The 55,711-nt window shown below is 67.7% G+C and carries 56 protein-coding genes and 1 pseudogene; 29 read left to right on the forward strand and 28 right to left on the reverse strand.

The annotated features are described in order from the left end of the window. The 7 genes from NGR01S_RS06880 to kstR form a co-directional block, all read right to left on the reverse strand. Window positions 1-497: enoyl-CoA hydratase/isomerase family protein (locus tag NGR01S_RS06880; protein ID WP_169811877.1), on the reverse strand; the 497-nt coding region annotated here is incomplete at its 3' end. A gap of 727 nt (window positions 498-1,224) precedes the next feature. After that, window positions 1,225-2,394 (reverse strand): acyl-CoA dehydrogenase family protein, encoded by a 1,170-nt coding sequence (locus tag NGR01S_RS06885; protein ID WP_063035355.1) that lies wholly within the window; start codon window positions 2,392-2,394, stop codon window positions 1,225-1,227. An 81-nt stretch (window positions 2,395-2,475) separates the two neighbouring features. Further along, on the reverse strand, window positions 2,476-3,342 hold the full coding sequence (locus NGR01S_RS06890; RefSeq protein ID WP_063035356.1) for a metal ABC transporter permease: 867 nt from the start codon (window positions 3,340-3,342) through the stop codon (window positions 2,476-2,478). Beyond that, window positions 3,343-4,317: a metal ABC transporter ATP-binding protein gene (locus NGR01S_RS06895; RefSeq protein WP_084480448.1), complete on the reverse strand. Its 975-nt coding sequence runs from the start codon at window positions 4,315-4,317 to the stop codon at window positions 3,343-3,345. Window positions 4,318-4,344: 27 nt separating this feature from the next. Beyond that, window positions 4,345-5,235: a metal ABC transporter solute-binding protein, Zn/Mn family gene (locus NGR01S_RS06900; RefSeq protein ID WP_063035357.1), complete on the reverse strand. Its 891-nt coding sequence runs from the start codon at window positions 5,233-5,235 to the stop codon at window positions 4,345-4,347. A 201-nt stretch (window positions 5,236-5,436) separates the two neighbouring features. Continuing rightward, window positions 5,437-7,989 carry a trehalose-phosphatase gene (gene otsB, locus NGR01S_RS06905; RefSeq protein WP_063035358.1) on the reverse strand — a complete coding sequence of 851 codons (2,553 nt, stop codon included), beginning with the start codon at window positions 7,987-7,989 and terminating at the stop codon, window positions 5,437-5,439. 299 nt (window positions 7,990-8,288) lie between these two features. After that, window positions 8,289-8,933, reverse strand: coding sequence for a cholesterol catabolism transcriptional regulator KstR (gene kstR / locus NGR01S_RS06915; RefSeq protein WP_063035360.1), 645 nt, complete (start codon window positions 8,931-8,933; stop codon window positions 8,289-8,291). Between the two features lie 141 nt (window positions 8,934-9,074). On the opposite strand from kstR, the gene NGR01S_RS06920 reads away from it, so the two are divergent. From NGR01S_RS06920 to NGR01S_RS07005, 17 genes and pseudogenes are all read left to right on the forward strand, one after another. Further along, window positions 9,075-11,255, forward strand: a complete 2,181-nt coding sequence (locus NGR01S_RS06920; protein WP_063035361.1) for an acyl-CoA dehydrogenase family protein — start codon at window positions 9,075-9,077, stop codon at window positions 11,253-11,255. A 27-nt stretch (window positions 11,256-11,282) separates the two neighbouring features. Continuing rightward, complete coding sequence (locus NGR01S_RS06925) at window positions 11,283-12,341, forward strand: acyl-CoA dehydrogenase family protein (RefSeq protein WP_063035362.1); 1,059 nt, start codon at window positions 11,283-11,285, stop codon at window positions 12,339-12,341. Next, window positions 12,332-13,501 carry an acyl-CoA dehydrogenase family protein gene (locus NGR01S_RS06930; RefSeq protein WP_063035363.1) on the forward strand — a complete coding sequence of 390 codons (1,170 nt, stop codon included), beginning with the start codon at window positions 12,332-12,334 and terminating at the stop codon, window positions 13,499-13,501. The genes NGR01S_RS06925 and NGR01S_RS06930 overlap by 10 nt, the downstream gene beginning before the upstream one ends. A gap of 68 nt (window positions 13,502-13,569) precedes the next feature. Further along, entirely contained in the window at window positions 13,570-14,508 is a 939-nt protein-coding gene (locus NGR01S_RS06935; RefSeq protein WP_063035364.1) for a bifunctional MaoC family dehydratase N-terminal/OB-fold nucleic acid binding domain-containing protein, read from the forward strand. Then, window positions 14,505-14,930, forward strand: coding sequence for a MaoC family dehydratase (locus NGR01S_RS06940; RefSeq protein ID WP_063035365.1), 426 nt, complete (start codon window positions 14,505-14,507; stop codon window positions 14,928-14,930). Before NGR01S_RS06935 ends, NGR01S_RS06940 begins: the two co-directional genes overlap by 4 nt. 48 nt (window positions 14,931-14,978) lie before the next feature. Continuing rightward, entirely contained in the window at window positions 14,979-16,172 is a 1,194-nt protein-coding gene (locus tag NGR01S_RS06945; protein ID WP_063035366.1) for a lipid-transfer protein, read from the forward strand. Between the two features lie 284 nt (window positions 16,173-16,456). Next, window positions 16,457-17,530: a DUF4129 domain-containing protein gene (locus NGR01S_RS06950; RefSeq protein ID WP_218020743.1), complete on the forward strand. Its 1,074-nt coding sequence runs from the start codon at window positions 16,457-16,459 to the stop codon at window positions 17,528-17,530. After that, complete coding sequence (locus NGR01S_RS06955; RefSeq protein ID WP_063035367.1) at window positions 17,527-18,021, forward strand: hypothetical protein; 495 nt, start codon at window positions 17,527-17,529, stop codon at window positions 18,019-18,021. The genes NGR01S_RS06950 and NGR01S_RS06955 overlap by 4 nt, the downstream gene beginning before the upstream one ends. Before the next feature lie 28 nt (window positions 18,022-18,049). Next, a complete protein-coding gene (locus NGR01S_RS06960; protein ID WP_063035368.1) occupies window positions 18,050-19,012 on the forward strand; it encodes an AAA family ATPase in 963 nt (320 codons plus the stop codon). Next, on the forward strand, window positions 19,009-20,283 hold the full coding sequence (locus NGR01S_RS06965; RefSeq protein ID WP_063035369.1) for a DUF58 domain-containing protein: 1,275 nt from the start codon (window positions 19,009-19,011) through the stop codon (window positions 20,281-20,283). The genes NGR01S_RS06960 and NGR01S_RS06965 overlap by 4 nt, the downstream gene beginning before the upstream one ends. Beyond that, window positions 20,280-20,768 (forward strand): hypothetical protein, encoded by a 489-nt coding sequence (locus NGR01S_RS06970; RefSeq protein WP_063035370.1) that lies wholly within the window; start codon window positions 20,280-20,282, stop codon window positions 20,766-20,768. The genes NGR01S_RS06965 and NGR01S_RS06970 overlap by 4 nt, the downstream gene beginning before the upstream one ends. A 65-nt stretch (window positions 20,769-20,833) precedes the next feature. Further along, a pseudogene (locus NGR01S_RS06980) lies at window positions 20,834-22,420 on the forward strand (FAD-dependent monooxygenase); the annotation flags it as partial. Window positions 22,421-22,759: 339 nt separating this feature from the next. After that, a complete protein-coding gene (locus tag NGR01S_RS06985) occupies window positions 22,760-23,953 on the forward strand; it encodes a hypothetical protein (RefSeq protein WP_157107155.1) in 1,194 nt (397 codons plus the stop codon). Between the two features lie 172 nt (window positions 23,954-24,125). Further along, window positions 24,126-25,067, forward strand: a complete 942-nt coding sequence (locus NGR01S_RS06990) for a MerR family transcriptional regulator (RefSeq protein ID WP_063035373.1) — start codon at window positions 24,126-24,128, stop codon at window positions 25,065-25,067. A gap of 306 nt (window positions 25,068-25,373) precedes the next feature. Continuing rightward, a complete protein-coding gene (locus NGR01S_RS06995; RefSeq protein WP_063035374.1) occupies window positions 25,374-25,583 on the forward strand; it encodes a type II toxin-antitoxin system VapB family antitoxin in 210 nt (69 codons plus the stop codon). Next, window positions 25,580-25,999, forward strand: a complete 420-nt coding sequence (locus tag NGR01S_RS07000; RefSeq protein WP_063035375.1) for a PIN domain nuclease — start codon at window positions 25,580-25,582, stop codon at window positions 25,997-25,999. The genes NGR01S_RS06995 and NGR01S_RS07000 overlap by 4 nt, the downstream gene beginning before the upstream one ends. Before the next feature lie 201 nt (window positions 26,000-26,200). After that, window positions 26,201-26,950, forward strand: a complete 750-nt coding sequence (locus tag NGR01S_RS07005) for an esterase/lipase family protein (protein ID WP_063035667.1) — start codon at window positions 26,201-26,203, stop codon at window positions 26,948-26,950. A 219-nt stretch (window positions 26,951-27,169) separates the two neighbouring features. Here NGR01S_RS07005 and chsH3 read toward each other — a convergent pair whose 3' ends face one another. Further along, the gene (chsH3, locus tag NGR01S_RS07010; RefSeq protein WP_063035376.1) at window positions 27,170-28,033 is read right to left on the reverse strand and encodes an enoyl-CoA hydratase ChsH3; all 864 of its coding nucleotides are present in this window, start codon (window positions 28,031-28,033) and stop codon (window positions 27,170-27,172) included. Between the two features lie 22 nt (window positions 28,034-28,055). Next, on the reverse strand, window positions 28,056-29,744 hold the full coding sequence (gene kstD / locus NGR01S_RS07015; protein WP_063035377.1) for a 3-oxosteroid 1-dehydrogenase: 1,689 nt from the start codon (window positions 29,742-29,744) through the stop codon (window positions 28,056-28,058). 103 nt (window positions 29,745-29,847) lie between these two features. Here kstD and NGR01S_RS07020 point away from each other — a divergent pair, with 103 nt between their 5' ends. Next, window positions 29,848-31,479, forward strand: a complete 1,632-nt coding sequence (locus NGR01S_RS07020; RefSeq protein WP_063035378.1) for an FAD-binding protein — start codon at window positions 29,848-29,850, stop codon at window positions 31,477-31,479. Window positions 31,480-31,995: 516 nt separating this feature from the next. Here NGR01S_RS07020 and NGR01S_RS07025 read toward each other — a convergent pair. Both NGR01S_RS07025 and NGR01S_RS07030 read right to left on the reverse strand, forming a co-directional pair. Further along, window positions 31,996-32,199 carry a DUF397 domain-containing protein gene (locus tag NGR01S_RS07025; protein ID WP_063035379.1) on the reverse strand — a complete coding sequence of 68 codons (204 nt, stop codon included), beginning with the start codon at window positions 32,197-32,199 and terminating at the stop codon, window positions 31,996-31,998. Then, entirely contained in the window at window positions 32,196-33,080 is an 885-nt protein-coding gene (locus NGR01S_RS07030; protein ID WP_084480449.1) for a helix-turn-helix domain-containing protein, read from the reverse strand. The genes NGR01S_RS07025 and NGR01S_RS07030 overlap by 4 nt, the downstream gene beginning before the upstream one ends. A gap of 479 nt (window positions 33,081-33,559) precedes the next feature. On the opposite strand from NGR01S_RS07030, the gene NGR01S_RS07035 reads away from it, so the two are divergent. Beyond that, window positions 33,560-33,889 carry a hypothetical protein gene (locus NGR01S_RS07035; RefSeq protein WP_063035381.1) on the forward strand — a complete coding sequence of 110 codons (330 nt, stop codon included), beginning with the start codon at window positions 33,560-33,562 and terminating at the stop codon, window positions 33,887-33,889. Between the two features lie 486 nt (window positions 33,890-34,375). Here the strand turns inward: NGR01S_RS07035 and NGR01S_RS07040 are convergent, their stop codons facing one another. From NGR01S_RS07040 to NGR01S_RS07050, 3 genes are all read right to left on the reverse strand, one after another. Next, window positions 34,376-34,798, reverse strand: a complete 423-nt coding sequence (locus NGR01S_RS07040) for a type II toxin-antitoxin system VapC family toxin (protein ID WP_063035382.1) — start codon at window positions 34,796-34,798, stop codon at window positions 34,376-34,378. Beyond that, on the reverse strand, window positions 34,795-35,034 hold the full coding sequence (locus NGR01S_RS07045) for a type II toxin-antitoxin system Phd/YefM family antitoxin (RefSeq protein WP_063035383.1): 240 nt from the start codon (window positions 35,032-35,034) through the stop codon (window positions 34,795-34,797). The genes NGR01S_RS07040 and NGR01S_RS07045 overlap by 4 nt, the downstream gene beginning before the upstream one ends. Window positions 35,035-35,133: 99 nt before the next feature. Further along, the gene (locus NGR01S_RS07050) at window positions 35,134-35,745 is read right to left on the reverse strand and encodes a TIGR03086 family metal-binding protein (RefSeq protein WP_063035384.1); all 612 of its coding nucleotides are present in this window, start codon (window positions 35,743-35,745) and stop codon (window positions 35,134-35,136) included. Window positions 35,746-35,843: 98 nt separating this feature from the next. Here NGR01S_RS07050 and NGR01S_RS07055 point away from each other — a divergent pair, with 98 nt between their 5' ends. Both NGR01S_RS07055 and NGR01S_RS30820 read left to right on the forward strand, forming a co-directional pair. Then, window positions 35,844-36,794 carry a helix-turn-helix transcriptional regulator gene (locus NGR01S_RS07055; RefSeq protein ID WP_063035385.1) on the forward strand — a complete coding sequence of 317 codons (951 nt, stop codon included), beginning with the start codon at window positions 35,844-35,846 and terminating at the stop codon, window positions 36,792-36,794. A gap of 141 nt (window positions 36,795-36,935) precedes the next feature. Further along, a complete protein-coding gene (locus tag NGR01S_RS30820) occupies window positions 36,936-37,094 on the forward strand; it encodes a hypothetical protein (protein WP_157107157.1) in 159 nt (52 codons plus the stop codon). 63 nt (window positions 37,095-37,157) lie between these two features. On the opposite strand, the gene NGR01S_RS07060 is transcribed toward NGR01S_RS30820, so the two are convergent. Next, window positions 37,158-38,252 (reverse strand): alkene reductase, encoded by a 1,095-nt coding sequence (locus NGR01S_RS07060; RefSeq protein WP_063035386.1) that lies wholly within the window; start codon window positions 38,250-38,252, stop codon window positions 37,158-37,160. A gap of 65 nt (window positions 38,253-38,317) precedes the next feature. Between NGR01S_RS07060 and NGR01S_RS07065 the strand changes: the two genes are divergently transcribed. Beyond that, the gene (locus NGR01S_RS07065; RefSeq protein WP_063035387.1) at window positions 38,318-38,695 is read left to right on the forward strand and encodes a MerR family transcriptional regulator; all 378 of its coding nucleotides are present in this window, start codon (window positions 38,318-38,320) and stop codon (window positions 38,693-38,695) included. 234 nt (window positions 38,696-38,929) lie between these two features. Further along, a complete protein-coding gene (locus NGR01S_RS07070) occupies window positions 38,930-39,664 on the forward strand; it encodes a hypothetical protein (RefSeq protein WP_063035388.1) in 735 nt (244 codons plus the stop codon). Window positions 39,665-39,733: 69 nt separating this feature from the next. On the opposite strand, the gene NGR01S_RS07075 is transcribed toward NGR01S_RS07070, so the two are convergent. After that, the gene (locus tag NGR01S_RS07075) at window positions 39,734-40,147 is read right to left on the reverse strand and encodes a winged helix-turn-helix transcriptional regulator (protein ID WP_063035389.1); all 414 of its coding nucleotides are present in this window, start codon (window positions 40,145-40,147) and stop codon (window positions 39,734-39,736) included. A 143-nt stretch (window positions 40,148-40,290) separates the two neighbouring features. On the opposite strand from NGR01S_RS07075, the gene NGR01S_RS07080 reads away from it, so the two are divergent. Next, on the forward strand, window positions 40,291-41,172 hold the full coding sequence (locus NGR01S_RS07080) for an NAD(P)-dependent oxidoreductase (protein ID WP_063035668.1): 882 nt from the start codon (window positions 40,291-40,293) through the stop codon (window positions 41,170-41,172). A gap of 51 nt (window positions 41,173-41,223) precedes the next feature. Then, window positions 41,224-41,574, forward strand: a complete 351-nt coding sequence (locus NGR01S_RS07085) for an acyl-CoA thioesterase (protein ID WP_218020744.1) — start codon at window positions 41,224-41,226, stop codon at window positions 41,572-41,574. Here the strand turns inward: NGR01S_RS07085 and NGR01S_RS07090 are convergent. From NGR01S_RS07090 to hsaA, 6 genes are all read right to left on the reverse strand, one after another. Continuing rightward, window positions 41,528-41,953: a PIN domain nuclease gene (locus NGR01S_RS07090; RefSeq protein ID WP_063035390.1), complete on the reverse strand. Its 426-nt coding sequence runs from the start codon at window positions 41,951-41,953 to the stop codon at window positions 41,528-41,530. The genes NGR01S_RS07085 and NGR01S_RS07090 overlap by 47 nt on opposite strands. 2 nt (window positions 41,954-41,955) lie before the next feature. Then, on the reverse strand, window positions 41,956-42,168 hold the full coding sequence (locus tag NGR01S_RS07095; protein ID WP_063035391.1) for a type II toxin-antitoxin system VapB family antitoxin: 213 nt from the start codon (window positions 42,166-42,168) through the stop codon (window positions 41,956-41,958). 74 nt (window positions 42,169-42,242) lie between these two features. Next, window positions 42,243-42,866 carry a 3-hydroxy-9,10-secoandrosta-1,3,5(10)-triene-9,17-dione monooxygenase reductase subunit gene (gene hsaB, locus NGR01S_RS07100; RefSeq protein WP_063035392.1) on the reverse strand — a complete coding sequence of 208 codons (624 nt, stop codon included), beginning with the start codon at window positions 42,864-42,866 and terminating at the stop codon, window positions 42,243-42,245. Window positions 42,867-42,958: 92 nt separating this feature from the next. Beyond that, complete coding sequence (gene hsaC, locus NGR01S_RS07105; protein WP_063035393.1) at window positions 42,959-43,858, reverse strand: iron-dependent extradiol dioxygenase HsaC; 900 nt, start codon at window positions 43,856-43,858, stop codon at window positions 42,959-42,961. A 2-nt stretch (window positions 43,859-43,860) separates the two neighbouring features. Continuing rightward, on the reverse strand, window positions 43,861-44,739 hold the full coding sequence (gene hsaD, locus NGR01S_RS07110) for a 4,5:9,10-diseco-3-hydroxy-5,9,17-trioxoandrosta-1(10),2-diene-4-oate hydrolase (RefSeq protein ID WP_063035394.1): 879 nt from the start codon (window positions 44,737-44,739) through the stop codon (window positions 43,861-43,863). Then, on the reverse strand, window positions 44,739-45,902 hold the full coding sequence (gene hsaA, locus NGR01S_RS07115; protein ID WP_063035395.1) for a 3-hydroxy-9,10-secoandrosta-1,3,5(10)-triene-9,17-dione monooxygenase oxygenase subunit: 1,164 nt from the start codon (window positions 45,900-45,902) through the stop codon (window positions 44,739-44,741). The genes hsaD and hsaA overlap by 1 nt, the downstream gene beginning before the upstream one ends. A gap of 214 nt (window positions 45,903-46,116) precedes the next feature. On the opposite strand from hsaA, the gene NGR01S_RS07120 reads away from it, so the two are divergent. The 4 genes from NGR01S_RS07120 (at window position 46,117) to NGR01S_RS07135 (ending at window position 48,415) form a co-directional block, all read left to right on the forward strand. After that, on the forward strand, window positions 46,117-47,331 hold the full coding sequence (locus tag NGR01S_RS07120) for a 3-ketosteroid-9-alpha-monooxygenase, oxygenase component (protein ID WP_063035396.1): 1,215 nt from the start codon (window positions 46,117-46,119) through the stop codon (window positions 47,329-47,331). A 1-nt stretch (window position 47,332) separates the two neighbouring features. Continuing rightward, entirely contained in the window at window positions 47,333-47,662 is a 330-nt protein-coding gene (locus NGR01S_RS07125; protein ID WP_063035397.1) for a hypothetical protein, read from the forward strand. Window positions 47,663-47,786: 124 nt separating this feature from the next. Then, complete coding sequence (locus tag NGR01S_RS07130; RefSeq protein ID WP_063035398.1) at window positions 47,787-48,044, forward strand: type II toxin-antitoxin system Phd/YefM family antitoxin; 258 nt, start codon at window positions 47,787-47,789, stop codon at window positions 48,042-48,044. Then, complete coding sequence (locus tag NGR01S_RS07135; RefSeq protein ID WP_063035399.1) at window positions 48,041-48,415, forward strand: type II toxin-antitoxin system VapC family toxin; 375 nt, start codon at window positions 48,041-48,043, stop codon at window positions 48,413-48,415. Before NGR01S_RS07130 ends, NGR01S_RS07135 begins: the two co-directional genes overlap by 4 nt. A gap of 122 nt (window positions 48,416-48,537) precedes the next feature. Here NGR01S_RS07135 and rsgA read toward each other — a convergent pair whose 3' ends face one another. The 6 genes from rsgA to NGR01S_RS07165 form a co-directional block, all read right to left on the reverse strand. Beyond that, entirely contained in the window at window positions 48,538-49,584 is a 1,047-nt protein-coding gene (gene rsgA / locus NGR01S_RS07140) for a ribosome small subunit-dependent GTPase A (RefSeq protein ID WP_063035400.1), read from the reverse strand. 328 nt (window positions 49,585-49,912) lie between these two features. Further along, window positions 49,913-50,965: an acyl-CoA dehydrogenase family protein gene (locus NGR01S_RS07145; protein WP_063035401.1), complete on the reverse strand. Its 1,053-nt coding sequence runs from the start codon at window positions 50,963-50,965 to the stop codon at window positions 49,913-49,915. A 55-nt stretch (window positions 50,966-51,020) separates the two neighbouring features. Continuing rightward, window positions 51,021-52,055 (reverse strand): acyl-CoA dehydrogenase family protein, encoded by a 1,035-nt coding sequence (locus tag NGR01S_RS07150; RefSeq protein WP_063035402.1) that lies wholly within the window; start codon window positions 52,053-52,055, stop codon window positions 51,021-51,023. After that, a complete protein-coding gene (locus NGR01S_RS07155) occupies window positions 52,052-53,191 on the reverse strand; it encodes an acyl-CoA dehydrogenase family protein (protein WP_063035403.1) in 1,140 nt (379 codons plus the stop codon). Before NGR01S_RS07155 ends, NGR01S_RS07150 begins: the two co-directional genes overlap by 4 nt. Then, on the reverse strand, window positions 53,192-54,106 hold the full coding sequence (locus tag NGR01S_RS07160; protein WP_063035404.1) for an enoyl-CoA hydratase: 915 nt from the start codon (window positions 54,104-54,106) through the stop codon (window positions 53,192-53,194). After that, window positions 54,106-55,671: a FadD3 family acyl-CoA ligase gene (locus NGR01S_RS07165; RefSeq protein WP_063035405.1), complete on the reverse strand. Its 1,566-nt coding sequence runs from the start codon at window positions 55,669-55,671 to the stop codon at window positions 54,106-54,108. The genes NGR01S_RS07160 and NGR01S_RS07165 overlap by 1 nt, the downstream gene beginning before the upstream one ends. Window positions 55,672-55,711: the final 40 nt, after the last annotated feature.

Raw genomic sequence — 55,711 nt, forward strand, 5'->3', positions numbered from 1 at the left:
AAACCCATGGCCCGGGCCTCCGCCCCGTCGAAGGTACGGCCGGTGAGCAGGATATCGGCGGCATTGGCCAGCCCGGCCAGCCGTGGCAGCGTCCAGTGCGCGTAGCCGTCCGCGAGGACCCCGCGCCGGACCTGGCTCAGCGCGTAGACCGCGTCGTCGGCCATGTAGCGCAGATCGCACTGCAGCGCCAGCGCCAGCCCGGCACCCACCGCGTGCCCGTTGACCGCCGCGATCACCGGTTTACGCACCCGGAACGGCGGCGGATCGATACTCGCGCTCACCTCGCCCACCCGGTCCGACAGGTCGGCGCCCGCACAGAAAGCGGGCGGGGTACCGGTGATCACCACGACTCGGATGGCGTCCTCGCTGTCACACCGTTTCAACGCGGCCCCCAGGGCCTCGGTCATAGCAGGGTTGAACGCGTTCTGTTTCGCCGGCCGATTCAACGTGAGGACGGCGATGCCCGCTGAGACATCGACGAGCAATTCCGAACTCATGGCTCGGATGGTAGCCGGGTTTATGGCGCCGGGGCGCGCGCGGGGGTTGGGGATGTAGGCCGGTTCGGGGAGGCGGGGGATGTGGGTTTGCCGGCGGAGTGGCTGTGTTTCGGCGCGCCGGTTGAAGATGTGGATTGATTCGCGAAGGCGGGGGACGTGGGTTTGTTTGGTTGAGGTGCTGTGTTTTGGCGCGCCGGCTGAGGCTGTGGGCTGATTCGCGAAGGCGGGGGACGTGGGCCTGCTCGCGAAGGTGGGGGATGTGGGCCTGCTCGTGAAGGTGCTGTGTTTTCGGCGCGCTGGCGCGCGCGGGGTCGAGGCCCCCTTGGTCTCGCCGTTTTGGCCTCGGGACTCGAGTCTTCGGCTCATGCGATGTGCGGTGGGCCGTCCATAGAGAGCGACCGTTGAGCACCTTCGGCCAAGGGGCGAGACGGGCCGCAACCCTTCGAGGTGTCTCGCAACACTCGACGCACGTGGGTTACGTCGGCATCCGATGTCCGTGTCGGATGCCGACTCGACCGCCCGGCCGACCTGGCATCTGATCACTTCCACGAATAGCAGCGCCTGCTCGGTGCCGAGTCTTACCAGGCCCTGAAAGGGGCGAGGCCCGTCCCGCCGTTCAGGCCTCGAAAGCGCATGAGCCGAAGGCTCGAGTCTCGAGGCCTGAACGGCGGGACCTTCGGGGGCCTCGACCCCGCGGCGCCGAAGGCGCCGCCAATAAACACAGCAGTTACCGCAGAACTTTGCGGCCGATGGCGTATTTGTGGACCTCGGTGGGCCCGTCGTAGAGGCGGAAGGGGCGCATATCGCGGAAGATCATCTCGACCACCGTCTCGTCGCTGACGCCGATACCGCCCAGGATCTGGACGCAGCGGTCGGCGACCTTGAACAGTTCCTCGGAGACGAATGATTTGGCCATCGAGCTCTCGTGGCGGGCCTTCTCGCCCTGGTCCATGAGCCAGCAGGTGTGCCAGATGGTCAGCCGGCACTGATGCAGCGCGATCTCGTTGTCGGCGATCATGAACGAGACGCCCTGGTGTTCGCCGAGGGTCTTGCCGAAGGCGGTACGGGTTTTGGCGTGGTCGATGGCGATGCTCTGGGCGCGTTCGGCGGCGCCGAGCCAGCGCATGCAGTGGGTGAGGCGGGCGGGGGCCAGGCGCAGCTGGGCGTAGCGCAGGGCTTGGCCCGCCTCGCCGAGCAGTGCTGATTTCGGGAGGGTGAGGTTGTCGAAGCGGACCACACAGTGCCCGGCCACATAGTTGCGGTCCATGGTGTTCATGGTGCGTTCGATGACGATGCCCGGCCGGTCGCCGTCGGTGAGGAAGAGGGTGGGGCCGGCGGGTAGGTGGGGGTTGTCGCCGAGCAGCGCCATGATGATCCAGGTTTTCGCGCCGTTGGCGCCGGTGATCAGCCATTTCCGGCCCTCGATGACGAAATTCTCGCCGTCGAAGGTGGCGGTGGTGGCGAGCTGGCCGGGGTCGGAGCCGGCGCCGTCGGGTTCGGTCATGGCGAACACCGAGCGCTGGTGGCCGTCGATGACCGGCCGGAGGTAGCGCTCGGTCTGTTCCGGGTTCGCGATCTTGGAGAGCAGGAACATATTGCCCTCGTCGGGAGCGGCGCAGTTCATGGCGACCGGGCCCAGGGTCGACCAGCCGGCGGCTTCGTAGAGTACGGCCTGTTCCACGTGGGTGAGGCCGCGGCCGCCGAGCGCGGTGGAGGCCTGGATGGTCAGCAGGTTCTCGGCGCGGGCGAGTTCCACGAGTTCCTGGCGGAGTTCGTCGGTGGGGCCGTGCGAGGTGAGCCGTGGGTCGCGCTCGTAGGGCACGATCTTGTCTGCGACGAATGCGCGGACCCGGTCACGTTCGGTGGCGAGCTCGGCGGGAATCGTGAAGTCGATCATGTGGTCACCTTCGTCCGGGGCGTTGAAGGACGAGCATACGAAACTTTGCCACCCGGACTGAAGGCACCTGCCCGCAGCTACTCAGCGGACCCGGGCGACCTGTCGTTGCCGCACCCCGATCACCCGGCAGACCAGGTAGATCACGAACGAGATCGTGGTGACGAAGGTGGAGACCGGCGCCCCCGGCGCCAGCGACAGCAGGATGCCGCCCACCGCGGAGATCTCGGCGAAGACGACCGCCAGTACGGTGGCCCGCACCGGGTCGGCGGTGAGCTGTGCCGCTGCGGCCGCCGGGGTGATGAGCAGTGCGAGCACCAGCAGGGCACCGACGATCTGGACACCGAAAGCCGCCGTGATCCCGAGCATCACCGCGAACAGGATGGACAGCGCCCGCACCGGCACACCCCGGGCCACCGCGACCTCGGGATCGGTGCTGGCGAACAGCAGCGGCCGGTACACCACGGCCAGTACGGCGAGCACCGCGGCGGTGCAGGTGGCCAGCAGCGTCAGGCCACCGAAACCTACGCTCACCACCTGTCCGGTCAGCAGCGAGAATTTCGATCCCGCGCGTTCGGGACCGAGCCACAGGAAAAGCACCGACAGGCCGAGGCCGAATGACAGCACCACCGCGATCACCGAATCGCGCTCTCTGGCCCGGGTGCCGAGCACCCCGAACAGCACGGCCGCCACCACCGACCCGGCGATCGCCCCGAGCCCGACGCCCGCGCCCACCAGCAGCGCGGCGGCCGCACCGGTCAGCGAGAGCTCGCTGGTGCCGTGTACCGCGAACGACATCTGCCGGCTGATGATCAGCGGGCCGATCACCCCGGCGAGCAGCCCGAGCAGGGCCGCCGCGACCACGGCCTGCTGTACGAAGTCGTAGCCGAGCAGGTGCGCGGTGGTCTGGATATCGAAGATCTCGCCCAGCATCTCGGAGAGCTTGTCCATCTATCCGTTCGCCTGTCCCGCTCGCTGGGTGAGTTCGGCCAGGGGGTCACCGGCGTGCGGGGTCCCCGGCTCCCCGTGACAGTGCGCGCCGGCCGTGCCGAGGGCGTCCATGGTGTCGCCGGTGCCGACCACGACCAGCCTGCCCCGGACGCGCAGCACATCGACCTCGGTCTGGTAGAGCTCGGAGAGGACCGCGGAGGTCATGACCTCGTCCGGGGTGCCGATCCGGAACTTCCCGCCGACCAGGTAGAGGACGCGGTCCACCAGCGGCAGGATCGGGTTGATCTCGTGGGTGACGAAAAGCACCGATGTGCCGTGGTGGCGGCGGCGGGCGTCGATCAGCCCGGAGACCAGCTGTTGGCTGGCCAGGTCGAGGCTCAGCAGTGGTTCGTCGCAGAGCAGCACCGAGGGATCGCCGACCAGTGCCTGCGCCACCCGCAACCGCTGCTGTTCGCCGCCGGACATGCTCTCCAGCGGGGCCTCGGCGAACCTCTCCGCACCGACATCGGCGATCGCGGCGGCGACCTTGCGCCGGCGCTCGGCGCGTGCCCGCAGACCCAGCCCCCAGCGGTGGCCGTCCACGCCGAGACCGACCAGGTCGACACCGCGTAACTGCACGCCCGCGTCGATGGTTCGCTGCTGCGGTATGTAACCGATATCCGGGTGGCCGGCGCGCGGCGCGGCACCGGCGATCCGGGCGCTGCCCGAGCTCAGGGCCAGTTGGCCGAGCAGCACCCGGAGCAGCGACGTCTTTCCGGAGCCGTTGGGTCCGAGCACGGCGATGAACTCGCCCCGGGCGATGCTGAGGTCCAGTTCCCGCCACAGGACGCGGTCGCCGAATGCCAGTGTGGCCCCTTCGAGCCGTACGGCGGGCTCTGGCGCGGGCCGAGCGGAGTCGTCGAAGCGCTCGGCCGCGACACTGCCGTCACCGGCCGTCGTGGCACGGTGCGCTGTCGAGGCGATATCGCTGCTCATATCGATCCATCCGTTCCTCGGGTGCCGTCAGCCGATGGCGTCGGCGAGCGCCTGGGCGTTCTGCGTCTGCCACGTTACGAAATCCGTTCCGGACGGCAGGGTTTCGGTCACCTCCACCACCGGTATGCCGGCGGTGACGGCGGCATCGCGCAGCTCCCGGCCCACCTTGTCCTCGGTCTGCACGTTGTAGACCAGGACCGCGACCTGCTTGCCGGTGATCAGGTCACGGGTGGCGGCGACCGCCGCGGGCGACGGATCGGTTTCCTGCTCGATCGCCTCCTGGTAGTCCCGGGGCGTCCGGTCGACGGTACCGGCATCCTGGAGCAGGTAGTACGCCAGCGGTTCGGTTTGCAGGACCGGGGTGCCGGGGTGATCGGCGGCGATCGCGTCGGTACTCGCGCCGACCTGTTCCAGCCGGTCGGCGAGCTGCGCCGCCCGGTCGGTGTAGTCCTGGGCGTGCGCGGGATCGATCTCGGCGAGTTGTTCGCCGATCTGTCCGGCGACCAGCGCGACGGTTTCCATGTCGTACCAGACGTGCTCGTTCGAATCGTCCCGGATCGCCTCGTCCCGGGCTGCGACCGCCTCGACGGTGCGCTTGTCGCGGCCCTCGATCGCCTTCGCAATGAACTCGTCGTAGTGGCCGCCGTTGTACACGACCAGATCGGCATCGCTGAGTTGCGCGGATTCCGATGCCGAGGTTTCGTGCGAATGCGGATCGGCGGTGGGGTCGGAAATGATGGCGGAGACGTCGGCATCGGGTCCCGCGACGGTGCTCGCGATATCGGCCCAGACATTGGTCGAGGCGATTACCGACGGTTTACCGGAATCGGAGCCGGCCCCGCCGCAGGCGGTGAGCGCCGCGGTCGTCGCCACCCCCACGGCGATGATCAGAGCGCTACGGGCATAGTGAGGTGACACGGCAAGTACCTACCAGGGTTAATGGAAATCGTTTCCGTTTTACTTTAGCAGCCCTGGTGAGGAGCTCTGAACCGACCGCCCAGTTCCAACAGTTCCCGGCGCGCGGTCATTCCGGGCCGCGGGCGCCGATCCACCCGCCGGAAAGCGTTGGGACGGCGGGCGCTCCGCGGCCCGCCGTCCTCGCTCACCGAGCGGCCGACTCTATTTCCCGAGCAACTGCGCGCAACGCAGCAGGCCCAGGTGGCTGTATGCCTGGGGATGGTTGCCCAGGGACCGTTCGGCGACCGGGTCGTATTCCTCGCTGAGCAGCCCGGTGGGTCCGGCCACATCCACCAGCTGCGCGAACAGCGCTTCGGCGTCGGACCGTTTGCCGATCAGCAGGTAGGCCTCCACCAGCCAGGCGGCGCACAGGTGGAACCCGCCCTCGCCGCCGGGCAGACCGTCGTCGTGGTGGTAGCGGTACACCGTGGATCCACTACGCAGTTCGGCCTCGGTGGCCACCACCGTCGCGGCGAACCGCGGGTCGGTGGGATCGATCAGGCCGCTGAGTCCGATGTGCAGGGTCGCCGCGTCGAGATCGGTGCCGTCGTAGGCGGCGGTGTAGGACTGCACTTCGTCGTTCCAGCCCTTGGCCTTGACCTCCGCGGCGATGGTTTCGCGCAGCGGCGCCCAGTCGCTGTCGACGGTCCGGTCGAACTTCTCCGCCAGGGTCAGCGCCCGGTCGATCGTGAGCCAGCCCATCACCTTCGAGTAGACGTGGTGGCGGGGGTTGCCGCGGATCTCCCAGATGCCGTGGTCGGGTTCGGTCCAGCGGCGCTGCACCGCCGAGACCATGGCGTGCACGAGTTCCCAGTCGGCGTCGGGCAGTACCTTGCGCGGATCGGTGGTGCCCTGCTTCTCCCGGGCGTGGGCCAGGCTGGTGATGAGGTCCACGATCGGGCCGAAGACGTCCAGCTGGACCTGCATATTGGCCGCGTTGCCGACCCGCACCGGCCGGGATCCGGCGTAGCCGGGCAGCTGATCGATCACGGCCTCCGGCGGCAGGGTTTCGCCGTAGATGGTGTACAGCGGGTGCAGGCGTTCGGGGCCGGGCAGGGTCTCCAGCACCCGGTGCACCCATTCCAGATACTGTTCGGCCTCGCCCAGGGAACCCAGCGAGACCAGCGCGCTCGCGGTCAGCGCGGCATCGCGCAGCCAGCAGTAGCGGTAGTCCCAGTTGCGAACGCCGCCGATATCCTCCGGCAGCGAGGTGGTGGCCGCGGCCAGGATCGATCCGGACGGGGCGTGCACCAGCCCGCGCAGGGTGAGCGCGGACCGTTTCATCAGATCGGGTTTGAGGGCGGGCAGGTCCAGGGTCGCCGCCCATTCCTTCCAGTACAGTTCGGCGATCCGCCGCCGTTCGCCCTCCCCGGTGGCGGCGGGGGTGAGATCGTGTGTGCCGCAACGCAGTTCCAGGACGATGGGACTGTCGGACGGGTCCACGATCGCGGTGGCCGTATCGTGTGCGCCGTCGCTGTGGATCTGCCACTGCACCCCGGGGGCGCGCAGTACGACCGGATCGTTGGTGCCCCAGACCCGCAGGCCGTCGGTTTCCACCTGGATGGACACCGGAACCTGGCCGAACTCCGGACGCGGGGCGAAGCTGATCTCAGCGGGAGCAGTACCGGTGATCACCCGGGTGAGATCGGTGCGGTCGGGGTCCACGTCATGCGGAAGATAGTCGGTGACCTGCAGTTTCGCCCAGCGGGTCTCGACGGTCATGGTGCCGTCGACGTACCGCTGGGACAGCGGCAGGCCCGGTCGCTGCGGGGTGATGGAGAAGTGCCCGGCGTCCATACCGCCCAGCAGATGGGCGAAGACGGCGGCCGAATCCGGTTCCGGGTGGCAGAACCAGGTGACGGTGGCGTCGGGGGTGACCAGGGCGACCGAACGCGGACTGGCCATCATGGTCAGCCGTTCGATCCGGGGCGCGCTGGCGCCGGCCAGCCAGGTGCGGCGTTCCTCGAGCAGGAATGCCAGCGCGTGCGAGACCGCTTCGGTGCTGTCGACCCGGTATTTGGCCAGCGATTCGCCCTCGCCGACCTTGATACCGATATCGGGTCCGCTCAGCGCGCGGAACGCTTTCTCATCGGTGACGTCGTCGCCGAAGAACACCGCCGCCGAGGCGCTTTCCTGGTGGCGGACCGTGCTGAGGGCCGAACCCTTGTCGGTCGGCACCACAGCCAGTTCGATCACGGCCTTACCCTCGGTGACCTGCACACCGACCCAGCAGGCCGGACCCTGGCGGGCCTGGCCGAGGGCGCGGCGGCCGATCTCGGGGGTGGCGTTGCGCACATGTAGCGCGACGCTGGCGGGTTTGGTCTCCACCGTGACGCCCGGATGGTCAGCGGCGATCTTGTTGAGGGCGGTCACCACTTCCCGTAGCAACTGCCTGGCGTCACTGTCGATGGCGTGTACGAAACCCACGTCGAATTCCGAGCCGTGGCTGCCGATCAGTTGCACTTCGACCGGTAGCCGGGAGAGGGCGGCGAGGTCACGCAGCGCTCTGCCGGATATGACCGCGGCCGTGGTGCCGGACAGCCCGGCCAGCGCGCGTAATGCCCGCACGGATTCCCCGTGCGGGTACGCCTTGGCCGGATCGGAGACAATGGGAGCGAGTGTCCCGTCGTAGTCCGATGCGACGAGCAGTCGAGGGACGCGTGCGACCGTCGACAGCGCTCGGCGGAGTTCCAGTGGCAGATCCTGTGCGCTCACACATCCAACCTATTGATCGGAGTTTTCGTTAAGAGGGGGCGCGCATGACAATACTGTGTCACGTCCGCTGATCCGATTCGGCGGGAAGTGTGGGCGGGTGCCCCCGGCTCGACGTGCGAGCGGAGGCGCGCCCGGTGGCGGCCGGCGCGGAATCCGAGGGCCGAGCTCACCGGCGCCGGTGGTGGATTGCGAGGTTTTTCCGGCTCGCGCGACACCGCAGCGAACGCCTGATCACCCCCGCGTCCCACCGGGTCGACGAGCAGTCGGCCGCCCGGTCGGCGGGCGCGGTGGCGCAGGCCTCAGGAGCGTTGACCGAGTAGGAGATCCACGGTCAGTTCGAGCCGTTCGGAGACATCGGTCGCGGAGGCGCGGCGGGTGAGCCAGGCGACCAGGTTCGACAGCCACACATCGCTGATGACCCGGGCGATGGCGAGCTGGCGATCGGTGGGTTCGCCGTCGTTCATGGCCCGGGCGAAGACCCGGTCCATGACCTTGCCGACCCGGTCCACCTCGGCGGCGGCCGAGGCGTCGGCGAACATGAACGCGCGGGTCATGGCCTCGGTGAGTAGTGGGTCGCGCTGCATCATCCGGGTGATCTGGGAGAGCAGTACATGCATCCGCTCCTGTGGCGACTGACCCGCCAGCGGTTTGCGCTTGCCCTCGAACTGCTCGAACTCCCGGGCCAGTGCCGAAACCAGCAGGTGCACCTTGGAGGGGAAATACCGGTACAGGGTGCCGACCGCGACATCGGCGCGTTCGGCGACCGCGCGCATCTGCACCGCGTCGTAGCCGCCCTTGGAGGCGAGCGCGAGGGTGGCGTCCAGGATCCGCTTGCGGCGTTCCCGCTGCGCGGCCGAGCTCAGTTCGTCCTCCCGCAGCGTGGTGACGGGGGCGGCTGTCGCCGCACCCGGATCGCCGGGCTGGGAACGGGAGGGGCTGGCCATGGAGGGGACTTCCTTTCCGTGACGTGTCGCGGACGTCAGCGCGTGCGGCAATGCGGTGGGCGCTTCTCTTGACTTCCGCCCACCGTGGATATTAGAACATGTTCTAGGTGTGGGAGTCACGCCGGAAAGGCGGTATGGACTGTGACCATCGCCACCACTGACGAGCATAAAGCCGTTCAGCAGTCGATGAGCGGGTGGGCAGCGGCGGCCCAACCGATTGCAACAATGCGGGCCGACGCGACCGACTTCTGGCGTACATATTGGGCAACGCTGACCGATCTCGGAATCTTCCGGGTGGCGGTGGCCGAGGAGGCGGGCGGCGCGGGCGGATCGGTCTCCGATCTGGCCGTATTCATCGAACAGGCAGCACACGACATGGTCGGCGGCCCGCTGCTGACCACCGCGGTCGCCGGGCTGGTGACCGCCGGGCGGCTGCCGGAGGAGCAGCCCTGCGGGATCGCGCTGGACACGGTCGCCGGGGACGAGACCGCGCCCGAAGCCGGCCGGACGGTACCGGTCTTCGACGCTGCCGGAACGCTCAGCGGTAGCTGGGAATCGGTGCTCGGCGCCGCGCCCGGGACCGCGGTGCTGCTGCCGGTGGACACCGCGGACGGCCGGCGCTGGTGCCTGCTCGGCCCGGATACGCCCGGACTGCAGCTCGAGGCCCTGGAACCGCTCGACCTGACCACGCCGCTGGCCCGGGTCCGCTGCACCGAGGTCCGGGTCGAACCGGACGCGGTGTTCACCCCCGGCTACGCGGTGGAAGACCTGCTGGTCGCGCTGGTCGTGGCCGAGCTCGCCGGCGTGACCGGCTGGTGCCTGACGACAGCGGTCGACTACGCGAAGGTTCGCGAGCAGTTCGGGCGGCAGATCGGGTCGTTCCAGGCGATCAAACATATCTGCGCGTGGATGCTGTGCCGCACCGAACTCATCCGGTCGGTGGCCGCCGACGCGGCCGCCGCGGTGGATTCCGGCGGCGCCGAACTACCGATCGCGGCCGCGATCGCCGCCGCCATCAGCCTGGATGCCGCCGTGGAGACCGCGAAGGACTGCATCCAGGTACTCGGCGGGATCGGCTTCACCTGGGAACACGACGCCCACCTGTACCTGCGTCGGGCGACCGCGCTGCGCCAGCTGCTGGGCGGCGCGTCGCACTGGCGGGCCCGCGTCACCGAGCTGACCCGGGGCGGTAAACGCCGTACCACCGGTGCCGACCGGGTCTTCGCCGATGCGGCGCTGGCCGGCGGTGAGACCGAAACCGAGGTGGCCACCGACGAACTCGCCGCCGAGGTCGCGCGGATCGCCGCGCTGCCGGCCCCGCAGCAGCGCGGAGCACTGGCCGACGCGGGGCTGATCATGCCGCACTGGCCGCAGCCCTACGGTCGCGGTGCCGACCCGATGACCGGGTTGGTGATCTCGGAGGAGCTGCGCCGGGCCGGGCTGACCGTTCCCGACCTCACCATCGGCGGCTGGGCGATCCCGACCCTGCTGCAGCATGGCACCCCCGAGCAGATCGAACGGTTCGCCTGGCCGACCCTGCACGGTGAAGTGGTGTGGTGCCAGCTGTTCAGCGAACCGGGGGCCGGTTCGGATCTGGCCGCCCTGCGCACCACCGCCGAACGCACCGAGGGCGGCTGGGTGCTGGGCGGCCAGAAGGTGTGGACCTCGCTGGCCAAGGAAGCGAATTGGGCCATCTGCCTGGCGCGCACCGACGTGAGCGCGCCCAAGCACAAGGGCATCAGCTATTTCCTGGTCGATATGCGCAGTGCCGGGATCGATATCAGGCCGCTGGTGCAGATCACCGGTGAGGCCCGGTTCAGCGAGGTCTTCCTGGACGGGGTCTTCGTTCCCGACGACTGCGTGGTCGGCGCGCTGGGCAACGGCTGGAAGATCGCCCGTTCCACGCTGTCGGCCGAACGGGTCGCCATGAGCGGTAACGGGATCGGACCGGCACTCGAGGAGCTGATCGCCAAACTTCCGGCGACCGGACGCGGATCGGAGCTGCTGAACGACCGGCTGGGCGGTTTCGTCGCCGACGCCATCGCCGGGCTGTTGCTGGAACAGCGCGCGGCGGTCCGGATCCTGGCCGGGGCCGACCCCGGCGCGCAGAGCAGTGTGCGCAAACTCGTGGGCGTGCGGCACCGGCAGGCGGTCGCCGAGTTCGCCGTCGAGGTGGCCGGCCCGGCCGGGGCGCGGGTCACCGAGGACACGTCGGAATTCCTGCTCACCCGCTGCCTGTCGATCGCGGGGGGCACCGAGCAGATCCTGTTGACCGTGGCAGCCGAGCGGATTCTCGGACTACCCCGCGACGCGGCCGGCTAACACAGTGCAACGACTGGAGAGCAGAACGTGGACTTCACCCGAGACGAGGCTCAAGAGGCGGTGGCCGAGGTCGTCGTCGGACTACTGGAGCGGGAGGCGGCGCGCGACGCCGGACTCTGGCCCAAGATAGCGGCTACCGGCCTGCTGTCGGTAGCGCTACCGGAACGGTTCGGTGGCGATGACATGGGTATCGACGCCGTATCGGTGCTGTTGACCGAACTGGCCACCGATGCCGTGGCTGCACCGGCGCTGCCCACCCTGGGGTTCGGCGTGCTGCCGCTGCTGGAGGCGGCGCCCGAGGCGGTGGCCGCTGAGGTGTTCCCTGCGGTCGCCGAGGGCGCGGTGCTGACCGCCGCCATCAGTGAACCCGGCGCGCCCCTGACCATCGAGCCCACCACCAAGGCCGAAGTGACCGGCGACAAGGTGCGGATCACCGGGTACAAGGTGGCCGTGCCGTGCGCCGACCAGGCGCGCTGGCTGCTGGTGACCACGGATTCCGGGGTCGCGGTGGTCGATTCGGACGCTCCGGGTCTGTTGCTGACCCCCTCGGCCGTATCCGGCGAACTCGCCGAATTCTCGGTGAGACTGGACGGAGTCGAGGTGTCCGCCGACCGGTTGCTGCCGGACACGGGCCCGCGGCTGCACCGGTTCGCGCTCGCTGCCATCGGCGCGGCGGCCGACGGTTTGCTCGCGGGCGCGGTGAAATCGACCGCCGCCCATGTGGGCACCCGGCAGCAGTTCAACCGGCCACTCGCCGAATTCCAGGCAGTGGCCCAGCAGATCGCCGACCTCTATGTGGTGTCCCGCACGCTGCATGTGGCCGCGGTCTCGGCGAACTGGGCTCTCGGACAGGATGATTCGAGCCCGGAGCGGCAGCAGCGGATCGACGACGATCTGAATGTGCTCGCCTACACTGTGGCCGCGGAACTTCCGCGTGCCATGCAGAAATGTCACCACCTGCACGGCGGGATCGGAGTGGATGTCACCCACTCGATGCATCGCTACTACTCACAGTCCAAGGACCTCGCCCGCTGGCTGGGCGGCGCCGCGCTGCGGCTCGAACGATTGGGGGCAGGGTGTTCGTAGATCTGACCAGCGAACAGCGCAAACTACGTGACGACCTGCGCGCCTACTTCGCCGACCTCGTCACGCCGGAGGAGTCCGCAGCCATGGCGGTCAACCGGCACGGCGACGCCTACCGCGAGGTGGTGCGCCGGATGGGCCGCGACGGCTGGCTGGGTGTCGGCTGGCCCAAGGAGTACGGCGGCCAGGGTTTCGGCCCGGTCGAACAGCAGATCTTCTTCAACGAGGCATCCCGGGCCGATGTCCCGCTGCCGCTGGTCACTCTGCTGACCGTCGGTCCGACGCTGCAGCAGTTCGGCACGCGGGAGCAGAAGGAGAAGTTCCTGCCCGGCATCCTCGCCGGGGATATCCATTTCGCCATCGGATACTCCGAACCGGAGGCCGGTACCGATCTCGCGGCATTGCGCACCAGCGCCTCCCGCGACGAGGCGGGCGACTGGATCGTCAACGGTCAGAAGATCTTCACCACCGGCGCGCACGAGGCCGACTACATCTGGCTGGCCTGCCGCACCGGCCCGGTGGCCGACCGGCACCGAGCGATCACCATCCTGATCGCGGATACTAAGGATCCGGGCTATTCCTGGACCCCGATCATCACCGCCGATGGTGCCCATCACACCAACGCCACCTACTTCGACGGCGTCAAGGTTCCGGCGAACATGCTGGTCGGCGAGGAGAACAAGGGCTGGCGCCTGATCACCACCCAGCTCAATCACGAGCGGGTGAGTCTGGGACCGTCGGGCAAGATCGAGCAGCTCTACGACCGGGTCCGCGATTGGGCGCGGCCGCGCGGCGTACTCGACGATCCCGACGCGCGCGCGTCGCTCGGGCGCATCCACGCCATGACCCGGCTCAACGAGCTGCTGAACTGGCAGGTCGCGGCCACCGCCGACGATCCGAACATCGATCCGTCGCAGGTCATCGCGGACGCGTCGGCGACCAAGATCTTCTCGACCGAATCGCTGCAGGAGGCGGGTCGGCTGGCCGAGGAGCTCATCGGCCGGTTCGGCGACCCGGCCGACCCCGCGACCGCCGAGCTGATGAACTGGCTCGACCGGCGGACGAAGCAGAACCTGGTGGTGACCTTCGGCGGCGGCGTCAACGAGGTGATGCGCGAACTCGTCGCCTCCGCCGGCCTGAAACTGCCGCGCGTACCCCGCTGATTCGATGAGCCCGGCCGCGGCCGGCCGGCGGAGGCACCCTCTCGAACCACCCGACCCTAAGGAGCAGCGTGCCGGACACAAGTACCCCGGAAGCGATCATCGCCGCCGCGGAGCGGATCAAGGCGGCCGGGGCCAGCGCGCCGCGGCCCGGCCGCGACCCGGTGAACCAGCCGATGATCAACAACTGGGTGGAGGCGCTGGGCGACAGCAACCCCGTCTATGTCGACGAGGCGGCCGCGAAGGCCGCCGGTTTCGACGGGATCGTGGCCCCGCCCGCCATGGCCCAGGTCTGGACCATGCTGGGGCTGGGTGGTCGCCGCCCGTCCGATGATCCGATGGAGGCAACCAACGCGCTGCTCGACTCCGCCGGGTACACCTCGGTGGTCGGTACCAACTGTGAGCAGATCTACCACCGCTACCTGCGGCCCGGTGAAGAGGTGAGCATCACCAGCGCGCTGGACAGCATCAAGGGCCCGAAACGTACCGGGCTGGGCGAGGGGTTCTTCCTGACCTACCGCACCAGCTGGCACGTCGGGGACGAACTCGTCACCGAGATGCTGTTCCGCATCCTGAAGTTCGCCCCGGGTGCGGCCGCCGCCCCGGAACCGGCGCCGGCCGAACGGGTGCGGCCGCTGGTCTCCCACGACACCGAATTCTTCTGGGAGGGTACGAAGGCCGGCGAGCTGCGGATCCAGAAGCTTCCCGACGGGAGCCTGCGGCACCCTCCGATCCCGGCCATCTGGCAGGACAAGACCGAACCGGTCGATTACGTGGTGTCCTCCGGTAAGGGCACGGTGTTCAGCTACGTCGTGCACCACGCGCCCAAGGTGCCGGGGCGGGAGCTGCCGTTCGTGGTCGCGCTGGTGGAACTCGACGAGGGGGTGCGGATGCTGGGTGAACTGCGCGGTGTCGAACCCGATCAGGTCGAGGTCGGGCTGGCGGTCGTGGCCGGTTTCGAGAAGCTCGACGACGATACGGTGCTGCCGTTCTGGAAGGTGACCGCATGACCGCCACATTCGATCCGGGCACGGTCCGGGTCGGGACCGAACTGCCCGAACTGTCGATCCACGCCGATCCGACCTTCGTCATCAGCACCGCGCTGGCCACCCGCGACTTCCAGGACGTGCACCACGATCGGGACAAGGCGATCGAACGCGGCTCGAAGGATATCTTCGTCAATATCCTCACCGATACCGGCCTGGTGCAGCGGTTCGTGACCGACTGGTCGGGGCCGAGCACGGTCGTGAAATCCATCGCGCTGCGGCTCGGGGTGCCGCTGTACGCGTACGACACCCTGACCCTCACCGGCAAGGTCGTCGAACTCGACGGCGAGGACGTCCGGCTGGAGGTCGTCGGCAAGGACAGTCTGGGCGATCACATCGTCGCGACGGTGGTCGCGACCGTACCGGGTGCCGGAGGCGTGGCGTGAGCGCAGCCACCACGCACAGTCCCATCCAGCCCGCGGAATGAGGAACGCATGAGTACTTCGCAACACCCCCTGTCCGGCCGGGCCGCCATCGCCGGGATCGGCGCCACCGATTTCTCCAAGGAATCCGGCCGCAGCGAACTGCGGCTGGCCGCCGAGGCGGTGACCGCGGCCCTGGCCGACGCCGGGCTCACCCCGGCCGATGTCGACGGTCTGACCACCTTCACGATGGATACCAACCTGCAGGTCGCGGTCGCGCGGGCGGTCGGCATTCCGCAGTTGACGTTCTTCAGCCATATCGGGTACGGCGGCGGCGCGGCCTGTGCGACCGTGCAGCAGGCGGCGATGGCCGTGGCGACCGGAGTCGCCGATGTGGTCGTGGCGTACCGGGCGTTCAACGAACGGTCGGTGTCCCGGTTCGGGCAGTTCTCCACCTCGCTGGCGGCGGCGCCCACCTCCTCCGGTATCGACGCCGGCTGGTCCTATCCGCACGGTCTCGGCACGCCCGCCGCGCAGGTGGCGATGGTCGCCCGGCGGTACATGCACGTCTACGGCGCGACCTCGGCCGATTTCGGCCGGGTCGCGGTAGCCGACCGCAGACACGCGGCGGTGAACCCGAACGCGTTCTTCTACAACAAGCCGATAACCCTGGAAGATCACCAGAATTCGCGTTGGATCGCCGAACCGCTGCATCTGCTGGACTGCTGTCAGGAATCCGACGGCGGCGTGGCGATCGTGGTGACCAGTGTGGAGCGGGCGCGGGACCTGCCGAATCCGGCCGCCGTGATCACCGCCGCGGCGCAGGGCAGCGGCGCCGACCAGTACGTGATGACGAGCTACTACCGCGACGCCTTGACCGGGCTACCGGAGATGGGCCTGGTCGGCGACCAGTTGTGGGAGCAGAGCGGTTTGCGGCCCGCCGATATGCAGGCCGCAATTCTGTACGACCACTTCACCCCGTTCGTCCTCATGCAGTTGGAGGAACTCGGTTTCTGCCCGCGCGGTGAAGCCAAGGATTTCATTGCCGACGGGGCTATCGAAATCGGCGGAAAACTCCCGATCAATACCCACGGCGGGCAGTTGGGGGAGGCGTATATCCACGGCATGAACGGCATCGCCGAGGGCGTGCGCCAGTTGCGGGGGATCTCGGTGAATCAAGTCGACGAGGTGGAGAACGTCCTGGTCACCGCGGGGACCGGGGTGCCGACCTCGGGTTTGGTGCTGAGCGCGGACCGGGCTGCCTGACCGGCCCGGCGCCGGTTTCGCTGTCTACCGCGATAGACAACCACCGCGCCGTGTCCGGGCGCGGCGCGGCGTCCGTTCGACGTTCGAGCTCAGCGGCGGATTCGGACATCGGAATCGGCCACCGTGTCTTCGCCGAGGTTGTGAGTATTCACAGCGGGGAACAAGATATAACTGTCGATCCCGCAATGGGCGGTACGTTTGCCGGCAAGGGCTGATAAACGTGAAAAACTCGTCATTTCATATTGCCGATTCACTCCCGGGCCGGCCGCCCGGCATGTAAGCATGTGGCTGTTCTTGGCAGTAAGCAGGTTCGAGGTATCGGGTTGGCCGGGTCGCGGGCGCTGATCGCGCGCATTGTGGCGGTGTTCGCGCTGTTGTTCTGCGCTGTCATCGCGCTGCGCGGACATATCCCGGGCATGCCGGACAGCAGCGGTTCGGCGGGCGGCCCGCCCTCGGCTCTCACCGTGGCGCTGATGCCGGTACTGCTCACCGTCTCGATCGTGGTGCTGCTGGCCGGGGTGATCGCCTCCCAGCATCGGCTTCCGCTGGCTTTGCCCGACTTCGATTCCGATACCGAGTCGCACTGGCGGCTTGGCCGCGTCGGCTTGGCCGTGCTGTTCCTACTGGCCCTCGTCGGTGTCCTCGCGGCGATCGTGTTCGCCGTCTACTTCATCGGGTTCCAGCGCGTCGCCGAACCGGTTCCGGCCGCCCCGCCCGGTGCCCCCGCCCCGCAGCATCCCGCGACGCCGCCCGGGACCGAGGCGGACCAGCCGATCCTGACCGGCACCGGATTGTTCCTGGCCACGGCGGCCGCGAGCACCCTGGTGGCGGTGGCCGTGACCGGTCTGGTCGTCGTCACCGTGAACACGCAGCGGCGCGAACATGCCGACGAACCCGACGACGAGTCGCCGGCCGCCGGGGACCTGCCCACCACCGATACCGAGACCCTGGTCAAAGCCGCCGAGATGGGGTTGGCCGCCATGAACGCGGCCGGTCAGGACCCGCGCGCCGCGATCATCGCCTGTTATCTGGCGATGGAACGCGGCCTGGTCTACGCGCGGGGTCTGGCCCCGCTGGCCTCCGACACACCCATGGAAGTGCTGGCGCGCGCCTTCGAACACGGGGCCCTGCACGAGGCGTCGGCCCGGGAACTGGTCGCGCTGTTCGAGGAGGCACGGTTCAGCCCCCATTCCATGCTGTCCTGGCAGCGGATGCGGGCCGAACAGCTGTTGCGCGTAGCGCTCTCCGACCTGCAGAGCACCCCGGATCCGGCCGTATCAGCCGCCCTGGATCCCGGCGGCTATCCGCCCGCCCTACCACCGCATACCGGTGTGCCGAGTGGGGTGGGACCGAGATGAGCAGACCCTGGATCGTGGTGGCCGCGATCGTCGCGGTCGTGGGTCTCGAGGTGGTCGCGTGCCTGCGGGCCCGGGAATTCGTACTGATCGCGGCCGGGGTGCCGGTCGCGATCGCGCTGTGCTGCTTCGTCTGGGTGCTGCTGCGCCCGGAGAAGAAGGAAAAGGAACTGGCCGACGAGATGGAGAACGGGCCCGCCGAAATGCTGCGCCACTGGCATGCCCGAGCCGTTATGCTCGTCGACCGCGCCGACGGCAGCCGCGCCGACTGGGATCGGCATCTGCGGCCGCTGCTGGCCAAGGAGTTCCAACTGTCCGCCGGTCTGCGGGTCAGCAAGAACCGGCGGGCGCTGGAAAGTGCCGGGATCCATCTCTTCGGCGCCGAACTGTGGCGCTGGGTGGATCCGGCCGATTCGGCGCTGCGTGACCAGAACACGCCCGCGCCGGGCCGCGCGGCTCTGGACGAGATCCTGAGCCGCCTTCAGAGAATGTGAAACGGGTCGACCCATTGCGAGAAAACACATGACGATGCCCTTGGACGCGACCGTCCAACGCACCGAGGCCGTGCTCCGGGAGGTTTCCCGGGTGGTGGTCGGCAAACGCGAAGAGCTCCAGCTCATCATGATCGCGATCCTGTCCGGCGGGCATGTGCTCATCGAGGATCTGCCCGGACTGGGCAAAACACTGATCGCGCGGTCGTTCGCGGCCGCCCTCGGCCTGGACTTCACCCGGGTGCAGTTCACCCCCGACCTGCTGCCCGCGGACCTGCTCGGCTCCACGATCTACGACATGTCCACCGGCCGTTTCACGTTCCGCCGCGGCCCGGTGTTCACGCATATGCTGCTCGCCGACGAGGTGAACCGCACCCCGCCGAAAACCCAGGCGGCGCTGCTGGAGGCGATGGCCGAGGGGCAGGTCAGCATCGACGGTGAGACCTTCCCGCTGCCCCAGCCGTTCATCGTGCTCGCCACCGACAATCCCATCGAATACGAGGGCACCTACCCGCTGCCCGAAGCACAGCTGGACCGGTTCGCCATCCAGTTGCGCCTGGGCTACCTGTCCGAGCAGGACGAGACCCAGATGATCCGCCGCCGGCTCGAACGCGGCGCGGTGCCGCCGCAGGTGGGCCAGGTGGTCGATGCCAAAGGCCTGCTGGAGATGCGGCACTCGGTGGAGTTCGTCTCGGTCCACCCGGACGTGGTGGGCTATGTGGTCGCGCTGGCGAGCGCTACCCGGGCCCACGCGCAGGTCGAGGTCGGCGCGAGTCCCCGCTCGGAACTGGATCTCGTGCAGATGGCCCGCGCCCGGGCCTTGCTGAACGGTCGTGACTTCGTGGTCCCCGAAGATGTGAAGGCCCTCGCGATCCCGGCCATGGCGCACCGGATCACGCTGCGGCCGGAGATGTGGGTGCGGCGCATCCGAGGCGAGGATGTGATCAGCGAACTGCTGCGCCGCCTGCCCGTTCCCCGCGCCGCCACGCCATGAGACATCGCGACGCCAGTGCCACGGTGGAGGCCCGCCTGCGCTGGCGTCCCGCCCCGCTCACCTACCTGCTCGCCATCGCCTCGGCCGTCGCGCTGCTGGTCGCGGTGGTGGCGGGCAGCTGGCAGCTGGTGGTATTTGCCTCGCCCATGCTCGGTGTGCTGGCCAGTGCGCCCTGGCAGGTGTCGCGTACCCGGATCCAGGTGGACGGCGGCGGTACCCAACGGTGTTTCGAGAACGAGGAGGTCACGGTCACAATCGCCGCCTTCGTCGATCAGGGGCAGGCGCTGCTGCGCTGTAAACCGGTCGTGGTCGACGGGATGACGGTGACGGTGGAGGAGTCCGCGGATTCCGGGGTGGCCCCGGCCGGGCTCCGGATGACCGTCTCGGCGGCGCGGTGGGGTCGGTACCCGATAGAAGTACGGGTCAAGGCGTTGAGCCCGGCCGGGATGGCACTGGCCACGGCGACCCTGCCCGCCGGGGAGATCTATGTCTACCCGATCACCGATCCGCAGCGGATGCGGTTGCCGCGCACCGAACTTCCCGAACGGCTCGGCGTACACCTCACCCGCCGGCACGGACCGGGCGTGGAGTACGCCGATATCCGCGCCTACGCCCCCGGTGACCAATTGCGCATCGTGAACTGGGCGGTGAGCGCCCGCCGCGGCCGTCTGTACGTAACCGAACGCCTGACCAACCGTTCCGCCGACGTCGTCGTCCTGGTGGACACCTCCCAGCAGGCACCCGGGCCCGCCAGCGACGCGCTGGAACTGTCGGTGCGTGGAGCGGCGCAGGTGGTGCAGTCCACACTGCAGGCCGGCGACCGCACCGCTGTGGTCTGCCTGGGGCAGTCGCCGCGCTGGCTGCGTCCCGATATCGGCCGCCGGCAGTTCTATCGCATCGTCGACACCGTGCTCGACGTCGGCGACGAATACATCTCCACCACCGGCACGCTGGCGCCCTACGCCGCGGTCCCGCTCGGCGCGATCATCGTCGCCTTCACCACCCTGCTGGACACCCAGTTCGCTCTCGCGCTGATCGACCTACGCAAACGCGGACATGTGGTGGTGGCGGTGGATGTGTTGCGCGGCAGCCCGTTCGCCGGCGATCTGGACCCCACCATGGAGAAGATGTGGCAGCTCGAACGGATGTCGATGTACCGCGATATGAGCACGGTCGGCGTGGATATCGTCCCGTGGGCCGCTGACACCCGCCTCGACCAGACCATGCGCCTGCTGCCGCGGCACCGCCGGATGACCAGGCTGCGCCGGTGATCAAATTCCTGGCGCATCTGTCCGGCACGCTGCTGGTGCTGCTGGTCGCCCTGATCCAGCCGTGGGCGGCCCCGGCCGCGATCGTGCTGGTGGTGGTCGGCTGGTGGTGGCGCTGGGCGGCGGTCGGCGCGGTCCTGCTGGTGATCGGGGTGCTCGCATTTTCCGATACCGGCCTGGTCGCGGCGGCCGCGGCCGGGCTGGTGGCGACCGCCTATCTGCTGAACATCGCGACCGTCACCGCACCGCGCGGTGTCGTCCCGACCACCCTCCCGTCGGTGACGGGCGCGGTCCTGTGGACCGCGGCGGCGGGCGGAGCGGCCCTGCTGCCGGTCGAACTGGAATGGGCGCCGGTGGTCGCTCCCGTGCTGGTGATCCTGCTGTCGTCGATCCTCACGTACAGCATCACCGCGACGCGTCGGCGGCCGCCGACGGCGCAGCCCGGGGCGAACGCCAAGAATACGTCGACTACGCACGCGGATTCGTGAAGTGGACTCGACCCCGCCCCTTTCAAGATATAGCCGACCCGGGGACTTGCGGCAAGGCCCGGGTGGTGCCGCATACTCGCCGGCCGAGCCCACAAGCGTGGGACAGGAAGGGTTTGCGAGGTGCGAGTGCAGTCGTCGGCGAACGGGCACGGGGAGCCAACCACGGGGCGGCGGCCGGAGGTGGAGGCCGAGGTCGTCATCGTGGGCGCGGGCCCGACCGGCCTGCTGCTGGCCGCCGAACTGAGTCTGGCGGGGGTGCGGCCGCTGCTCCTGGAGAAGTACCCACAGCCCAGGACCACGCAGAAGGCCCAGGGCCTGGGTGGGCAGATCCTGCAGATGCTGCACTATCGCGGGCTGCTGGAGCGGGTCGAAGCGGCCGTGACCTCCCCCGCCCCGCCGCCGCGCTACTGCTCACCGAGCGGGTGGGCGAGCTCGGTGCGGATATCCGCCGCGGCCACGAGGTGGTCGGGGTGCGTCAGGATGACACCTCGGTGACGGCGGAGGTGTCCGGTCCGGATGGTCCGTACCGGATCACCGCGCGCTACCTCGTCGGCTGCGACGGCGGGCGCAGCCGTATCCGGGAGATGGCCGGTATCGCTTTCACCGGCAGCACCTATCCCGAGGTGAACCGGGTGTGCCAGGTCACCGTGCCGGATTCGGTGACCCGCCTCGACAACGGCGACCTCGACGTTCCGGGCATGGGCCGGATCACCACCGGTTTCACCCGCACCGCACATGGTGCCTTCGGATACGGGGCACCGACCCCGGACATGCTGATGTTCTCGACCACCGAGGACGAGTCCACCGATATCACCGACGACGAGCCGATGACCCTCGCCGAATTCCGGGACAGTGTGCGCCGGGTGCTCGGCACGGAGATCCCATTGGGCGAACCGCTGCGGTTGGCGCGCTCCACCTTCAAGGATCGCCACGCCGAGACCTACCGCGCCGGCCGGATCCTGGTGGCGGGCGACGCCGCCCACCTGCTACCCGCGACCGGGTCGGGGCTCAATACCGGCCTGCTCGACGCGGTGAACCTCGGCTGGAAACTCGCCGCCGATATCCACGGCTGGGCCCCACCCGGACTGATCGACAGCTACCACGCGGAACGTCATTACGCGGGGGCTCGTGCCCTGCGGCAGACCCGCGCCCAGGTGGCGTTGCGGCGCGGACTCGACCCGGCCGCGGACGCGCTGCGGGAAGTGGTCCAGGAACTGCTCGGTGACGAGCAGTCCGCCCGCCGGATCGCCGGTTTCATCGCGGGAACCGATGTGCGTTACGACCTACCCAACCCGAACAACCATCCGTTGACCGGAACGTTCGCCCCGGACCTCGCCTTGTCCAGTGATACCGGGGAGACCACCGTCGCCGACCTCCTGCACTCCGCACGACCGATCCTGCTGGATCTCGCCAACCGAGCCGAGATACGCGAGGTCGCCCGAGGGTGGCAGGACCGCGTCGATATCCGGACAGTCTCCACCGACGAGCGTCCGGCCGACGCGCTACTGATCCGCCCGGACGCACACATCGCCTGGGCCGCGGCCGTCGGCGAACCGGCCGATATCGCGGCAGACGGACTTCATGCGGCGCTGACCGGCTGGTTCGGTGCGTCGAGTCGGTCGCCCGCACTCGCCGCGGAGCACGGCGCCTGATAGGTAGGGGGTCTACCTCCCACCGATCGCATACCGGCGGGCGGAGAAAGTGACCCACCACTCGATATCACTCCACCGAGTGCGGTTTCGGGCCAGGAGAACGTCGATGTCGGATAAATGGCTTCCGGGGTCGATGGTGAGTATCTTGACGACGGGGTGCGGATCACCCCGGTCGCCTTCCATGGTCACCCATCGGTCGGCCGGCGCGCTGTGCTTCCAGTCCAACAGGCCGGCAGTGATTCACCTCCCTGGGGCCTGGTCACCGCATGGTGGCATGTCAGGCGGCGAATACCGCGGATCGACCGGTACCTGTCGGACCTCTGCTGTTCAATGCGTGGTGTGGGCACTGTGGACTTCGCGCGGGTCGTAGCGGAATTCGGTGCCGGCTCCGCGCTGCTCGTCGAACCGGGGACCGCCGCCGCCGCGCACGTCCCCGCCCATTGGGCCCAGATCGCCGGCGCCCGCGACCCGCGCGTCCGGAGCGCCGCGGCGGTGGCACTGTGGAACCTCGACATGTTCGAGCTGGTGCCCCGGTTCGGAGCCGTGCTGGCCGAATGCCTCGACGATGTGCGGGTCTGTCTGCTGCGTGGTGACTGGGTGTTGCTGTATGCGCTGCGAAAACCGTTCCAGCCGCACGAGTTCCGTATCGGCTGGGATCCGGCGACCTTCGGCGCCGATGTGCCGCGCTACTGGGACGTGCTGCCGGAACCGCTGCGGGTTTTCCTCGGTATGGTCCATGCCGGATTCACCGACCTCGACGGCATCTCCTTCGGCCCCACCCGCCCGCGCGATATGCAGACCTACGACGAGCTCGGCCTGGCCGAATCGGTGCGGAACTGGGATACCGGCGAACGGATCCCGGGCGATCGGGCGATGTTGATCGCCGAAGGTCTGGGCGATACCAAATACTTCGCCTCCCCGGATCTGCCCGGTGACACGGTCGGCTGGGAGTACGGCGGCGATATGGAACGGCCCATGGACTTCGGCCGCACCCTCGACGACCTGATGGGCTACGGTTTCGACCTGGAACGCGACCTCCCACCCGAACCTGCCGAGCCCGTCACTCCGGACGAACTGCGGCAGCGGGTCGCCGCCCTGTCGACCGTGCGAGCGGCACGAGCGGTCGTATGGAACCGCGAACTCACCGAGGACGCCGCCCGCGCCCGCATCCGCGAGATCCTCGCGGAACTGCTCGACGCGCTCGGCGGCGAGCTCGGCGCCCGCCCCCAGGACGGCCCGGACGGAGAGACGATCCTGCCGTGCGACGACGACGCCGGAAACGTCTATCAGCTCGATCGGCTCGAAGCCCGCTATTTCCTCGATCCGCCGCCACCGGACCGGCCGCAGGCCTATCTGCCGTTGATCCTGCGGATCTGGGAGCGACTGGGCTGGGAGGTCGCCACCTCCGCGGGGGTCGACGGTATCTCCGGCGAGGCGCGGACTCCGGACCGGTATGAGCTCACGCTTTCCTGTCGCGACGACGACACGCTACGTCTGGCGGTGGCGTCGCCGGCCTTCCACCGGACTCTCTGACCTCGGGAAACCCGATGCTGTGCCTGTCCGCAGCGTCTGTGGGTTCACCAGTTCGTCGTCATCGTCGTACCGGCGGTGGACGATCGCGATACAAATCATCCCGGGGCTCTCGTGATTCGCGTCCGGGAATTGTCTTGTGTCTCCACCCGGGGGAGACAGCAGTCTGGTGTCCATGGACGACGAGACGCACTACTCGATCGGGGCCCTGGCCGAAAGGACCGGACTCTCGGTGAAAACGATCCGGTTCTACGCCGATCGGGGAATCGTCCCGCCGACCGCCCACAGCCCGGCCGGTTACCGGCTCTACGACACCCACGCGCTGGCCTGCCTGGAACTGGTCCGCACTTTGCGCGCGCTCGATATCGACCTCGCGACAGTGCGGGCGATCCTGGCCCACGAGACCTCCCTGAGCGAGGTGGCGGCCGCGCACGCGGACGCCCTGGAGGTGCAGATCCGCACGCTGCGACTCCGGCGTGCGGTATTGCGAGCGGTGGCCGACCGGGAATCGAATCCGCAGGAGATGGAACTGATGCACGAACTGGTCAACCTGTCCGCAGCCGAACGGCGCCGCCTCGTCCACGATTTCGTCGACGGAACCTTCGGTACGGTCGATGCGAACCCCGCTGTCGTGGAATTGTTGCGATCGACGATGCCGGACCTACCAGCCGAGCCCACCACCGAACAGGTCGCGGCATGGATGGACCTGGTGGCACTGGTGCGGGACGAGACCTTCCGCGCCGCGGTACGCCGGATGGCCGAATACCAGGCGAAGGAACGAGCCGCGGGCGACGACACCGGCCTGCACCACGAGCTGACGGAGGTCGTGCGCGACGAGGTGACCGGGGCGCTGGAAGCGGGTATCGACCCGGGCTCGGCTGCGGCCCTCCCGATAGTCGATCGGCTGGCCGGGCGCTATACCGAGACCTTCGGCAGGCCGGACGACGACGCACTCCGAGGCTGGATCCTGGAAAGGCTGGAGGTGGCCGACGATCCCCGGGTCGCCCGGTACTGGCAGTTGGTGTCCACGGTCAACGGGTGGCCGTCACCGCCGGATCTGGGGCCGGTGTTCGCTTGGTTCGCCTGTGCGCTTCGCGGATCTGTGCGGCCGGATTGAGTGCGCCGCGGCCGTGGCGGCCGTGCGCAGAACCTCGCGTTGTCCGAATTCGGTTGCGTGGGGGCCGGTGATGTGAGGCCCTTTCGGAGCGTCGTGTTCGCGATGCCGCGAGGCCGTCGGGTCCCGCCGCCGGCGTCGCCGTGTTCACCCGGTGCAGCCATGGACGCCGGTGCATGGTCCGCAATATTCCGTCGCGGTGGGAGCGGTCGAGGTCGGGCTGTGGCGGAGGGCTGGAAATGCGCGCGGTCCCACTGTCGGACATTGTGTATATTTGGCTTGAATATCAAGTATATATAAGGGGTAGGTGTGTCGAAACTGCTGATCGAAGTTGATGACGAAGCGCTGGCGGAAGCGCAGCGTCTGTTGGGAACGGGAACCAAGAAAGATACGGTTAATGCGGCATTGATCGAGGTCTCCCGGCGGCTCAAGCGGGTCCAGGCCCTCAATGCGCTCGGTGAGATGGCGGAGCGGGGAGATTTCGACATCCTGCTCGACAAGGACGCCTACCGTCCATGATCAGCTACCTGATCGACACATCGGCTGTGGTCCGGGTGCTGCGTGACCCAGGAGTCCGCAAGACCTGGCACGAAGCGCTCACCGCCGGAGTGATCGCGATCTGCGACCCCGTGGAACTGGAACTCCTTTTCACGGCGCGATCGCTGGCCGACCGATTGCGCAAGAAAGAGCTTCTCACCGAGCTATTCGGCTGGGTGGTGACCCCGGACAATGTGTGGAAGCGCGCTCATCATGTACAGCAATTACTCACCGAACGGGGGAGTCATCGCAGCGCAGGTGTGGCCGACCTGGCAATTGCGGCAACAGCGGAGGCGAACAGGCTCACGATGCTGCACTACGACCGCGACTTCGATACGGTCGCCGCGGTGACCGGTCAGCCCACTCAGTGGATCGCTGCACCCGGAACGATCAGCTGACGCCCGGAGAAGCCTGTCGATGCGCGGGGAGAGACAGTCGGGATTCGCCGGGTGTGCCGCCAGATGATCTTCGGCCGGCCGCTCCGGCTGCCCCGTCGCGCCTCCCGAAACCTGCGCGACCACCGCACTAGCATCCTGGCGTCGGTCGACGCTGTGCGCGATCACGGCGCAGCGGCCATTCAGCCTCCGGAAAGCAGGTTCATGAAAACTGTGCTCGCTGCCTTCACTCGATTCGCTGTCGTATCGCTGGGGTGCGTTGCGGCGGCGCTGCCGCTCGGCTTCGCCCGTGCCGAGCCCGCGCCGGCGAATCCTGTCCTGGTCATCGGCGGTTTCGATGCCGACCGCGGCATTCTGGAGAACTTGCGCGCGGAACTGGCCGACCGCGGTTACCGGGCCTACTCCATGGTGCTGCCCGCGGCGCCCGCCGGATCGTCGGGGACCGAGGGGATCGCGGATTCGGCGGTGGCGGTGGCCGACAAGGTCGCCGATATCCGGCGAACCACGGGCGCCCGGCGGGTGGATCTGGTCGGGCACTCCATGGGCGGGCTGGCGCAGCGGCACTATGTGAAGTTCCTCGGCGGAAGCGACTCGGTGGGAACCTATCTCGACTTCGGCACCCCGAACTACGGCGAACCGCTCGGATTTCTCTGCGCGCCGCTCTTTCCCGGATGCCGTGATATCGCCCCGGCCTCGGAGTTCCTACAGCAGCTCAACACGCCGCCGGCGCTGCCGCCGGGCATCCCGGCCTATCACCTCTACTCGGAGAACGAGGGTCCTGAGCGCCTGCATCTGCCGGGGGCGGTCAACTCGAGTGTCCAGCAGATCTGTTCCGGCCGTCATGTCACGCACCGCGACGAACCGCAGGACGTCGCCTTCCAGGATCTGATCGATGCGGCGCTGCGCGGGGTCCCGTTGGCCTCGGACTGCCCGCGACAGTTCTTCCTCAGTTAGCCGCAGTCGCTCGCGGCGGTGGACCGTCCTCGCAATGCGGCGTCGGTGGCCGGTGCCCAGGTGGAGGGTCTCACCGTATCGTCGGCTGCACGAAAAGTTTCGATAGGCCCGGTAGATACGACTGTGTCCGGCAGACCCGCCGATGGATCTGCCGGACACTATGTTCGTCGCCCTCGAGCACGGGCCCGGTCACCGGGCCCGCGCGATCTCACCTGGAGGTCACTCGGCGTAGGTGAGGACCACATCTCCCAGGACCGGTGCGCCGTCACGTTCCACGGCGGTGGCGCTGATGATCAGTTGGCCCGGCTCCCGCCAGATCCGCGACCGCAGCGTCTCCCCGGGGAACAGCACTCCGGCGAACCGCGCCTTGAACCCGGTCACCCGGCCGGCGACGGAGTCCAGCACGGTATCGGTGGCGGTTTTGCAGATGATCCCGTAGGTGCACAGACCGTGCAGGATCGGCGCCGGAAACCCGGCCCCCTTCGCGAATTCGGGGTCGGAGTGCAGCGGGTTGCGGTCGCCGCAGAGGCGGTAGAGCAGTGCCTGCTGCGGCAGGGTCGCGGTGGTGACATCGAAATCCGGCTCGCGGTCGGGGAGTTCGGCCTTGCTGCTCGGGCCGCGCTCACCGCCGAATCCGCCTTCGCCGCGGGCGAAGATGGAGGACCGTTCGGTCCACAGCGCTTCGCCGTCGGAACCGGTGACGGTGAACTCCTGCACGATCACCGCGTTGGCGCCCTTGTCCCACAGTTCGCTGATCCGGCCGGTGCGGGTCGCCTTACCCGCGGCGGGTAGCGGCCGGTGCACCTGTACTTCCTGCGAGCCGTGCACCACTTTGGCCAGGTCGATATCGACTCCGGGGAACTTCACCTTCGGCGGGTCGGTATCGCGCAGGGTGTGCGCGACAGTGGCGAAAGTGGGCAGCACCTGCGGTTCCCGGTCGTCGAGATAGCGCAGTTCGGCCGGCTCGGTCCAGCGGTGACCGGCGCCGATACCCAGGTGGTAGAGCTGGACATCGGAGGCGGTCCAGGAGAATTCCTTGCTCGGCAGTTCCGCTCCGAGCGCGACTTTCGGATCGATGGGCATACAGGTTCTCCTCGCCGGCGGCTCAGGCCGCGGTCTTCTTGCGGTCGATGATGTCGTGGACCGCCAGGTAGCCGAAGGCGATCGCCGGTCCGATGGTGGCGCCGGGGCCCGCGTAGGTGTGGCCCATCACCGGGGTCGATACATTTCCGGAGGCGTACAGACCCTCGATCGGGGTGCCGTCCTCACGCAGCACTCGTGCCGCGGTATCGGCGACCAGGCCGCCCTTGGTGCCGAGATCACCGGGCACCATCTTGGCCGCGTAGAACGGGCCCTGGACCAGCGCCGCGAGGCACGGGTTGGGTTTCACGGTCGGGTCGCCGTAGTACCGGTCGTACTGGCTGTCGCCGCGGCCGTAGTCCTCGTCCTTACCGGTTTCGGCGAACTTGTTGAACCGCTCCACCGTGGCCGCCAGTTTGTCGGCGGGCACCCCGATCTTCTCGGCCAGTTCCGGCAGAGTCGCGGCCTTGACGATGAGGTCGTTCTCCATCCAGCGCGACGGGAACTTCAGGCCCGGCTGCAGGCTGGCGAACATATAGCGGTTGCGGTAGCGCTGGTCGAAGACGAGCCAGGTCGGGATGTTCTCACCGGGGCCCTCGCCCTGCCCGTATTCACCGCCGTACATGGTGTGCACGGCTTCGACGTAGGGCGCGGACTCGTTGCCGAACCGTTCACCCTTCGGGTTGATCATGATCGAACCGGGCAGGTTGCGCTCGGACAGCGCGAACCAGGGCTTGCCGCCCTTGAAGATGGTCGGACCCCACCAGGCGTCCTCCATGAAGCCGATAGCGGCGCCCGCGTCCATACCGGCAACGATGCCATCACCGGTGTTGGTGGCGGCACCGGTTGTCCACTCAGTGGTAATCGGTTCGCGCTGGTATTTGGCCCGCATCTCGGCATTGTGCTCGAACCCGCCGCTGCCGAGTACCACGCCGTGGCGCGCGGTGAAGGTGACCGTCTCGCCCTTGTGGGTGGCCTCGACGCCGGTGACCTTGCCGTTCTCGACGACCAGTTTGGTCATGGGGGTGTCGAGCAGCAGGGGCACGTTCGCGTCCATCAGCCCCTTGCGCATACCGGCGATGACGGCCTGCCCCATCACCATCAGATGCTTGTTGGTGAATTTGGCCCAATAGGTGCGCGCCCCGACGCGCAGGGCCCGCAGCATGCCCTTCGGGTGGCGGCGGATCAGGTTCAGCCGGACGAAGTCGGCCTGGGTGACCGCCACGTTCAGTGGTGCCTTGGAATAGGGCGGATGGATATTGAACCGCTCGTCGCCGAGGGCTTTGGCGTTGAACGGCTTCGGCTCGCAGGATCGCCCGCCCGCCCGGCCGCCGGGGGCCTCCGGGTAGTAGTCGGAGTAGCCCTTGACCCAGGTCATCTTCAGCGGCGAGTGCGCGAGGACGAAATCCATGGCTTCGGCGCCGCGGTCGATATAGGTATCGATCCGCTCGGCGGGCACCACGTCGCCGATGATGCTGTGCAGGTACCTGCGCGCTTCTTCGCGGTCGTCGGGACCGCCCGATTCGCGCAGGGCCTTGTTACCGGGGATCCAGACCCCGCCGCCCGAGCGCGCGGTAGATCCGCCGTAGTACGGCGCCTTCTCCAGGATCACCACACTCAGGCCGTTGTGCGCGGCGGTGAGGGCGGCGGTCATCCCGGCGGCGCCGCTGCCGACCACCACCACATCGTATTCCCGATCGTTCATGTAGAACACGTTATAGAATGATGGCGCTGTTGGTCTATGTTGTCTGGCAGAAGACTTGTTCTGCGGCGTAAACAGCAGGGAAACTCGTTTCAGTTTGTGGTGGAGTTGGTAGATGGCGCACGAATGGGACCTGACCGCGGACGTGGTGGTCGTCGGTTACGGGGCGGCGGGTGCGGCCACGGCGCTGCAGGCCACCGAGGACGGCGCGCAGGTCCTCGTGCTGGACCGTTTCACCGGCGGCGGCGCGACCGCGCTGTCCGGCGGCATAATCTACGCCGGTGGGGGCACCTGGGTGCAGCGCGCCGGTGGTGTCGAGGACACCCCGGAACTGATGCTGGCCTACCTCGAACGCGAGGTCGGTGACGCGGTCTCCCCGGCGACGCTGCGGCGTTTCGTCGACGACAGTCCCGCCATGATCGACTGGCTCACCGCGCACGGGGTGCCGTTCGAGGCGTCGCTGTGCCCGTACAAGACCTCGTACCCGAACAATGACTACTACCTCTACTACTCCGGCAGCGAGATCTCCGGCGCGTTCGCCGATATCACCCCTGCTCAGCGCGGCCACCGTGTCAAAGGCTGGGGGACCTCCGGCAAGAAGCTGTTCGCGCCGCTGGCCCGGTCGGCGCAGCGGCGGGGCGTGCGGGTGGAAACGCTGACCACCGCGACCGCCCTGGTCACCGACGACACCGGCGCGGTCGTCGGAGTCGAATGCCGGAGCCTGCGTGACGCGCCCGCGCGTATCAAGGCCCGTTACGCGCGGCTGGCCGCGATCGCCGCCAAACCCGGTATCTACTACCCGCCGCTGCGCCGGGCACTGGAGAAACGGCTGGCCCGGCTCGACCGCAGGTACGCGACCACACTCCGGGTCCTGGCCCGGCGCGGCGTGGTGCTGACCGCGGGCGGTTTCATCGCCAACCGGGAGATGCTGCACACCCACGCGCCCGCCTACAAGAACGGCCTGGCCCTGGGCAGCTCCGGCGACGACGGCAGCGGCATCGAACTGGGCCGCAGCGTGGGCGCCGCGACCGATCGGATGGGCAATGTCTCGGCCTGGCGGTTCCTGCTGCCACCGAGTTCGTTCACCGGCGCGCTGCTGGTCGACGGGAAAGGGCAGCGGGTCATCGACGAGACCCGCTACGGCGCGGCCGTCGGCGACGCCCTGATCAACCGGCACGACGGTATCGGCCGGCTGCTCGCCGACGACGCGCTCATGCGTACCGCCATCTCCCAGATCGGGCCACAGGCCGCCTGGTTCCAGCGGATGCAGTTCGAGGTGATGCGCCGGAAGGCGAAGCGCGGCAAAACCCTCGACGAGGTCGCCGCCGCCGCAGGTGTCGATCCGGCGGGATTACGGGAGACCGTCGCCGAGCACAACAGCGCCTACGCGACCGGCCTCCCCGACCCGGTGGGCAAACCGGCCGAATACGTACGCCCGGTGGGGGCGGGTCCGTACTGGATGCTGAATGTCTCGATCGAACCGAGCCTGACCAATCCGTGCCCGATGTTCACCGTCGGCGGGCTGATGGTCGACGAGGACACCGGGGCGGTCCGCGATACCCACGGCGCGGAGATCCGGGGCCTGTACGCGGCGGGCCGGACGGCCGCGGGCATCTGTGTGAACTCCTACGTCAGCGGGCTTTCACTGTCCGACTGCATCTTCTCCGGCCGCCGGGCGGGACGGAGTGTGGCGGGTGCGGTGCCGGTAGTGGAAGACGACGGTGAGAAAGGTGTCCGCGCTGGTTAGTGCGAGTCCCGGCGCCAGTGCACGGCGGTCACGAAGACGAGGGCGGGGCGATCTTTCACGGCTGCCCTGTGACGTCTGTACCCGCAGCGTTGAGAACCCCGGCACCGGTCAGGGCAGCAAAGCGGTCGAGATCCGCCGCGGTCCACCGGTCCAGTCCCGGAGCCGGCATTGCCATCGGACCACCTCCAGCCTGATCGAGACCGCATATACCGCAGTGTTGTCATGATTCCAACCTGCGGATTCGTCCGGAGGGGGAGATGAGCTTCGCGTGACTGTCCGCCTATCCGACCGGGTGGGGCCGGCGATCGAGCTGGTATGTCCGACCCGAGCCGACATCCCGGGCCGCCGCCGTGACCCATGTGCCGGTGATATGCGGATCGCGCCGTGAAAGTGGTTGCCCTGCGATATCTTCGATCGCAGCGTACCCGGATTCCCGGACGTTCTCTGCCGCCGTGCAGCCAGGCGGCAGAGATACCCGACCTCTCACCAGATGAAGCCGGGGTTCTCTACATCCGGTCAGGGGCGATCGAACTCGCCGTCTTTCGCGCCGGCCAGGAAGGCGTCCCACTCGCCGGGGGCGAAGATCAGGGCCGGGCCGGTGGGGTTCTTGGAGTCCCGCACGCCGACATGGCCGTTATCCAGGTGGGCTGTCTCGACGCAGTCGTTTCCACCTTGGCTACGGGTGCTCTTGAACCACTCGGCACGAGAGAGGTCGGTCATTGCAACTCCTTCGAGATCCGCAGCATCAAGTCGCTAGATGCCGACGCCGACAACGCTACATGCCTGATGCGCTCGGCTTCGCGGGAATACTTGCTCACTTCGTCGGACTGCTCGACGAACAAGTTCCCGGTGAATCCCTCCTCGAAGGCAACCGGCGGCTCTTGGAGCTTGGATGCATGCAGCGGCGGGAAGCTGAACAGCACGAACGAACGCGACATCAAACCGATAGGTTTGGTCTCCGCGTTCGGCACGATCCGTATATCGATGCCCGGCACGTCGGAGTAGCTGAGTAGGCGTTTCACCTGGTCCGCCATGACGGCCGGGCTGCCTACGTTGTATCGGAGGGTGGCCTCGGTCAGCAGCGCCTCGAAGCGAAAATCTGGCTGACACAGGCGGTTTTGCCTCCGTGATGCAAGGTCCAACGTTCGCTCGACCTCCTCCGGTGGCTGATCTGGGTTCGTGGCCCAAGTGAGCGCCTGCCGATATTCGCGTGTTTGGAGCAGGCCGGGAACCACCGTGGTCTGCCAGTTCGTAACCCAGTTCGCCGCCTCCTCGAGCGCGAGATAGTGGTCGAATCCGGAGACGATGGCATCGGCGTAAGCCCGCCACCATCCGCTACCCGATGCCGTTGCCTCCCTGATCTCCCGGGCGAGATCGAGTAGTAGCCGCCGCTCCTCGTCCGTGGCCTCGTAGGCATTCGCCAAGGCGTTGAGTCCGAGATCGGTGACCTTTGTCTGCCGACCGTCCTCGATCCGTCCGTAGGACTGCGGCGATACTTCGGCCACCCGGGCTGCTGCGGACTGCGTGAGACCGGCTCTCTCACGAAGCTTCCGCAGCTGCCGGCCCAGGGCACGGCGCGGAAGCGTGGATCCGTTTGCCATGTAGTTACCTTTGTTAATCGGATGCGTGCAATATGGAAGCCTCCATGTGGAAGCCGAGTCCTGGAAAACGCAATGCTGCAATGGTTGTGCAGGAATTCCAGAACTTCCCCTCGTATTTGCCGGTGTACGGCTTTTCGATTCCGCTGCGGCAGAGTTCTACTGAGGGGGCACCCGGTGCAGGCCACTCCCAGAGCCACCTGGGAGACACCAGTTCGACGCCAGGAGTTGCCGAAGGCTGGTGGTCAATTCGATTGGGTAGAGGGCGCACCGACACCATAACCCCTCAGCGGACCCTGCGCCGGGTGCATACCAGAAATTGATCCAGGAGCGGGGAATCATGTGTGCGACAACGCTGCCGACCAGAGTTCGCGGTGAGACCGATATTCCGGAGGGGCCGGTATGGGCGGTACCAACGCTCGTTCATTTGGAGCATCTACTGAAGGTGATGCGGCGGTGGGCGGAGGTAGCCGAGGAGTGCCGTGTCTGACCGGGGCCCGCTGCCGTCGGCAGTCGCCCTGATCCGGCTGAACCTCCCGATGAGCGATATCGATCTGCACGAACTCGCCGACCGGCACGGATACCGGCTCGCGTACACGGTCAGGACGGATACGGTCGCCCGGCTCGCCATACACGCGCTGGCCCGGCATGCGGCCGAGGCCGGAGCCGAGGCGGTCGTGGTGCCGAATTTCGAGCATGCCGACGACCTCCGCCGCCTCATCACCGAGAACGCCGCGCTCATCACGCCTGTACGGCTCTACCCTCGCGGGTATCGTTGGCCCGGCACGGATCCCGAACGGGGGCGAGCCTGATGTGGGCCGATGCGGTGCTGGTACTGCTGGTGGCCGGCCTGGTCGGTCTCACGATCGCGCTGTGTCTACCGCTGAAGGACCCGTAGGCGATACCGTTCCGGCGGAGCCACCGAATACAGCGGTATCGGGATCCGGGGTCGGTGGCTCGTGCGCGACTGATCGATCGTGACCGACTCGCGCCGCCTCGTAGGCAAACTGTGGTCCTACTGCCACGTCCGAGATCATCGCCCGCGAGATCGTCGAAGACCTGACCGCCGCGCCGGCGGAGTTCGAAGCGGTGGCGGCAGCGTTGGAGCAGGCCGCGGCGCCCGACGCTACGAACTGAGCAGCGTCGATAAGATTGTTGCCTTGTGGCCGCCGGGTGGAGCGGAGTCTGGCTGTGGCGCTATTCCTCGTGATGTCCGCCGCCGCATCAGGAGCGGCCAGCGACCCGGGTGCAGAGCAGTCGGTCCGTTTCGAACCGAGAACTGAATAGGTCGCGGCGGGTCAGCCTTCTTCCCAAGGATTGACGAAAGTGATCCCCATCGGCCGGAAGTCGGCCGCGTTGCGCGTTGCGAGGGTCAGGCCGTAGGCGGTGGCCGTAGCGGCGATCAAGGCGTCGTGAGCCGGCCGTCGGTGGGGGATATGCAGGCGGGTCGCGATCTCGGCGACTTTCTGGTCGATGTCGAGGATCCTGCCCGCGTAGGTCGGTAGCACGCCATCGTTCAGCCAGTGGTCGAGCGTTCGAGCCTGCGCAGGGTCGCAGCGTCGCTTGTTCTCGATCCCGGCCCGGAGTTCGAGCAGCGTGATAACCGAGAGGTACGTGTCGGAGGGTGACAGGTTTTGTGCCCATCGATCGACGTTCCGGTCTCTGCGGTCTTCGCTTTTTCGCAGCTCCGATACGATATTCGTGTCCAGGAGAAAGCTCACAGATCGACCTCACGGAGCGAGTCCGTCGGCCGTACCGGCTCGAAGTCGATGTTCTCGGGCATCGTGAAGGCATCGGCCAGCGAAATTCCGGACCGAGTGAGCTCCTGATAATCGGCAAAGGTCAGGAGCACATGAGACGGCCGACCGTGATCTGTGATGATCACCGGTCCGCGGCCGGCCGCACGCTTGGCCGCGCTTACATCGTGGTTGAAATCGCGAGAAGTCACAATACTCATTGATCACCTCCACGTAGGTATGTACCTACATTACTGCGGGTGATGCCGAAGGCCACCTGTTCGATGTGGCTGCTACCCGGACACTGCCGCGGGTGCGGGTCACCGGCGCGGCCGGCGACCCAGGTAACGCAGCAGCTGGTCCGCGCTGGAACCCTCGCCCTCGACGATCGGGCCGTAGGCGCCCCAATCGCGCAGCGGTTCGATCCGGCCCTGGGCGGCGGCGAGGATCGGCGCCGAGAGTTCGTCGGTCAGCGGCGATTCCTGTCCGGTGGCGACCGCGATATCCCAGGCGTGCACCGCCGCGTCCAAGGCGCACAGTACGGCGGCCACCGGGGTCGGCAGCGGGCCGAAGGGGAGTGGGGTGGGGACGCTTTCGGTGTCGTCGGTGACAGTGGACCACGCGGTCGCTGTCTCCTCGAGGGCGGCGGTTACCAGAGCGACGGGTCCGTCGGCGATCGTGCCGGTGGGGGAGAAGGGGTCGTAGGACGGACCGGCGCCCACGCCGAGCGCGGCAGCGAAGGCCCGCTGGTCCGCGGCGGCGTGCTCGGCGACCTGCGCGACATTCCAGTCCGCGCAGGGAGTCGCCAGCTGCCACTGGCCGGCCTCGACTCGCGCGGTCACTCGGCGCAGCGCTTCGTGGGCGGCGGTCAATACATCGCGCCAGACCGGCGCGAGCTGAGCGGTGATGTCCTGCGCGGTGGTGTTTTCCATGGTTTTGCCTCTCGGTCGTTTTCGGCGTTGAACTCAGGCTATGGCCCTATTAGGCTCATTTCCTTCCTGATAAAGACTTCCGCGGAAACGAGTAGTTTGTGACCTCCACCACAACCCGGGTGCTCCGGCTGCTGTCGCTGCTCCAGGACCGCGGATACACCGGACCCGAACTGGCACAGCGCCTCGGCATCACCGATCGCACCCTGCGCCAGGACATCGCCCGCCTGCGCGAACTCGGCTACCCAGTGCACGCCACCCGCGGCCCGATCGGCGGCTACCGCCTCGGTCAAGGCGCCACCATGCCGCCGCTGCTGCTCGACGACGACGAAGCGGTGGCGGTCGCGATCGCGATGGGTTCGGCAGAGGACGGTTCCACCGGAATCGCCGATATCGACCACAGCGTCAAACGGGCCCTCGCCAAATTGGAAAGAATTCTGCCGAAACGTTTGCAGCGCACCGTCAACGCACTGCGCGAGACCACCGCGGTCGGCCCGACGGTCGGCTCCCGGGAACCGGACGCGCCCGTTCCCGCGGAGACCCTCGCCACGATCGCGGCGGCGATCCGGGCGGCCCGGGAACTCGAACTCGACGATCAGCGGGTCGAGCCGTACCGGCTGGTCAGCTGGCAGCGGCGCTGGTACCTGGTCGGATACGACCTCGACGCGCACACCTGGCGTGCGTTTCCGGTCGCGAACCGGCGCCGGGTGGTATCGGGCACCCGCCGCTTCGCCGCCCGGACTCCGCCCGACAGCGATCTGGTCGCCTTCGTACTCCGGGAGGTCGCCTCCGCCGGCTACGCGGTGCACGCCCGGGTCACGGTGCTGGCACCCGCGGAAACCGTGATCGCCCGGATCAATCCGGCGGTCGGGGTCGTGGTACCGGTCGACGAGAACTCGTGCCTGCTGCTCACCGGCGCGGACGCGCTGGAGACGATCGCCATCTACCTGAGCATGCTCATGATGGATTTCCGTATCGACGGCCCACCGGAACTGGTCGAGCACATCCGCACCCTGGGCCGGCGGTACCGGGAGGCGGTCGCGCACCTTTGACGGGCCGGGGCGTGTAGCGAGCCGGTGCTCTGCGGCCTGGACGAGCACGGTGTGCGTTTGTCGGGAGTAGTGCGCGGACTTGGACGGCAGCCTTAGGAGTGCAGTCACAAGGACTGCACTCCTAAGAAACGGAGGCCGACCATGAACGCGAAGCCCGAGCAACTGTTCGACCGCGTGGCCGTATCGGGTTGCCGCCTTGCATGCTTCAGCGGCACCGGTTTCAGCGATTCGCTCCAGGAGCGTGCGGGTCTCGACCAAGATGTACTGCTCGTCGGGCTCTCCGACCTGTACGGCGAGTAGGCAACTCCCGCGGACTGCGTATCGCCGGTGCTACGTGGTCCGGCGCGAGGCGATACCGGGTGCTCAGGCGGTCGCTGTGCGGGTCGGGTAATCCGTGTAACCCTCGGCCCCGCCGACATACATCAAATGCGTATCGCGGATCGGGTTGAGCGGCGCGCCGGTGCGTAAGCGTTCGACCAGGTCGGGGTTGGCCAGGAAGGCGCGGCCCAGGGCGATGTGGTCGGCTCCGGCGGCGAGCAGGCGCTCGGCCCGGTCGATGATGGCGCCGGGGTCGCGCGCATCACCCGCGGGGTTGGCGACGAGACTGCCGGGCCACAGTTCTCGGAGCTGCCGCAGCAGCGGGTCGTCCGCGTCGACCCGGACGATGTGCAGGTAGGCGAGACCCAGCCCGGCGACCGCGGTGACCAGCGCCGGATAGATGGCCTCGGTATCGCCCTCCGCGATGCCGTTGACGGGATTGGCCGGCGAGATGCGCAGCCCCACCCGCTCCGGGCCGATGGCCGCCGCCACCGCCGTGACGACCTCGACGGTGAACCGGATGCGGTTCTCGACCGGACCGCCGTAGGCGTCGGTGCGGTGGTTGGTGTTGCGGGCCAGGAACTGGTGCAGCAGGTAGCCGTTGGCGCTGTGGACTTCGACCCCGGCGAAACCGGCCTCGACGGCATTGCGTGCGGCGGTGACGAAATCGGCGATGGTGCCGTTGATGTCGTCGACCGTGAGTTCCCGTGGCGTCACGGCCGGCTGATGGCCCGACGGAGTGTGCACGGTATCGGGCAGCGGTATCGGCGAGGGCGCGACCGGGACCAGGCCGCTGTTGTCGGGATGGCCGACCCGGCCGCCGTGCTGGAGTTGCAGGAACATATGACCCCCGGCCGCCCGGACGGCCTCGGTGACGCGGCGCCAGCCGGCGATGTGCTCGGCGCGGTGGATACCGGGGATATTGGCATAGGTCTGACCCACCTGGTTCGGGGTGGCGGCCTCGGCGATGATCAGGCCCGCGCCGGCCCGCTGAGCGTAGTAGGTCGTCATCAGATCCGACGGGGTGCCGTCCGCGCCCGCGCGGTTACGCGTCAAGGGGGCCATCACCAGGCGGTGCGGTAGTTGCAGACCGGCGAGGCGAGCGGGGGCGAATAGATCACGGGGCGCTGCGGTTGTCATGTCTGGACGGTAAGACCTGACATTGATGTGAAGTTCAAGCCCGAACAGGAAAATACGAGGTGAGCATGCGAATCGGAGAACTGGCGCAGCGGACCGGGGTCAGCGAACGATCACTGCGCTACTACGAGGAGCAGCGGTTGCTCACCGCCGACCGCACCCCGGGCGGACACCGCGACTATCCGGAGCACGCGGTGGACCGGGTCGTGCACATCCAAGAGCTGTTCGCGGCCGGACTGTGCAGCAAGAAGATCGTGGAGATCCTGCCCTGCATACGGGACACCGACGGCGGTGCCAATGAATTCGCCACGCCCGCGCTGGTGAATGAGTTGCAGGTGGAACGGGAACGGATCGACCGCATGATCGCCGATCTGCTCCGCTCCCGCGAAGTACTCGACGAGGTCATCGAACGCGCGGGGGCGAGTTTCACGACGGCGGCCGCGTGAGCGTCGTCGAGTAGGCCGTCCCGCGTTCGGAACTCGTCTCCGACGCCGGACCGGGCGCTGCGCCGGTGGGTTTCCGACTTCAGGCCCGCGCCGGGTGACATGCGAGGGTGCCGGGAAACCCGAAAGCGACCGGTCCCATCGCATCCCGGCGAGAAATTCACACACCCGATCCGGCCGTCTTCGCGTCCGTCCCGGCTACACTCGGGCCCACTATTCCCAACCAGGTGGTGACTCATGGCGTTCGCGGTATGGGTACGGTCGGTTCCGGTCTTCACGTCGCTGCTGGTGGTAGCGCTGAGCGGCTGCGCGTCGCCGAGCGGCGGCGACCCCGGCCCGGTGGTCTCGTCGGCCACGCCGCCGGGGCCCGCGCAATCGTCCACGGCCGCGGCGACCGAGGAGCAGCCGCCCACCACGGTGGTTTCCGTGGTCGCCGTCGACGCATCCGGCCTGCCGGCCGACGGTTTCGACGTATCCGGTACCGCGCCCGCGGGCCGGCTCGACTGCACCCACGTCACATCCAGTCGTTCCGCCTCCAGCCCGGGGATCTACCACTGCGGTGCCTCCGCCGACGCCGCCGATATCTGCTGGGCCAGGGCAGGCGGGGCGGAACTGATGTGCGCCGACGATCCGTGGAACCGGGAACTGCGCTGGTACAGCGTCGAACCGCGGCTCGAACCGATCGGGAAAACCGCCGATCCCGAACCGTGGGCGCTCGAATTGGCCGACGGCCGCCGATGCCGCATCCGGGTGGGCGGGGCCTGGGGTGGACGGGCCGACGGCCTGGTGGGCGCCTACTCGTGTACCGGCGGCGCCGAAGTCGTCCTGCAGCCGTCGGACGCCCGGACCGCCATCGACACATCGGCCCCCACCTGGCATGTCCGGTTGGGCGAGCTCGGCGCGGGCTCTCCCGAACTACCCCCGCCGACAATCGTGGATGTACGGACGGCCTACTTCGCGGCCGCGTCCTGACACGGTTTCGTCGCCGCCTCCGGACCGAGCCGGCCGGCGGGCGAGGGGGCGGTAGTCGGGCCCGCCCGTCTACTCGGCGGCACCCTGCTGACGAAATGAGCTGCCACCGGGCACCGCCGGTGCCGCGGCCGGTTGCGGATGGACACGTGCGGCGCCGACTCGCGCGATGCGGTCCCGCCCCCACGCGCCGAGCGGTTCGAGCGCGGCGTTGAGGGAGCGGCCGAGGTCGGTGAGACGGTATTCCACCCGAGGCGGAACCTCCGGGTAGACCTTCCGGTCGATCAACCCGTCTTCCTCGAGCTCCCGCAGCTGTTGGATGAGCATCTTCTCGGACACGCCGGGGAGCCCCCGGCGTAGCTCACCGAACCGCCGTACGCCGTAGTTGTCGAGTTCCCAGAGGATCAGCCCTTTCCATTTACCGCTGATCACATCCATGGCGGCATCGATCCCGCAGAAATACGGCCCGAACCTTTTCTCGCCCATTTCGACCTCGCTACCTGTTCACATACCTTTTGGTAGGTACCTCACCGAATAGTAGGTACTTGTCCCGACAGCCCGTGTTGGCGATCGTTGGTCCCGGCGCGCCGAGCAATATGACCATTCGCCTCAGCAAGGAGTCGGCAGAAATGACCGCAAACGAGCAGACAACCGTGGCCGTGCTCGGTCTCGGACCTATGGGCCGGGCCATTGCCGCCACCCTGGTGAAGGGCGAGAATCCCACCACGGTGTGGAACCGCACGCCGGGAAAGGACACAGAACTTGTGGGACTAGGCGCCGTGAGCGCCCCCGATACCGCGTCGGCGATCGATTCCGCCGCCGTGGTTGTCGCCGTTCTCGGTGATCACGCGTCCGTGCACGAGGTGCTCGACCCGGTGGCCGACCGGCTGCGCGATAAGGCGCTGATCAACCTGACCAGCACCGCTCCGGAAGATTCCCGGGAACTCGCCCGCTGGGCGGCCGGACACGGTATCGACTTCCTCGACGGCGGCATCATGGCGGTACCGCCGATGATCGGCGGGCCGGGTGCCTCGATCCTCTACAGCGGATCGGAGCAGGTCTTCGATCGCTTCCGTCCCGATCTCGAAAAGCTCGGTGCGGCAGACTACTTCGGCGATGACCCCGGAACCGCCGCGCTCTACGATTTCGCGCTGCTGGCCGGTATGTACGCCATGTTCGCGGGGTTCTTCCACGGCGCCGCCATGGTGCGCTCGGCCGGGGTCACGGCCACGTCCTTCGCGCCCCGCGCGGTCGCGTTCCTCACCGCCATGACTGGATCGTTCCAGGCGTATGCCGAGGTGATCGACAGCGGTGACTACACCCAGGAGGTGCAGCCCGCGCGTTTTCACAAACCCGCCTTGGACGCGATCGTGCGGGCCAGCCGGGACGCCGGGGTGGCCCTGGACATCGTGGGCCCGATCAAGAACCTCATCGACCGGCAGATCGCCGACGGACGGGCGGGGGAGGGGCTGGGGAGGGTCACCGAGGAGCTGGCCGGGAACCGCGAGTAAGGGGACCACCGGCCGCCGCCACCTGTCGGTGGTGACCGGCGTGATCCGGTCATGGCGTTCATCAACCGGATCGAAGTGCGAGTCTCCGACCTGGATCTCCAGGGGCACGTGACCGGCGCGGCGTATCACCACTACGTCGATCATTCCCGGTTCGCATGCGTACAGGCCGCGGAAATTTCGGCCGAGGAGATGATCGCGGCGGGCTTCGGTCCGGTGAACTTGGAAACGGTCCTGCGTTTCCAGCTACTCGACCAGACCACCCGCCGCCTCGTCGCCGACCCGGCCCGGCAATGGCGAGCCGGCCCGAACTGCTGCGGCTTGTCCGGTACTGATGCACGTATAAAGGTTGGCGCCATCACGCCTGTCGATCTGCTGTGCCCGGCCGGGCTACCCATCGCGTAGGTTGTCCCGTAACCGCAGCGATCATGTCGTAGTCGCCGTCGTAGTGCAGCACGGTGGTGTGGTGCCGTTCGGCGACGGCGGCAATGACGAGGTCGGCGACCGACAGTGCGCGCCAGTTTCCGCCCTCTATCAGCAGGCCCTGGATCTCGGCAGCGCGATCCCAGGCTTCGTCGGGGGTCGGTAACCAGTCGAAACCACGCAATTCCTCGCGAATCCGCTGGGCGTCGGTCTTCGACCGGGCCGAGTGCAATATCTCCAGCTCGACCGCCCCGCAGATAGCCAGGAGACCGGCATTGTGCAGGGGGTCGATAACCGCGCGGACGGCCGGCTTCGGGTAGCGAGCGAACGCCGACTTGTCGATGAGGTATCGGGTGGGCACCTTCAGGCCGCGCCCTGGCCGGCCGACGGATCGACTGGACCGGTCAGGTCCGGGAGCCCGCCTGCACCGACCCAGTCGAGGAAGGATTGGCGCCGACGGCGCTTGATCGCGTCCTCGAGGGCGGCATTCACGGTCGCGACCTTGGTCGTCGTTCCGAAAATCTCGGCTGCGGCGGCCAACTTTTCGTCGTCTAGATCAATGACGGTTCGTGCCATGGGCGTATCACCTCCTGATATCGGAACACCTCAGATGATATCTTATATGCCCGAAGTTGATATCATTTGGCCGCCTACAACCAGGTGTCCAGGGTCGTGGTGGTGAGGAAGTGGTCGAGATCGGCGCGCCAGGGGGCCGGGGTGGTCTTCTCCGGTTCGATGGCGGTGTACTGGCCCCGGTAGAACAGCAGCGGGCGGCCGTTGGTGGCGGCGGGAGTCTCCGACATGGCCAGGACGCGGCCGATGACGATGAAATGGTCGCCACCGTCGACCACGCTGTCCACCCGGCATTCGATGGTGGCCAAAGAGTTGTCGAGCCGGGGCAGGCCGAGATCGGAGGTGTGCCAGTCGGTTCCGGCGAACTTGTCCGGTTCGCGGGAGCCGAATTTCGCGCAGACCGGCTGCTGTTCCTCGGCGAGTACGTTCACACAGAACCGGCCGTTGGCCTCGATGGCGGCCCAGGACCGCGAACCCTTGGTCGGGCAGAACAGCACCAGGGGTGGTTCGAGGGAGAGGGCGGCGAAGGACTGGCAGGCGAAACCGATGGGGGTTTCGTCGTCGGTGAGCGTGGTGATGACCGTGATGCCGGTGCAGAACTGCCCGAGGATATTGCGGAACTGCCGGGGGTCGATGGTGGCCTGCTCCGCGGCCGCGTCGCCCGCGCCGTCGGCCGGATCCGCTGGTGCCGTCACGTTCATACCGTCCTCGCCTCGTTCATGGAGCTGCCGGCGGACGGACCGCCGGATTCAGCCGGACCCGATGCGAGTATCGCACCGGGTCCGGCCGGAGATCACTTGAAACCCACGGAGAAATCGTGGCCCCACAGGCTCACCGCGGTGGATTCCCGGGCGATCCAGCTGTGGTCGTCGACTTCCAGCCCCTCGCAGCCGAATTCGACGTCGAACCCGCCGGGAGTCTTCATATAGAACGACAGCATCTTGTCGTTGATGTGCCGGCCCAGGGTGGCCGACATCTTCACCTTCTTGCGCATGGCCCGGTCCAGGCACAGGCCGACATCGTCGGAGTTCTCCACCTCGACCATGAGGTGGACGATGCCGGTCGGGTTGGGTAGCGGCAGGAACGCGAGCGCGTGGTGGCGTGGATTGCAGCCGTAGAACCGCAGCCACGCCGGGTCGCCGTCCTCGGGCCGACCCACCAGTTGCGGCGGCAGGCGCATCGAATCGCGCAGCCGGAAGCCGAGTACGTCCTGGTAGAACGCCTGTGCCGCGGCATCGTCGTGGCAGGTCAGGACGACATGGCCCAGGCCCTGTTCGGCGGTGACGAATTTGTGGCCGTACGGGCTGACGAACCGCCGACCGAGGTACTGCGCGCCGTAGAACGCCTCCAGGGTGTTGTCGGAAGGATCCCGGAAGCGGATCATCCCTTCGACCCGGCGCTCGGCGAGTTCCTCCTTGGTGCCTTCCTCGAAGTCGACGCCGTTCTTCTCCAGCGTCTCCCGGAGGCGTTGTAGCGCGGGCCCGTCGGTGACCTCCCAGCCCGAGACCAGCAACCGGTCCTTCTCACCCGGCACGATCACCAAGCGGGCGGCGAAATCATCCATCCGGAGATAGAGCGCGTCGGGGTTGTTCCCGTCGCCTTCCATCATGCCGAGCACTTTCAGCCCGTACTCGCGCCAGGCCGCCATATCGGTGGCCTCGATACGCATGTAGCCGAGGGCCTTGATACTCATCGTCATTTCTCCTTGACGCCGAGCAGGAAATCGGTGGCCAGCCGGTTGAATTCGGCGAACTTCTCCAGCTGTGCCCAGTGCCCGCACCCGCCGAATACGTGTAATTGTGCGCGCGGGATGCTCTTGAGTGCCACCAGAGCGCCGTCGAGCGGATTCACCCGGTCCTCGCGACCCCAGATCAGCAGGACCGGCTGGCGCAATTTGTACGCGTCCCGCCAGAGCATGCCCTTCTCGAAATCGGCGCTCGCGAAGGATTTGCCCATGGCCCGGGTGGCCGCGAGCGCCTCGGGGGTGCTCGCGGAGGCGAAACGCTCTTCGATCAGTTCGTCGGTGACCAGGGACTGGTCGAACACCATGATCCGTAGGAACGCCTCGAGATTCTCCCTGGTGGGTTCGTAGTTGAACTTGCCCAGCAGTTTGACGCCTTCGGTGGGATCGGGGGCGAACAGGTTGGTACTCAGCCCGCCCGGACCCATCAGGATCAGTTTCCCGGCGCGATCGGGATGGTCGAGCGCGAAACGCACCGCCGCGCCGCCGCCGAGCGAATTGCCCAGCAGATGGACCCGGTCGGTGATCTCCAGGGTGTCGAGCAGATCCTTCAGCGCCGAGGAGCTGTGTACGAAGTACTGCGGGTGCTCGATCGGCTTGTCGGACTTTCCGTACCCGGGCTGATCGACCGCGATCACGTGGAAATCGCGGGCGAGTACCGGGATGTTGCGGGAGAAGTTCGACCACGAGGACGCGCCCGGGCCGCCGCCGTGCAGCAGCACGATAGTGGGGCCGTTGCCCACGCCGGCCTCGTGGTAATGCAGTTTCAGATCCGGACGAACCTGGGCGAATCGCGAGGTGGATTCGTAGGTGAGTTCGGCGGTCGAGGTCATCACACCATCCCGTCGGAAACCGGCAGCCCGAATTCGTGCGTGCCGTACATGACGTAGGCGCGCTCGGGATCGTTGGAGGCGTGCACGCGCCCGGCGTGGGCATCGCGCCAGAACCGCTGCAGCGGGGTGCCGTTCACCAGGGCGGTGGCACCCGAGCTCTCGAACAATTTATCGATCGAGGCGATGGCCCGGCCGGTCGCGCGGACCTGGTCGCGCCGGGCGCGTACGCGCAGGTCGAACGGAATTTCCTTGCCCTCGAGCAGCAGTGCGTATTCGTCGGCCACATTGCCCGACAGCTGACGCCAGGCGGCATCGATATCGCTGGAGGCCTCGGCGATCCGGACCTTGGTGAACGGATCCTCTTTCGCCTTCTCCCCGGCGTACGCCGCGCGCAGCCGCTTGCCCTGGTGCTCGACGTGAGCTTCGTAGGCGCCGTATGCCATACCGACGATCGGCGCGGAGATGGTGGTGGGGTGGATGGTGCCCCACGGCATCTTGTACACGGGATCGGTATTGCGCTCCAGGCCCGGCGATTTCAGATCGTTCATGGTCTTGTAGCTGAGGAACCGGTGCGTGGGTACGAAAACGTCCTGCACCACGAGCGTGTTCGAACCGGTGCCGCGCAGGCCGACCACGTTCCAGACGTCGTCGATGTCGTATTCGGAGCGGGGGATCAGGAAGCTGCCGAAATCGACCGGTTTGCCGTTCTTGATCACCGGTCCGCCGACGAAGGTCCAGTCTGCGTGCCCGGAGCCCGATGACCAGGCCCACGAGCCGCTGACCCGGTAGCCGCCGTCGACGACGGTGCCGGCCCCCATGGGCGCGTAGGACGAGGAGATCCGCACATCGGTGTTCTCGCCCCACACTTCTTCCTGGGCCTCTTGGCCGAACAGCGCCAGGTGCCAGTTGTGCACGCCGATGATCCCGGCGACCCAGCCGGTGGAGCCGCAGGCGCTGGCGATCTTGCGGACCGTGTCGTAGAAGACGACCGGGTCCGCAGCGTGCCCGCCCCACTGTTTCGGCTGCAGCAACCGGAAGAAACCGGCTTCCTGCAGGTCCTTGATCGATTCCTCGGGAATCTGCCGAAGGTCTTCGGCCTCCTGTGCGCGGGCGCGCAGCGTGGGCAACAGCGCCTCGACCCGCATCGTCACTTCTCGCGTCATCTCCGGCCCCTGCTCCTGCCTGGTCGTCTACTAACCGGTGGTCATCTGCTCGGCGCAGAATTTACCTCTGAGACTAGAACAGGTTCTTGTTCATGTCGAGAACCGGTGTCGATAGGCTGCATGTATGCGACATGTGCTGGATGTGGCGTGAATCGCTGGCGTTCGGGGCGTCAGTTTTGTAACGTGTTCTAGTACAGCAGGAGGAGGAATTGCGATGGCAGCAACCACGCCGGGCGGTGCGAAGGTCCGGGAGCTCGACGTCGGGTCGGTTCCCACCCGGTACGCGCGCGGATGGCATTGCCTGGGGTTGGCGCAGAATTTCCGGGACGGCAAACCGCATTCGGTGCAAGCGTTCGGAACCAAACTGGTGATCTGGGCCGACAGTGCCGGCGAATTGCACGTGCTCGACGCCTACTGCCGGCATATGGGCGGTGATCTCAGCATGGGTGAGATCAAGGGCGACGACGTCGCCTGCCCGTTCCACGACTGGCGCTGGGGTGCGAACGGCAAATGCACGTCCATCCCCTACGCGCGGCGGGTCCCGCCGCTGGCGCGCACCCGGCGCTGGACCACCCTCGAGCGCAACGGTCAGCTCTTCGTCTGGCACGACCACGAACGCAACGAACCGCCGCCCGAGGTCACCATCCCTTATATCGAGGGCCCCTATACCGATGCCGACGGCAACCCGGTGGAGGAACTCGACAGTGGCTGGACGGAGTGGACCTGGAACTCGTTGCTGATCGAGGGCGCGAACTGCCGTGAGATCATCGACAACGTCGTGGATATGGCCCACTTCTTCTATATCCACTACGCCTTCCCCACCTTCTTCAAGAACGTTTTCGAGGGGCATGTCGCCACTCAGTTCCTGGAGACCAAGGGTCGGCCCGATATCGGGATGGGCGCCAAGTACGCCGGCGATCAGCTCCTGAAATCGGAGGCCTCGTACTTCGGGCCCTCATACATGATCAACCCCCTGGTCAACAGCTACGGCGGTTACGAGATCACGGTCAACCTGATCAACTGCCACTACCCGGTGACGCAGGATTCGTTCATGTTGCAGTGGGGCCTGACCGTCGAGAAGCCGAAGGGCCTCGACGACGAGACCGCGCAGAACCTCGCGAAGACCATGGCCGATTTCTTCGGCGACGGCTTCCTGCAGGACGTGGAGATCTGGAAGCACAAGTCCAAGGTCGAGAATCCGCTGCTCTGCGAGGAAGACGGCCCGGTCTACCAGCTGCGGCGCTGGTATGACCAGTTCTACGTCGACGTCGCCGAGGTGACCGAGAAGATGACCCAGCGGTTCGAATTCGAGGTCGACACCGCCAAGGCGAACGAAGCGTGGGAAGCCGAGGTCGAAGAGAACCTGCGGCGTAAGCGTGAACAAGAGGCGGCCGCGGCGGACGCCGACCAAGCGGAGGCAGGAGTCTGATATGACCCGCTGGGCCAAGGCACCCGACTTCGCCGACCAGCCCGCCCGGCAGGCCGCGGTGCGGGCCCAGACGGTCGTGGACCAGCAGCGATACCTGGAGGACGGCCTGACACCGCTGCGGTGTCAGGCTTGCGACGCCGCGGTGCGGGTCCGTAAGAGCAGCTCCCGGCAGACCTCGGTGCAGTGGGCCGAGAACCCGGCCGTCCGCTGCCCGGTTTTCGCTGAACTCAGCAGCAAGGGGTACGGGCCCGGGCGGCCGGATACCTGTGAGCGTTTGCAGAAGACCATCAAATGGGCTGTCGACGAAGGGTTGCTCGAGGTGCCGGAGTAGCCGTCCGGAACCAGGCGGCCTGGAACGGCCGAGGTGTCTCACCGGCGACATCCCTTCTGTGGAGTCGCACGGACGCTGTGCTGGGACACCTCAGTGGGCTAACCTGTTAGCTAAGGAGGTGTCCATGGCAAGCAGCGCGGCAGAGCAGTTCAATATCCACGAGGCGAAGACAAACCTGTCCCGCATCTTAGAGCGGGTGGAACGCGGCGAGGAGATCGTGATCAGCCGGGCCGGGCATCCGGTAGCCAAGGTGGTGCCGCTGGTCCGGCGAGCGGACCGTACCGGTCGTGGGTCGCTCCGTGGAACCCTTGTGCTGGAATCGGATTGGGATTCCGATGAGACGAACGAGGCGATAGCCGACGAGTTCGGTATCTCGCGATGAGCTTGTTGCTCGATACCCATGTGGTTCTGTGGTGGCTCGCGGACGATCCCACGCTCAGCGGCGAAATGAAGGATCGGCTCGATCACGACCCGGATGTTTTCGTAAGTGCTGCATCCGTCTGGGAGGTGGCGATAAAGCAGGCAGGTGGCAAGCTGGGCGGACCGGCCGACCTTCCGGAGCGCGTGCGTGACAGTGGATTCAATGTGTTGCGCATCGATGCAGAACACGCCATCGCCGCCGGTCGGATGCCACTGATCCACCGCGACCCGTTCGACCGCATGCTGTTGGCGCAAGCCAGTTCGGAAGGCTTGGTGCTGGCCACCCGCGACCCGTGGTGTCAGAAATACGAGGTACCGACACTGGCGGTCTGACGGGCTACAGTCCGCGCCAGGGCGCAGCGTGAAAGAGCGCCGGTTGCATGGCTACGACCGCTTCCAGAAATCTGGAAGCGGTCGTATTTCATTTTGTGGATCGGACCGTATCGGCCGTGTGGTCAGGGCCGGGAGCCGCGCTCGCGATACATGCGCCGCTGTTCCTTGGCGATACCCCGCCACACCTTCTCGCGCTCGGCCTGGAGCCGTTTGTCCGACCGCGCTTCCATCCAGGCGTTCTCCTTGCCCAGTTTGCGATAGCTGCGCACCCGCCGTTCCGGTATCTCGCCGGATTCGACGGCCGCGCGGACGGCGCAACCCGGTTCGGCGTCGTGGGCGCAGTCGGCGAACCGGCAGTCGGTGGCGAGTTCCTCGATATCGCTGAAGGTCCGGCTGATGCCTTCGGCCGCGTCCCACAGTCCGACACCCCGCAGTCCGGGGGTGTCGATGAGGGTGCCGCCGGTGGGCAGCGGACGCAGTTCGCGGTGCACCGTGGTGTGCCGGCCCTTCTTGTCGGCCGCGCGCACCGTGTCGGTGGCGAAGACCTCCGCGCCGAGCAGTGCGTTGGCGAGTGTGGACTTACCCGCACCGGACGGTCCCAATAGAACCACCGTGCCGCTCAGTACCGCGACCAGTACATCGAGGCCGAGTTCGGCGGTCGCGCTGACCGCCAGCACCGGGGCACCCGGTGCCACGGCACGGACCTCGTCGAGCGGTAGATGCTCGGTGGTATCCGCCTTGGTGAGTACGACCACGGGCTGGGCGCCGCTTTCCCAGACCAGGGCGAGCATCCGTTCGACGCGCCCCAGATCCACGTCGCCGTCGGCGGGCGCGCAGATCAGCACGGTATCGACATTGGCGGCCAGTACCTGACTCTCCGATCGCCCGGACGCGGTGGAACGGGTGATGGCGGTCCGGCGGGGCAGCCGGGCCCGGATGTGTGAGCGAGCATCCAGGCTCACCCAGTCGCCGGTGCACAGACCGCTCACCGAAGAGTCCGCGCGCGGGCAGGTGGCCCTCGCGGGCCCGGTGGGGGTCACCACATCGCATTCGCCACGATCCATCCGGATGATGCGGGCGGGGACGCATTCGCCATCGAGGAGCGGGAGGTACTGCTCGGCTACGTTTTCTGTCCAGCCGAAAGGGACGAGCGGGTCGAAGTCGACCATGAGGGAGGAAGTCCTTCGTCGGGCGCCGAGCCCGACCGGGCTCAGCGAGTGGAGTTCGAGAGGGAGAACGACGGGGCGGTACGAACCGGTGCGGTTCGCCGCGCCACGGCAATCCGGGCGACCGTCACGTTCTCCACCTCCTTCACGACTCGCTGTTGCCGGTTACTTTCACACGGCGCAAGCGCCCACGCAATTCCTTTTTCCACACCGCATGCCACCGCTGCCCACGAAGACGCGGTGGCCGCCTCCGATCGCGTAATCGCCGAGCCGGGTTCGCGCAGCTCGACGATCCATGCGGCTTCGTCCCGGCCGTGCGGCCCGCGAGTGCTCAGCTGTTGACCAGCGGGCGCCGCGGCACGCCGAAGAGTTCGGCATCGCCATGGGCGCGTTTGAAGTACAGCTGCGCGTCGTGTTCCCAGGTGATGGCGATACCGCCGTGCAACTGGATGGTTTCCGCGGCGATGGTGGAGAACGATTCGGAGCACTGCCGGCGGGCGACCCAGACGTCCTCGGCGGCCGACGGAGTGTTCTCGGCCACCGCGAAGCCGGCGGCGAGGGCGGCCGATCTCGCCGACTCCGCGAGTACGTACATATCGGCCATCCGGTGCTTGAGGGCCTGGAAACTGCCGATGGCCCGGCCGAACTGCACCCGCGATTTGGTGTACTCGACCGTGGCCTCCAGGCAGTATTCGGCCGCGCCGACCTGTTCGGCGGCGACCGCGGCCCACGCGACCCGGTGCAGCCGCTCGATGATCGGGGCGGGATCCGCGTCGCCCAGCCGGCGCGCGGGCGTCGCGGTGAACGAGATCTCCGACAGTGCGCGGGAGGGGTCCATGGCGGCGACCCGGTTCCGTTCGACACCGTCGGCCGTCGGGTCCACCTCGAAGAGGCCGGATTCGGTGACCACGATCAGGGTGTCGGCGATGGTGCCGTCGAGCACGTAGTGGGCCGTACCGTCGAGGGTTTCCCCCTCGGCCCGCACCCCGAAGTCGTCCCAGCCATGGGCCGAGGCCCAGCAGACGGCGAGGGTGCGGCGGCCCTCGGCGACCTCGGGCAGCAGCCGCGCGCAGGCCTCGTGGTCACCGGAGAGCAGCACAGCCTGCGCACCCAGTACCGCCGAGCCCAGCATCGGTACATCGGTGAGTGTCCGGCCGAGTTCGCCGACGACCAGCAGGGATTCGACCAGGCCCGCGCCGAACCCGCCGAACTCCTCGGGCACGGACAGCGCGGCCACGCCGACCTGTTCGCACAACTGCGCCCACAGTTGCGGGTCGTAGCCCAGATCGGTGTCCATGGCCTTGCGGATACCGGCCCGCGCGTCCCGTTTGGCCAGCAGTCCCCGGACCGCCGCCACCAGCTCCTGCTGTTCCTCGCTGATCATCTTTTCTCCCGTGATTTCGGACGGATACCGGCAGCGCAACCCGCCGGTTCTCCGGTCAGGTGAGCGTGCCGGCCGGATCCGCGGCGGGCCCGGTGCGCAGCGCCTCGGCGATCCGGCCGCGGTGCAGGTCCGGGGTGCCCCAGGCGGTGCGCAGGGCGGTGACCCGGGTCAGCCACAGCGACAGTTCGTATTCGGCGGTGTAGCCGATGGCGCCGTGTACCTGCAGGGCCGCGCGGGCCGCTCGGTAGGCGGCGTCGGCGCAGGCGACGGCCGCGGCGGAGGTGTCGCGGGCCCGGTTGGCCGTCGCGGTGGTCAACGCAGCCCGGTACAGCAACGGTTCGGCGAGGTCGAGACCGATGAGGACATCGGCCAGTTTCTGTTTGACCGCCTGGAATTCACCGATCGGGCGACCGAACTGTTTGCGCTGTTTGACGTAGTCGGTCGACGCGTCGAGCAGCGCCTTGCCCGCGCCCAGCAGTTGGGCCGCGTTGGCCAGGGCGCCGGCGTCGAAGGCGGCAGCGACCGCCTCGGTGGCGCCCGGCCCCTCGGCGAGGAGTTCGTCTGTCTCGACCGTGCACAGCCGGCGTGCGGGATCCACCGAGCGCACCGATTCGCCGACCCGTCCCGTGCCGATCCGGTCACCGTCGGCCACGAGTACGAGATCGGCCCGGTCGGCGTCCACGGCGATCGCCCGGCCGTCCGTACCGGTGAAGGCGACGGTGGCCGACACCGTGCCCTCGGAGATCCCCGGCAACCAGCGCCGGGCGGGTTCGGGGTCCGTGGCGGCGAGCGTCTGGAGCAGCGCGGGGACGGCGGCCGCCGACTCCACCAGCGGCCCGGGTGCCGCGGCGCGGCCGATCTCGACGAAGGCCACCACCTGATCCAGCGGTTCGGCGTCGAGACCGCCGAACTCCTCGGTGATGGTCAGTCCGAACGCTCCCGCTGCGGCCAGCTGTTCGATCAGTGCCCGGCCGGGCGCCGGATCGCCGGCGCTCCACGCCCGTACCGCGGCGGTCGTGGAACCGGACTCGAACAGTTTGCGGATACTGGCACCGAAGTCCTGCTGCTCCGGGCTGAGCGCGAATCTCATCGATTACTTCCCCTCGGTAGGCCGAGGAGCCGCTCGGCGATGATGTTGCGTTGGATCTCGTTGGTGCCGGCGTAGATCGGGCCCGACAGCGAGAACAGGTAGCCGTCGGTCCAGCGGCTCGCCTGCTCGGCTTCGGATCCGAGCAGGTCCAGTGCGGTTTCGTGCATGGCGATATCGAGCTCGGACCAGAACACCTTGGTGATCGACGATTCGGCGCCGAGCTTGCCGCCCTGGTCGAGCCGCGTGACCGTCCCGAAGGTGTGCAGCCGGTAGGCCTCGCTGCCGAGCCAGGCGTCCACCACGGCGTCCCGGGCCGCGGTGCCGGTATCGCCGCGTTCGGTCCACAGGTCGATCAGCCGCTGGGCGGTCGCGCTGAACCGGCCGGGGCTGCGCAGCGAGAGACCGCGCTCATTACTGGAGGTGCTCATGGCGACCCGCCAGCCCTCGTTGGGCGCGCCGATCACATCGCTGTCGGGAACGAAGACATCGTCGAGGAAGATCTCCGCGAAACCGGGCTCGCCGTCGAGCTGGGGGATCGGGCGTACCGTGACGCCGTCGGCGTCGAGCGGGAACATCAGGTAGGTGAGGCCGCGGTGTCGTTCGGCGGCGGGGTCGCTGCGGAACAGGCCGAACGCCCGGTCGGCGAACGCCGCCCGGGAACTCCAGGTCTTCTGGCCGCTGAGCACCCAGCCGCCTTCGGTACGCCGGGCGGTGGAGCGGATACCGGCCAGATCGCTACCGGCCTCCGGCTCCGACCAGGCCTGGGCCCAGATATCGTCGCCGCGGGCCATCCGTGGCATGATCCGCTCCAGCTGTTCGGGGGTGCCGTGCTCGAACAGGGTGGGGGCCAGCAGGAAGATACCGTTCTGACTCACCCGGCCCGGGGCGCCCGCCGCGTAGTACTCCTGCTCGAAGAGCACCCATTCCAGCAGCGACGCGTCCCGCCCACCGAACTCGCGCGGCCACGACACCACCGACAGCCGGGCCTCGGCCAGGGTGCGTTCCCAGGCGCGATGGGCTTCGAAACCGGCCTCGGTGTCCATGGACGGTAGCGGTTCCGCGGGCACGTTCGCGGCCAGGAATTCGCGGACCTCCCGCTGGAATTCCCGGGTACCTTCGTCGAGATCGAGATCCATTCAGTCTTTCCCGTCCGTGCTCTTCGCGTCGGCCGAAGCCGCCTGCGCTTTCATGGTTCTGGCGTTCATACCGCCCAGGGAATCCGCCCCGACCTCGGCATTGTGCGCGTGCGCGAAATGGTGGAGTCCGAACACCGAATCCATTCCGGCGCGCATCCCCATGAGATCTTCGGACTGGTTGACCGCTTTCTTCGTCAACGCCAGCCCGAACTGCGGCATGGCGGAGATCTTCTCGGCCAGCGCCATGGTCTCCGATTCCAGGTCGGCGCGCGGCACGACCCGGTTGACCATGCCCCACTCCTTGGCCTGCGCGGCATCGAACCGGTCACCGGTGTACAGGAACTCCTTGGCGGCCCGGGGGCCCATCACCCATGGGTGGGCGAAGTATTCGACACCCGGAATCCCCATGCGCACCACAGGGTCGGAGAAGAACGCGTCGTCGGCGGCGATGATCAGATCGCAGACCCAGGCCAGCATGAGCCCGCCCGCGATACAGGCGCCCTGCACCATCGCGATGGTCGGCTTGGGGATCTCCCGCCAGCGGCGGCACATCCCCAGATACACCTCCATCTCACGGGCGAAACGCTGGTCACCGCCGGGGCGATCGATATGGTCCCACCACAGCGCGGCTTTGTTCTGGTACTTCACATGGTGGTCGCGTCCCGGGGTGCCCAGGTCGTGACCGGCGCTGAAGTGCTTCCCGTTCCCGGCCAGCACGATGACCTTGACCTCGGGGTCCTCGACCGCCCGCTCGAACGCGGCGTCGATCGCATAGGTCATCACCGAGTTCTGGGCATTGCGGTAGTCGGGCCGGTTCAAGGTGACGACCGCGATCGCGCCGCGGCGTTCGTAGGTCACCACATCGGGTTCGAAGGGAATGCTCCCGGCGGGTTTGGCGGCAGGGCTGTCCGGCATTACGAATTCTCCTCACGTAGCTGGCGTTTGAGCACCTTGCCGCTGGCGTTGTAGGGCAATTCGTCGCGGAATTCGACGAATCGCGGCACCTTGAAATTGGCCAGTACCTTGGTGGCATAGGAGAACACCTGGTCCTCGCTGAGCGCGGTATCCGGTTTCCGGACGATATAGGCCTTGCCCACCTCACCCATCCGGGTATCGGGTACGCCGATCACCGCGACGACGGCGACACCGTCCAATCCGGCCAGCGACTGTTCGATCTCGGCCGGATACACATTGAAGCCACCGCTGACGTACATGTCCTTGAGCCGGTCGGTGATCTTCAGATAGCCGCGGTCGTCGACCACGCCGATATCACCGGTGTGTAACCAGCCGTCCGCGTCGATCGTCTTCGCGGTGCTTTCCGGATCGTCCAGATAACCGAGCATGACATTGGGTCCGCGCAGCAGCACCTCACCCGCGTCACTGAGTTTCAGCTCGAATCCGGCCATGGGGCGGCCGCTGGTGGCGGAGATGGTCTCGGCGTCGTCGTCGACCCGGCACATGGTGCCGAACCCGGTGGATTCCGAGAGCCCGTAGGCGGTGAGCACCACATCGAAGTCCAGTTCCCGGCGCATCCGTTCGACCAGGACGACCGGTACCGGCGCCGCGCCGGTGACGGCCACACGCAGGCTCGCCAGCCGGTACTCGCCGCGGTCCGGGAAATCCAGGATGGACTGGTAGATGGTGGGCGGGCCGGGCAGGACGGTGATCTGCTCCTGATCGATGAGCCGCATGGTGGTCGGTACATCGAAAATGATCTGCGGGATGATGGTCGCCCCGGTGAGCAGGCAGGCGATGATTCCGGCCTTGTAGCCGAAGCTGTGGAAGAACGGGTTGACGATCAGATAGTTGTCGTCGCTGTTCAGCGTCGAACATTCGGTCCAGCCGCGAACCGCGGACAGCGTCTGCCGGTGCGCGATCAGCACGCCTTTGCTGCGGCCGGTGGTGCCGGAGGTGAACAGGATGTCGGACAGGTCCTCGGGGCTGATGGATTCCGCGTGCTCCCGCGCCTGTTCGCGGCTCACTCCGGCACCGGCGGCCGCCAGCTCCGACCAGTTCAGCGCGTCCTCGACCGGCTCTTCGGCGCCTTCGACCGGGAGCACCACGACGGTATCGATCCGCAGGTCCGGCGCGGCCGCGCGCAACTCGGCGAGCCGGTCGCGTTTGAGGAAGGTGCCCGCGATGAACAGGCCCTTGGCGTCGACGCGCCGCAGCACGTCGGCGACCTCGTCGGCGACGTAGCGGGTGTTGAGCGGGACCAGTGTCGCGCCGGCGTAGTGGGCGCCGAGCGCCGCGAGCACCCAGTGATGGGTATTGGGCGACCAGATGGCCACACGGTCACCGGTCCGGATGCCGCGGGCGAGCAGGGCGCGGGCCACGTCCTGGACCTGTTCGAGCAGTTGGGTCCAGTCGAGCCGGATCGGCCCGTCGGCCAGTGCGGGCGCGGCGCCGTAGTTCTGGGCGGCGGCGTGCAGGGCCAGCGGAGTGGTCCGGTCCGTCGGGATGTGCGCAGGGGGTGTCACGGGTGTCCTCGATGTCGTGCGGCCGTGGGCGGTGCGCGGT

The sequence above is a fragment of the Nocardia grenadensis NBRC 108939 genome (assembly GCF_001613445.1).
Lineage (GTDB): Bacteria > Actinomycetota > Actinomycetes > Mycobacteriales > Mycobacteriaceae > Nocardia > Nocardia grenadensis.

What these genes read in the sequence shown, in the direction of transcription:
- NGR01S_RS06885 (WP_063035355.1), bottom strand. Translation starts at nt 2,394, where the DNA reads ATGATCGACTTCACGATTCCCGCCGAGCTCGCCACCGAACGTGACCGG.
- NGR01S_RS06890 (WP_063035356.1), bottom strand. Translation starts at nt 3,342, where the DNA reads ATGGACAAGCTCTCCGAGATGCTGGGCGAGATCTTCGATATCCAGACC.
- NGR01S_RS06895 (WP_084480448.1), bottom strand. Translation starts at nt 4,317, where the DNA reads ATGAGCAGCGATATCGCCTCGACAGCGCACCGTGCCACGACGGCCGGT.
- kstR (WP_063035360.1), bottom strand. Translation starts at nt 8,933, where the DNA reads ATGGCCAGCCCCTCCCGTTCCCAGCCCGGCGATCCGGGTGCGGCGACA.
- NGR01S_RS06940 (WP_063035365.1), top strand. Translation starts at nt 14,505, where the DNA reads ATGACCGCCACATTCGATCCGGGCACGGTCCGGGTCGGGACCGAACTG.
- NGR01S_RS06945 (WP_063035366.1), top strand. Translation starts at nt 14,979, where the DNA reads ATGAGTACTTCGCAACACCCCCTGTCCGGCCGGGCCGCCATCGCCGGG.
- NGR01S_RS06955 (WP_063035367.1), top strand. Translation starts at nt 17,527, where the DNA reads ATGAGCAGACCCTGGATCGTGGTGGCCGCGATCGTCGCGGTCGTGGGT.
- NGR01S_RS06960 (WP_063035368.1), top strand. Translation starts at nt 18,050, where the DNA reads ATGACGATGCCCTTGGACGCGACCGTCCAACGCACCGAGGCCGTGCTC.
- NGR01S_RS06965 (WP_063035369.1), top strand. Translation starts at nt 19,009, where the DNA reads ATGAGACATCGCGACGCCAGTGCCACGGTGGAGGCCCGCCTGCGCTGG.
- NGR01S_RS06990 (WP_063035373.1), top strand. Translation starts at nt 24,126, where the DNA reads ATGGACGACGAGACGCACTACTCGATCGGGGCCCTGGCCGAAAGGACC.
- NGR01S_RS07000 (WP_063035375.1), top strand. Translation starts at nt 25,580, where the DNA reads ATGATCAGCTACCTGATCGACACATCGGCTGTGGTCCGGGTGCTGCGT.
- NGR01S_RS07005 (WP_063035667.1), top strand. Translation starts at nt 26,201, where the DNA reads ATGAAAACTGTGCTCGCTGCCTTCACTCGATTCGCTGTCGTATCGCTG.
- chsH3 (WP_063035376.1), bottom strand. Translation starts at nt 28,033, where the DNA reads ATGCCCATCGATCCGAAAGTCGCGCTCGGAGCGGAACTGCCGAGCAAG.
- NGR01S_RS07020 (WP_063035378.1), top strand. Translation starts at nt 29,848, where the DNA reads ATGGCGCACGAATGGGACCTGACCGCGGACGTGGTGGTCGTCGGTTAC.
- NGR01S_RS07025 (WP_063035379.1), bottom strand. Translation starts at nt 32,199, where the DNA reads ATGACCGACCTCTCTCGTGCCGAGTGGTTCAAGAGCACCCGTAGCCAA.
- NGR01S_RS07030 (WP_084480449.1), bottom strand. Translation starts at nt 33,080, where the DNA reads ATGGCAAACGGATCCACGCTTCCGCGCCGTGCCCTGGGCCGGCAGCTG.
- NGR01S_RS07045 (WP_063035383.1), bottom strand. Translation starts at nt 35,034, where the DNA reads ATGAGTATTGTGACTTCTCGCGATTTCAACCACGATGTAAGCGCGGCC.
- NGR01S_RS07050 (WP_063035384.1), bottom strand. Translation starts at nt 35,745, where the DNA reads ATGGAAAACACCACCGCGCAGGACATCACCGCTCAGCTCGCGCCGGTC.
- NGR01S_RS30820 (WP_157107157.1), top strand. Translation starts at nt 36,936, where the DNA reads ATGAACGCGAAGCCCGAGCAACTGTTCGACCGCGTGGCCGTATCGGGT.
- NGR01S_RS07060 (WP_063035386.1), bottom strand. Translation starts at nt 38,252, where the DNA reads ATGACAACCGCAGCGCCCCGTGATCTATTCGCCCCCGCTCGCCTCGCC.
- NGR01S_RS07065 (WP_063035387.1), top strand. Translation starts at nt 38,318, where the DNA reads ATGCGAATCGGAGAACTGGCGCAGCGGACCGGGGTCAGCGAACGATCA.
- NGR01S_RS07070 (WP_063035388.1), top strand. Translation starts at nt 38,930, where the DNA reads ATGGCGTTCGCGGTATGGGTACGGTCGGTTCCGGTCTTCACGTCGCTG.
- NGR01S_RS07075 (WP_063035389.1), bottom strand. Translation starts at nt 40,147, where the DNA reads ATGGGCGAGAAAAGGTTCGGGCCGTATTTCTGCGGGATCGATGCCGCC.
- NGR01S_RS07080 (WP_063035668.1), top strand. Translation starts at nt 40,291, where the DNA reads ATGACCGCAAACGAGCAGACAACCGTGGCCGTGCTCGGTCTCGGACCT.
- NGR01S_RS07085 (WP_218020744.1), top strand. Translation starts at nt 41,224, where the DNA reads ATGGCGTTCATCAACCGGATCGAAGTGCGAGTCTCCGACCTGGATCTC.
- NGR01S_RS07095 (WP_063035391.1), bottom strand. Translation starts at nt 42,168, where the DNA reads ATGGCACGAACCGTCATTGATCTAGACGACGAAAAGTTGGCCGCCGCA.
- hsaB (WP_063035392.1), bottom strand. Translation starts at nt 42,866, where the DNA reads ATGAACGTGACGGCACCAGCGGATCCGGCCGACGGCGCGGGCGACGCG.
- hsaC (WP_063035393.1), bottom strand. Translation starts at nt 43,858, where the DNA reads ATGAGTATCAAGGCCCTCGGCTACATGCGTATCGAGGCCACCGATATG.
- hsaD (WP_063035394.1), bottom strand. Translation starts at nt 44,739, where the DNA reads ATGACCTCGACCGCCGAACTCACCTACGAATCCACCTCGCGATTCGCC.
- hsaA (WP_063035395.1), bottom strand. Translation starts at nt 45,902, where the DNA reads ATGACGCGAGAAGTGACGATGCGGGTCGAGGCGCTGTTGCCCACGCTG.
- NGR01S_RS07120 (WP_063035396.1), top strand. Translation starts at nt 46,117, where the DNA reads ATGGCAGCAACCACGCCGGGCGGTGCGAAGGTCCGGGAGCTCGACGTC.
- NGR01S_RS07125 (WP_063035397.1), top strand. Translation starts at nt 47,333, where the DNA reads ATGACCCGCTGGGCCAAGGCACCCGACTTCGCCGACCAGCCCGCCCGG.
- NGR01S_RS07130 (WP_063035398.1), top strand. Translation starts at nt 47,787, where the DNA reads ATGGCAAGCAGCGCGGCAGAGCAGTTCAATATCCACGAGGCGAAGACA.
- NGR01S_RS07135 (WP_063035399.1), top strand. Translation starts at nt 48,041, where the DNA reads ATGAGCTTGTTGCTCGATACCCATGTGGTTCTGTGGTGGCTCGCGGAC.
- rsgA (WP_063035400.1), bottom strand. Translation starts at nt 49,584, where the DNA reads ATGGTCGACTTCGACCCGCTCGTCCCTTTCGGCTGGACAGAAAACGTA.
- NGR01S_RS07145 (WP_063035401.1), bottom strand. Translation starts at nt 50,965, where the DNA reads ATGATCAGCGAGGAACAGCAGGAGCTGGTGGCGGCGGTCCGGGGACTG.
- NGR01S_RS07150 (WP_063035402.1), bottom strand. Translation starts at nt 52,055, where the DNA reads ATGAGATTCGCGCTCAGCCCGGAGCAGCAGGACTTCGGTGCCAGTATC.
- NGR01S_RS07155 (WP_063035403.1), bottom strand. Translation starts at nt 53,191, where the DNA reads ATGGATCTCGATCTCGACGAAGGTACCCGGGAATTCCAGCGGGAGGTC.
- NGR01S_RS07160 (WP_063035404.1), bottom strand. Translation starts at nt 54,106, where the DNA reads ATGCCGGACAGCCCTGCCGCCAAACCCGCCGGGAGCATTCCCTTCGAA.